Below are 57,671 nucleotides of genomic sequence, written 5' to 3'. Positions count from 1 at the left end.
AATTTTCGCGTTACCACCTATATTTTAAACCAGTTCACACTGATTTACTCAATGAGTAGTTCAATTTATAACTACTACGTGTGCTCTATTGGGCACCACCATAAAAGCCTTGCTATCAAAAAAATAGTTCGACTTAAAAAAGCTCCAGAACCATCTTCGATTACTTAGGTCGATCACTTTTCAGCTACTGTGACTCTCTTTTACGACTTCCCTAATCTAATCATTCTTTCATTGCTACAAACCCTATATTATTGCTTTAGATTCGAAAAGTCAAACCATTCAATGAAAGTCGCTAAAAAATATAGTACAATAGTTACTATCTTAGTTTAATTCTAAAATGGAGGGAAACCTGTGGCAATTTTTTATTGGTTTAAAAGACAACGTGATAATCTTTATTTAGGTTGTCTCGCATTTTTCTTGTTCTTAATGACTATTCAACTTAGCTACTTTGTCCCTTTTCTTTTACCAATGAATCAGATATTTTTAATTGTTAAATTGATTTCAACAATAGTTGGCCTCAAATTTTTGTTATTTGATAGGTGGTCTGTTCAACAAAAAATAGTTATATTCATAATGTTAATTTTTTTTTATTACCTAACAACAGTATCTCATGATTCAAGCATCTTTTATTACGCAGTTTTTATTGTTGGTGCTGCAGATGTTCCTTTTAGAAAAATCCTCACAACATACCTATGCAGTGCAACTTTTTCCACTTTAGTCATCATTTTAGCTTATCTGATTAGATTAATCCCCGGTCAAATTATAACTAGATTGGGACATCATTTTATTATGCGTTTTTCTTTAGGTTTTTTAACACCAACTGATTTTGCAGCAAGAACTTTTTACTTGTTGCTAGCATATTATGCCTGGCGAAATTTGCAGTTAAAAAAAATCGAACAACTGGTCAGTTTACTATTGATTTTTTTAATTTTTATACTTACTAATGCTCGTTTAGACTTAATCTTGATGCTTTCTTTATGGCTTGTTGGTTTTAAATCCGAATTGTTTATTCAATTAGTTGAAAAAATAAATTACAAATTTTTAACATTATTTGTAAGCTGTTATATCCTAGGAAATGTTTCCTTAGCCTATTTCTTTAACCCTCATTCACACATATTACAGCAGATAAATCATTTATTATCTAATCGTTTGCTATTTGGATATATTGCACTTCATCAACATGGAATTTCGTTATTTGGAAAATACATTATTGAAACTAGCAACGGTACTATTTCACCACATCCTCCGGCTAATTATTTTTACGTAGATTCATCATACATTCGTCTTCTTGTAATTTCAGGTATGTTGGTGTCAATTTTAGTCATGTTTCTATTGTATTTTCTTCTCAAAAAACTTTTTGTTGCCAAGGAATATGGAATACTTGTCTTTTTATTGTTAGCAATTCTGAGCTCTGCTATAGATCAACACTTAGTTGAATTATCTTATAATATTATATTTTTAGCTACTTTTGCTTCTGTTAATCAATCTGGCACCAAAGAAAATTCATTTTTAGGTATTTGAATTACTAAAGATTTCCAATTTTTTTGATATTTTTCACCCTATCAATTTAGACTCACGTTCTTTTTAAATATTATGATTTTATTTAAAAAAGAACGTGTTAACCACAAGAATCTTAATATTATATATTCCTAATACTAGCAAGGGTAAATATAGACCATCCAATCCAATCATTTGCAAAGTACTTCCAAGTAAAGGAAAATTTTCAAATAACAAACACAAGATACAAGCTAGTATACTAAGCAATTGAGTTTTACAAAAAAATTTGGCAATATTACTTTTACCGTCATTCATTAAAAGTAATATTAATAGAATATTTGCAATAAACAAAGCTCCACATCCTACAATAGATCCTAGTGCATGCAACATACTATGCCAATTAGCGAAATAACTTCCTGAATAATCAAATAACGCTGTAAAAGTGCAATCTCCAATCCCATAAATACTTACCAAGATAATAAAATAGCGTGCCATCTTTTTATTTATGATTTTTAGATACTGATAATAAAATGGTGTTCCTAAAATAAATAAAATTCCATCAATAAATTCCCAACGCTTGAAAAAATGCCTTGTGGGCATACCTGGTGATCCAAAATCACTCAACAGTGCAACATGGTTATGTGTTGAAAAAATTCCAAGCACAAAGGGCAACATAATTTCGCGACAAATTACAATAATCATAATAATAAAGCTTAACTCAACATACATATACCAAATTTTTTTTATCATTTTTCACACTCATTCTCAAATATATACTAAATTCTATTTTAGTAAATTCAAAATAGTGTGTCTATTTAATATTTTGTTAAGATGAATTTTTATGACTTTCATTCATTAGTCCGCCGAAGCACATCGAATATTTAATTTATTCACTCCTTTTTTCATCGTCTTTTTTCGTCAAAATAGAAGATTGCTTTTGAGATATAAAAAAATAAGCCAAAATTTATATTTTGACCTAGTCTCTAATTCATTTTCTGTAACCATACTAAAGTAAAAATCATTTGTATTTTTCATCAAAATAAATTAACTTTCTTATATCATACCTACTTAACTGTGAAAGCATATAACTTTGTAGCTACTTTTCAATCCAACCACCATCGATTGGAACCACAGCACCATGAATATAATCTGCTTTTTCACTCGCCAAAAAAAGTGCTAACTCAGCAACTTCAGATGGTTTTGCCCATCTTCTAGCAGGTGTTTGTTCAGCAACTAAATTCGCAATTTCCCCCCCATCGGCAAAATCTGCAGCATTCATTGGGGTTTCAATCGCCCCTGGAGCAATGCAGTTTGCCCGAATTCCTTGACTAGCATAATCTAAATCAAGTTGCTTAGTCATCCCAATAATCGCATGTTTTGAAGAAGTATAGGCAATCCCACCGCCTCCAGCTACTAATCCGGCAATTGAAGCCATATTCACAAATACCCCGTGTTTATTTTCTAGCATCTCAGGCAATACTTCTTTTAACATCATGAACTGACTGGTTAGATTAGTATCCATTATATGTTTCCATAATTCTAACGAAGTGTTTTCAACATTTCGATATTCATCTAAAATTCCAGCAGTATTACATACAATATCAATTTTCCCGAAGTGCATTAGGCAAGTTGTCACAACTTTTTTTATTGTTTCATTTGTTGTTACATCACCAATAATTGTTATAAGTAATTTTGATGATAGCCTTTTTTCTAACTCCTTTAATCCTATACCATCTACATCAACTGCCACTACACTTGCACCTTCACGCAAAAATATTTCAACTTGCGCAAGTCCAATTCCGGAAGCCGCTCCAGTAATAATTACACTTTGATTTTGAAGTTCGCCATACATTAATCTGACACCAAATCCCAATCATCAGCTAAAATATCACAATCAGTTGGTGACCATAGGCTAAATGCTTCATCTTCTGTTTTGATTAAAAAATATGGATTTAAAATATCCCCTTCAAATTTACCTTCTGGAACAAGCTTTACATAAAGCTCAGTTCCTTCCCAATTAGTTCTAACTGCCTTATTGCCTGTTTTTAAATAGGGCAAAATTTTTTCGAATGTCATTTTTATCTCCTCCTACTCATCTTCTCTAATTAATAAGATAGCATGTATTTGCTTACTTAAGCTATATTTATTGAAATTTATAACTACATTATTATGTTACTATTAAAATTGGTACGTTCCAAAGAATAATTAAGTTGACTTTGTATAGCTTTAAGTTATTATGAAAGTACATGATAAACCAAATATTGAAGGAGGATACTAACTATGACTCAAGATTATTCATCATCTGAATATTTAAAATTGGTGGACGCGTTTTGGCGTGCTGCTAATTATATCTCTGTCGGTCAATTATATCTTAAAGATAATCCTTTACTTGATCGACCTCTAAACGCTAATGACATAAAAGTAAAACCTATTGGACATTGGGGAACTATTGCAGGGCAGAACTTTATTTATGCTCATCTGAATCGTGTTATAAATAAATACAATCTTAATATGTTTTACGTTGAAGGGCCTGGTCATGGCGGTCAGGTTATGGTTTCAAATTCGTATTTAGATGGAAGTTACACTGATATTTATCCTGAAATCACCCAAGATACAGCTGGAATGAAAAAGTTATTTAAGCAATTTTCTTTTCCAGGAGGAGTTGCATCACATGCTGCTCCAGAAACACCTGGTTCTATTCATGAAGGCGGTGAATTAGGATATTCACTTTCACATTCTGTTGGCGCAATCTTTGATAATCCCGACTTAATTGTTGCAGCGGTCGTTGGGGATGGTGAGGCAGAAACAGGCCCACTTGCAACTTCTTGGCAATCTAATAAGTTCATTAATCCAATCAATGATGGTGCAGTCTTACCTATCCTGGATTTAAATGGATTCAAGATTTCTAATCCAACAATTCTCTCTCGTCAAACAAGTGAACAACTTAAAGAATATTTCCATGGAATGGGTTGGGATCCAATTTTTGTCGAAGGTGAAGACCCAGAAAAACTCCATCCTGTCATGGCTGAAGCTTTGGATAAGGCAATTGAAAGCATTCATCATATTCAAGAAAACGCACGTAAAAATAACGATTCAACCCTACCAACTTGGCCAATGATTGTGTTCCGCGCTCCTAAGGGATGGACTGGTCCAAAAACATGGGATGGCGAACCAATCGAAAAATCATTTAGGGCTCATCAGATACCAATTCCTGTAGATCAAAATGATATGCAACATGCTGACAAATTGATCGAATGGCTTAAAAGTTATCGTCCAGAAGAACTCTTTGAAGAAGATGGTCAACTTAAAGCTGAAATTAAAGCAATTGCTCCAAATGGAAAACAAAGAATGGGTGCAAATCCACATACTAATCCAACAAACCTAATCAAAGATTTAATCTTACCTGATTTTAGGGATTATGCACTTGACACAACCAAACAGGGTGAAACAATTGCTCAAGATATGACTGTCTTAGGAAAATACTTGCGTGATGTAATCAAATTAAATGCACAAAATAAGAACTTTAGAATTTTTGGGCCAGACGAAACAATGTCAAACAGACTTTCTCCTGTTTTTGAAGCAACAAATCGTCAATGGCTTGAAAATATCAATGAACCGTTTGATCAATTTTTGGCGCCAGCTGGTCGTGTAATTGACTCACAATTATCAGAACATCAAGATGAAGGATGGCTTGAAGGTTATGCCTTAACAGGTCGTCATGGGTTATTTGTTAGTTACGAAGCTTTCTTGCGTGTGGTTGATTCTATGTTAGCACAACACTTCAAGTGGTTACGAAAAGCAAAAGAGCAGTCATGGCGTAGTGAGATTCCATCACTCAACGTTATTGCTACATCAACTGTTTTCCAACAAGATCATAATGGATACACCCATCAAGATCCTGGTATTTTAGGACATCTTGCAGATAAAAAACCTGAGTTCATTAGAGAATATTTGCCAGCAGATGCTAATAGCTTACTTGCAGTGATGGCACACGTCTTAAATGATCGTGAAAAAATTAACCTGATTGTCTCATCTAAGCACCCACGCCAACAATTTTATAGCATTGCAGAGGCAAAAGAATTAGTTCAAAATGGTTTGAAAATTATTGATTGGGCTTCTAGCGACGATAATGCTGAACCTGACTTAGTAATTGCTGCTGCGGGAACAGAACCAAACTTAGAAAGTCTTGCGGCCATTTCTATATTACATGCCGCTACACCAGAGTTAAAAATACGTTTCATTAATGTTGTTGATTTATTACGATTACGTAGTCAAAAGTTAGATTCACGCGGTCTAAGTGATACTGAATTCGATGCCTTCTTTACAAAAAATAAACCCGTAATTTTTGCTTTTCATGGGTATGAAGGATTAATACGTGATTTATTCTTCGACCGGCATAATCACAATCTCCATGTTCATGGCTATCGTGAAAATGGTGATATCACAACCCCATTTGATATGCGTGTACTCAATCAGATGGATAGATTTGATCTTGCTAAATCAGCGGTCTTGAGCTTACCTAATGCTGAAAAATATGGTCAATTTGTCGCTAAAATGGACAGTATTATTGCCAAGCATCATCAATTTATTCGCGATGAAGGTGTCGATTTACCTGAAGTCGAAGATTGGGAATGGAAATCAATTAAATAAGCACTATTACCTAAAAGGATTAGGCAAAAATGAGGAGTTAAAATTCTCACTTGGCCTAATCCTTTTTAAGTACTTCATCTATTCAACCATTGCATAATACTGCTTATGGATTTCTCGGTGACTTTCGCTATATGAGCCATTACTGCATAAATAAAATGTTCATCGAAATACTCATCATAATAAGTCCTGTACCAATTAGTTCTTCTGATACATATCTTTCAATTTTGTAGTAACTAAGAGTAACCTCAAAGAAACTCTTAGTTACCTTTAACTAGATACTAATACATTTTATAACTTTTTTGTATTTTTCCATTACTCATTACATTAATTGTGTTTATCGCCTTATTTTCCGCCAAAACCACCCTTTTATCTTGAGGTAAGTAAGATAAGTTTTACGAGAGTTTTTAAGTCTTTGATATTGCTTATGATTTTTCCTGTAGAACTGCTGATGAAAATTTTCAGCTGGCCAAAATTTGACTGCATCTATGATTGGTACAACTATTGGACTAGCGAACTTTTTTGAACATTCAAGCGCAAATTTTGATTCTTCAGCAATTTTTCTTTGCTTTTCATCTACAACATAAATAATAGCCCGATAATTAGCACCACGATCACCAAATTGACCAAATTCATCAGTTGGATCAATCAATTGCCAATATAATTGACATAATTCATTATACGTAACAACTGTTGCATCAAAAATAATCTCAACAGCTTCAACGTATCCTAAACTACCTATTAGCACTTCATCATAAGTAGGGTTTGGTGTTGTTCCTCCTGTATATCCAGAAATAACTGCAATAATACCTGGACGTGTCTCAAATGGCTCAACCATACACCAAAAACATCCACCTGCAAATATTGCTCGCTCAATACCCACAGGATCATTTTCAAAATGTCTTGTAACATCAAAAGTTTCTATATTTTTTCCTTGTTCAATTAACGTAGTATAAAAGTCAGCAACATCAGGAGAAAGATTATGTCGCACAGCTAAAGGGCGAAACTTATATTCTAATTGTGCTAAAACAAGTTTTTCATCTATATTAGCTTCAATATCATGTTTAGATTTTAGAAGTTGCTCTCTTTCCCACTGTCTTGTTCCCTTCTTTAAAATTAAATTATAAAGTTCGTCAAGTCTGCTTCTATTTTTATCCATAGTCTGCCTCAATCTCAAAGTTAATCTGAACTGTATCATAACATATCAAACTATTTTTTTGATTATAATTACCTTATGACAATTGACTATCAATCTTTTCTAAAACTTGGTTAAAGTTAGTCAAAAAATCAGCATCTCTTAAACAAATATCAGACCTTCCTAAATAATCCTTCTCTTGCCACCATTGCCGTAAAATTTTCTCACTAAAAGGATTTGCCTTATGCAAATTTAAGAATAATGTTTTTTCAAAAGACAAATCCAAATAAAAAATAAGGGAAGTCCCCTTATTTTTAATAACTGCATTATGCAACATATTAGAATATACGTCTTTTCTAAGAATTCCCTCAACAATTGTCACTGGATAGTATTCTAATCCGAATTCAATCATTTTTCCAATCAACTTAATTGCAAGATTTCCCGCATGATCATGTGTATGTAAAATATCTCTACGCACAACATCTTGCTGAATTAAAAAACAATTCTCAGTACCATAATACATCTGCAGCTTTCTAGCTAAATAAGATTTCCCACTCCCAGAGTTTCCCCTAATAATAACTAAACATTGCTTATTCAAATCAATATGCCTCTTTAATTTTCAAGAAAATATGCTACACAATTTTAATCATTCAAATTATATCGTAATCTCATCTTTTCTGAACCAGCAATTACCATCTCACCTAATAATTTTGTTTGTAATCGTAATGCTTCGTCAGCTAATTTTTGATTTGCATTAAGCAAATAATCCTCTGGATTACCTTTTAGATTATTAAATTCTTCATCTGTATTATTTTGAATCTTCCGATAGATGCTCATCGCTTCAAGTTCATAACTGTTACGCATATCGACATAAAAATCGTAATCAGTGTCTCCAAGTAAAGCAGTTGTACAACTAAGCCAATACATATTATTGAGATCGAAAGTACCATTTGCATTTTTAAAACTGTCCGGAGTGTCTCCCACATTTACATAAAAAGGTACCACTGTATTAAAAGTATTTGCTCCATAAGCCAGCCAATGAATTCCTGCAATTTCACTTGGAAGATCATTTCTTAGTTGTAAAATATGCACATTATGATTTCGGTTTATTCCAATTGGTCGAAACAACTTACGTTTATCTTCTGTACCGGAACCATACACATCATAGTCTGTATTTTCAAAATGTGAGCTCAAAACGTACTTAACATCCTCAACCGAAATTTTGCGATTTGCATAACAAATAAATGGCAGATTTTGATCCATTGGATCTTGGTGGATTTCCGGATTAAAATATCTCTGGCCAAACCATGTTCGTGGATTATTATAAACAGTATCCTTGATCGATGAACTTCCAAATATATGACGTAAATTCACTTTCTCAAAATCAGGATTCAAATGATATTTCGTAATCATTTCTTCCAAATCTACAGAACACATTGTATCTGTAGAATTAAAGTCAAAGTCGTCAATATTCATTCTATTGGGTGCAACAACATACGCATCATCTGGTATGCGTACAGCAGCCCAATGATGCCCACCAATTGTTTCTAGCCACCAAACCTCTTGTGTATCTGAAAAAGCAATCCCGTTTGGCTCATAGGTACCATATTCTTCAAGTAGTTCTCCTAAACGTGTAACACCTTCTCTGGCACTTTTAATGTATGGCAAAACAATTGTCACAATGTCTTCTTCACCAATTCCATCTTGAACAAAAGGATCAGCACCTAAAACTCGTGAATTAGTTGTGATTGTTTCGGTTGCTGACATCGCAACATTTTCACTATTGATACCAGCTGTTGCCCAAGTCCCGTTTGTCAAAATTGCATTAGGAATAGAAGTATACCTTAATGGATTATTGGGTAACTCAATTTTGACTTTACTAATGACTGATTGGTAGTATTTTGGTTGTTCCTCTGGATTAACTACAACAAAACGCTGTGGGTCAAGTGCCTCATGCCCATCATCATTTCTGGAAATAATTGTTGAACCATCAATTGAAGCTTTTTTACCAACCAAAATTGTTGTACATGAACCATGTATTCTTTTTTTCATATCTTATTTACTCCTTTATCAACCTAATTCAATTATACTACTTGAAATTCTATTCAAAATCTCAAATAAATTAAACCAGATTTTGAATTTTTTGCGCAATCTCTGTTGGATAATCCCAATGTAAGTAATGATTATCTCCCACACTGATAATCTCCGTTTGCTTTGTATAATATTCTGATCTTTTATATTCATTTTCACGATATTTTTCTGTAAATATCCTTACTTCCATATTTGTAGAAAACTTGCTATCATTCATTTTTGGAAGGTCTGTCATGAAAACTTCGCTTTGTTGCTGATATTGCTTATCACTATCCCGCTTACTATCTTCGTAAAAATGTTGCCATAAGTCTGCATGTTGTTTTTTTGTGAAACTTTTTTCTGACTGCTTTTTCATATTCTCAATAGCTTGTTCTTGTGTCATTGCATTAAACTGCTCTTTTTTTTCTTGATATTCTGGAATATCTGGTATTCCCGCCAGAATTTCAAGTGTCGTTGGTTCAATACCTACAAAACCTGTTACATTAGTTAACTTGGCAGCAATCAATCTTGCAAAAATTCCACCTAAACTGTGTGCAACTATAATTACCTTTTTAGGATTACGTTCTGTAATCATCTCTACCATATTTTGAATGTCTTCTGTTAAGCTATATTCCTTCTTTTGTATTGAACTTAAACCCGTATTAAGATAGTCAATTGCCAATAATCCAACGTTTGGGGATAATTTCTCAATTACTGGTGCAAATGCATCAGCTGTATCAAAACTACCTGCTCCATTCAAAAAAACTACTAAATTTGTTCCTGGATGTACAGTAATTTTATAATTACCTAAATCTGTTTTAATATATTCATTTTTCATTTCAGACAAGTTTCCCTTCCTATTAAGTAAAACCATTGAACCTGACAACTAAAAATTAAAAATATATTTCTATTAAAAAAGGCAGAAATGCTGATGAATCAACATTTCCGCCGAGGGTAGAGATTGGGGTTAGGATAATTTAATATCCTAAAGGAGAGTACAGGATTTGAACCTGCGCGCCGGTATAAGCCGGTTCGCCGGATTTCGAGTCCGGTGCATTACCACTCTGCCAACTCTCCAACAACGATAAATATTATATCAATTATCAGAGTGAAATGCAATTGGAATTCGCGTTTATTTTAAACAAAGTCCTTGGCTATGTAAAACATCTAATAATTCATTTCGGTGGGTTTCTTTTGTTCCAAGCTTTTTGGAACCTACTTGATTTGTAAATGAATCAATCCGTCGATTTGAATTACGTAAATCATAATATGTTTGCACAATTTCATCATAATCTTTTAAATCCACTAAACTAATTTCATGGTAATCATTTTCAAAAAAAACCACATCTAAGGGTAGTCGTGGCTTCAACTGTGGCGTTTGATCAGCAATGCCAATTTGAATACCTAGAATCGGATAAGTCATAGTTGGTAATTCTAGTACCTTTAAAAGCTCTCCAGGATTGTCATTGATACTTCCTAAGATAACTGCTCCTAGTCCCATACTTTCGGCAGCATTAACTGTATTTTGGACTGCTAAAACAGTATCCTCCACTCCCTGCAAAAAAATATCAGTTTGATGCAATCTTCCATCGTCTTTACCCAATTGTTGACGAATTCTTTGATTTCGATGTAAATCAACAACAAAAATAAATAAGTCCCCATTAGCTCCAACATACTTTTGCCCAGAAATTGCCCTAATCTTATCCTTTTTTTCTGCATCCGTAATATGAATTATAGAAAATTGTTGCATAAACATGCTAGAAGAAGTATGTTGAGCAACTTCTACCAAAGTGTTAATTTGCTCTTTTGTCAAGACTTTTTCTTTAAATGCTCTAATTGTTTTATGACCTAATTGTTTATCAATTGTTGTATTTTTAATCATATGGCAAACCACTCCTTTAAATATGAATCAATGGAATAATTTTACCACTACATCAAACAACTAGAAAGTATAATATTATATATTTAATTCAATGGAATTTCTTCAATATTACCATTGCGATTAACATACAGCGAATATGCAGTGCCTGTCATTGCTCCTTTTTCTAGCGCTATTTTTGAAACTGCCTTCACAAAAAATTTATCATCATCACTCCATAAACACTTCCAAATCCAATCACCATTATTGTCACCTATTTTAATTTTTACTAACGATAATGCTTCTTGTTCATTACAAATTTTTTTCATTTCAGAATCTGTAGCATCATTTTCTATATCTATTGTATTTTCAGAACCTATCTCATAATCTTTTTTTTGAATTTGTAATTTTCTTTTTCTTTCAAGCAAAGCTATTCCGATAAAAGAAACCATAATACATCCGCAAAAAAATTTTACTTTTTCCATATATAAATCTCCTTTCTATTTTTATATTATATCCCAGAATCTTGATTTTTCTATACAAGACACATTTACCTAACTGGATTAATTTCTTAATCTTAAAAGTAATTAAATATCTAAATTTTAATTATCGTTTCTTTTCCAACTTTATAATTAATTTAGTATATATTTTTCGAATTAAAATAAAAAAGAGTCCTAATCACAAAGTAATTAGAACGCTAATATTTAGACTCTTCAACAATAATTCCAAAGAGTCACTTTTTCATTATTTAACTTCAGTAATTTTTACTTTCATTGACCCGCCTGGAGTCTCAATATTAACAACTTCCCCCAAACGATGACCAATCAATCCCTTAGCAATTGGAGATTCATTAGATATTTTACCTGAAAATGGATCCGCTTCAGCTGCTCCAACAATTGAATACGTCTCAGGTTCTTCATCTGGTAATTCCTTGAATGTCACCGTTTTTCCAACTGCAATTTCATCGACATCAATATTTTTATTATCAATAATCTCTGCATGATTCAACATTTGCTCGATTGTTTTAATTCGACCTTCAACAAATGACTGTTCATCTTTTGCTGATTCATACTCTGAATTTTCAGATAAATCACCAAAACTACGTGCTATTTTGATTCGTTCAATAATTTCTGAACGTTTCGAAGTCTTTAACGTATTTAACTCTTCTTCCAATTTTTGTTTTCCTTCAGCTGTCATTGGATATTTTTTTTCTTCTGCCATTTAATATGACTCCTCTCAAAATAAATTAATTTTTAGTATGCCTATTATGACGAAGAACATCCCTAATCTTCGTCGTTAGCAAGTCAATTGCTACTTGATTTGCTCCACCTTCTGGCACGATAATATCAGCATATCTCTTAGTGGGTTCAATAAACTGGTGATACATTGGCTTAACCGTCTTCAAATACTGTGAAATAATCGACTCCAAAGAACGACCTCTTTCTTCAGTATCTCTTTTAATTCTTCTGATAATTCTAATATCATCATCAGTATCAACAAAAACTTTAATGTCCATCAAATCCCGGAGACGCTGATCATTTAAGACCAGAATACCTTCGACAATTATCACTTCTTGTGGATCTTGAACTAAAACTTTGTTGCTTCTTGTATGTGCACTATAATCATATACTGGTACTGCTACTTGTTTCCACTCTAAGAGACTTTGCAAATGTTCAATTAGCAAATCAGTGTCAAAAGCATCCGGATGATCATAATTAACCTTAACTCTTTCTTCAAAGAGCATGTCACTTTGGTTTTTATAGTAAGAGTCCTCTTGTACCATTAAAAGCGAATGCTGCTTCAGTTGATTAAATATTGCCATACTCACAGAAGTTTTGCCACTCCCCGAGCCCCCTGTAACACCAATGATTACAGGGCGTTTCTTGCCCGAATTTGCTGTCATTACTTACTTCCCCTTTATAAAATTAATCATTATCTTTTGCTAATTTAGCTGTCATTTTTTGATGTTCAGCATAAGTTTGCGAATAGTATACTTTGCCGGTTTTAATATCTGCAATAAAATACAAATACTTTTTGTCTCTACTTGTTGGATTAAGTACTGCATTGACGGAATCAATACTTGGACTATTAAATGGCCCTGGTCCCACCCCAGAATTTTTATAGAGATTATATGGTGAATCAATTTCTAAATCTTTATAAGTAACATTTTTTTTGTGTTTGCCAAGTGCATACAACACCGAAATATCAGATTGGATTTTCATATTCTGGTCTAAGCGATTCTCAAAAACGCCAGCAATCTTTTTACGATCAGAATCAGTTACTCCTTCTCTTTCAACTAATGAAGCAAGGGTCAAGACTTTTTGAACCGTCCAATTTTTCTCACTGATTTGAGAATAATAAGGTTTCATCATCGCATCTGTCTTCATTACCATTGAAGTTATCAATTCTTTTAAAGTGCTTTTCTTTCCTACCGTGTAGGTGGCAGGATAGAGATAACCTTCTAATTTGTATCTCACATTTTGAGCATTAACAGCGGAGCTTAGCAAATCAGGATATTTTTTTTCTAGTTGATTTAAAAAATCTTGATTATTCAATAATGCTAAGAAAGTTGCTTTTTTAAAATGTGTCTTTTGCTGGATAACATCCCCAATTTGGTCTGCTGTGACACCCTCTTTAACAAGTACTTTACCAGAGTCAAGCGGCTCACTTGCTCCACCTTTTTCAAGTTTAAGTGCAATTTGCTTTAATGTCATAGATTGCTTAAATCCGTAATATCCAGCTTTGAACTGACTAAATTTCTTTGCTTTTACATAATAATCAAAAACAAAACCACTTTTTATTATTTTTTCATTTTCTAATATACTACCTATCTGTTTTGAAGTGCTTCCAATTGGTATTTTCACATCAATTACTTTACTACTATTTGGATTTAAAGGTTGCTTAGCACTTTCAAAGTAGCGATACCCAATGATTCCTAAAAATACTAGTAAAACTACAATTAAAAGCAACACTCCGCGTACAATTCGATTTGCAAAAGTCTTATTTTTCTGCAAATCTAAATTGTCCTCATTCTTATTATTCAAAGTATCCCTCCATTCGAAATACACTATCCAATATATTATACATAAAATTTGCTTAATTTGCATTAAGATTCCGCGTTACTTAACATAAAACAAATTAGTTTAAATGAAAAAAGCCACAGATTTTCTAATATCTATAGCTTTCCATAAATTAACTATCGAATTTCTGCTTTAAATTCTTGCTTCAATTCTTGCATAACTTTTTCAAAATCAACATTGACCTCATCATCAGCTAATGTTTTAGAAACATCACTATATGTTAATTTGTAGGCCATTGATTTTTTATTAATTCCAATCTTTCCACCTTCATAAACATCAAAAAGCTCAATTGTCTTTAATATCTTACTACTTCGTGATTGAATAAAGTCAACTATTTTTGCATTTTCAATATCTTTATTAATTGCAATGGCGACATCTCGTGTAATAACTGGATATTTAGATACTGGTTGATATACCGTTAATTTGTTGTTAAAATCAATAATCTTTTGCAAATCAAGTTCAAAAACGTAAGTCCTTGCAATTCCATATTCTTTTGCAATATTAGGATGAATTTCACCAATAAATCCAAGAAGCAAATCATCCAAGAAAATGTCTGCCGTTCTTCCTGGGTGCATTTCTTCATACCTTTGTGTAGCTTTATAAATTACATTTGTAGCACCTAGCTTAGCTAATAAATGATCCACAATTCCCTTAATCACGTAAAAATCAACTACTTTTTTTTCATCATGCCATGACTGAGATTCATAAAGACCTGTCATTGCAGCTGCAACATGTTCAATCTCTTGTGGTCTTTCATCTTCTTCAGCACGATAAAAAACCCGTCCTTGCTCATACAACATTACATTTGATACTTTTCTAGCATTATTGTAAGCAACATCATCCAACAAGCCACTAACAAGGTTCATTCTAAGTGTTGTTCTATCTGAACTCATTGGAAAATCTAAATGTGTTTCTTGAGCTGCATCTAGCATAAAACGTTGCGCTTTCTTACTCGATGTAAGTCCATATGAAATTGCTTGCATTAATCCTGTAGACTCCAAAATTGATCTCGTATCACGAATTACTCGCTGTTTATAGGTATATCTTCCTGGAGTAGCATCCCCACTTGGCAAAGTAGCTGGTAAATTATCATACCCATAAATCCTTGCCACTTCTTCAATTAAATCAGCAGGAATACTAATATCCCACCTTCTTGCGGGAACAAGAACTTGAAGAGTATCTTCTTTGCCTTCTACTTCAAAACCAAGTCTTTCAAAAATATCTATGATTGTAACATCACTTAATTTAGTACCTAAAACATCATTAATTTTCTTTGTAGTTATCTTTATACTAGTTGCTTGCACATTTTCTTTTGCACCTTTTGCTATACCAGAAACTATTTTACCATTACCTAACTCAGCGATTAATTGTACTGCCTTATTGAGTGCCTCAAGAACTGTCTCACGATTTATTCCACGTTCAAATCTCATAGAAGCTTCACTATGCAAATTATGTTTCCTTGCAGTTTTTCTAATTGACGAAGAATTAAACACAGCTGCTTCTAATGCTACAATCTCAGTTGTCTCAGAAATTCCACTTTCTAGTCCACCCATTGTCCCTGCTAAAGCAATTGGTCCATTAGCATCAGCAATCACAATATCACTTGCTAAAAGTTCTCTTTTTTCATCATCTAGTGTTGTTAAGCTTTCGCCGGTTTTAGCAAGACGAACCTCAATTTTTTTTCCTGCAATTTTATCGTAATCAAATGAATGTAGTGGTTGTCCATATTCAAGTAAAATATAGTTGGTAACATCGACGACATTGTTCGTTGGCCGAATACCTGCATTCCATAAACGTTTTTGAAGCCACATTGGGCTTTCTTTAACATGTACATCCTTTATTACTCGAATTAAATATGTTGAAGATAACTTTTCATCCGCTGCAATTTGAAGATATTTTTCAATCGAGTCACTTTCATCTTCTTGGATTTCAGGTTTCTTCACAGTTACTTTTTTATCGTAAATAGCTGCTAATTCATAGGCTGTACCTCTCATACTCAGCATATCTGCTCTGTTAGGTGTAACATCAAGGTCAATAATATCCTCATCCATGCCTAAATAAGAATACACTGCATCTCCAGGCTCGGCATTTTCTGGTAAAAAGTAAATACCGTCTGCATAATCTTTTGGCACAACACTTTCCGAAAAACCAATTTCTTGCAGAGAACAAATCATTCCCTCAGAAATTTCACCACGCATTTTGCTACGCTTAATTTTTACATTTCCAGCAATTCTTGAACCTGGCAAAGCAACAATTACTTTTTTATTTGCTATAATATTGGGTGCCCCACAAACAATTTGTGCTAGTTCTTCTTCTCCTATATCTACTTTACAAATATTAAGATGGTCTGACCCAGGGTGCTTTTTTACCTCAATAGTTTTCCCGACAACTATCTTTTTCAATCCTTTATCTGGCCTTGAAACACTGTCAACCTCAACTGCTGTTCTCTCAATTTTTTCTGCTAGCTCTTGCGCATCTATATCTAAATCAATGTAGTCTTTAAGCCATTTTGTTGAAATTTTCATCTATCTTTGTCCTTTCTGTGAAAATTGTGATAAGAAGCGGACATCGTTCAAATAAAATTCACGAATATCGTCAACTCCATATTTCAACATTGCAAAACGATCTGGTCCTAACCCAAAAGCAAAACCACCGTACACTGTTGAATCAATTCCAGCCATTGTTAAAACATTGGGATGAACCATTCCAGCACCTAAAACTTCAATCCAACCAGTTTGCTTGCAAACAGAGCATCCATTCCCACCACATTTGAAACAAGAAACATCAACTTCAACCGAAGGCTCGGTAAATGGAAAATAACTTGGACGTAATCTTATTTCACGTTCATCTCCAAAGACAGTTCTTGCAATTGCTTGCAATGTTCCCTTTAAATCAGCCATTGTTATATGTTTATCAATCACAAGTCCTTCAACTTGATGAAATTGATGAGAATGAGTTGCATCATCAGTATCACGTCTGTAAACTTTACCTGGTGAAATCATTTTTAATGGTCCTTTTGAAAAATCATGCTTCTCCATCGTACGAGCTTGCACTGGTGAAGTTTGTGTACGCATTAAAATTTGATTCGTAATATAAAATGTATCTTGCATATCGCGAGCGGGATGATCCTTTGGCAAATTCATCATTTCAAAATTATAATGATCTTCTTCAACTTCTGGTCCATCCACAACTTGATATCCCATCCCAAGAAAGAACTTTTCAAGTTGATCAATAACCTGCATAATGATATGTGATTGTCCAACTTTTACCGAAACTCCTGGTAAAGTAACGTCAATTTTTTCCTTCTCCAATTTTTTGGCGATTTTTATTATTTCTAACTTCTCGCTTCGCTTCGCAATTGCCTCCGTTAATTCATCACGGACTTTATTTGCAAAGCTCCCAACAACAGGACGTTCTTCTTTAGACAAATCCTTCATTCCACGAAGAACTTCGGTTATTGGTCCTTTTTTCCCTAACAAATTAACTCTAATCTCATTGATTCTTTTCAAATCTTCAACAGTTTCAATCTCGCCCAAAGCTTTGAACTTCAATTCTGTCAACCTATCTTTTAAATCCACTAGTCTTCATTCCTTTCTTTTTCAAGACAAAAAAAGACCACCTCCCAAAAAGGGACGAGGTCTCGCGGTACCACCCTTGTTCTAAAAAAATCTTAGCACTTTCATGTTAACGCCCATGTAAGCGGCACACCATTCATTATTACTAAATTCCGGTAGCAACTAAAGAATTGAAATTCAGATAATTTTATATGAAACACTTCCAGCTCACGTATTTCTCTCTAAAAATAAAAATATCTTACTATATTCCATCACTGTCTTTATCTACTATGAGTCTATACTTTCCTATAAAGTTCGTCAAGGTATTATTGACAATCTTCAAGTGTATAAGATTTTTTTGCCCAATCATGCAATTCGCCCATAACACAGCGGAGATTTTCTCCTCGCGTCGTTAAACTATAGACAGGTCTACAGCTATCTTCATAAATTGCGCGTTCAAGCAAACCCTCTTCTTCTAATTCTTTGAGGCGTTCAACCAAAACACGGTCACTACACTTATCGACTTTATTTGCAAGATCACGAAAACGTTGTGGTCCTTCAGTTAATAAAGCATCGATTATCAATCCATTCCACTTACGCCCCAAAATACCAAAGGTTTTTTCAAAGCGTGGGCATTGTGCATAAGTATCAACAGTCTTTTGCATTATATTCACCTCCAACAAAATATCATTGTATTTATATTTACACGAAAAAAGCTTCGCCGTCAAATAAAACGACAAAGTTTCTCCAACTTTATTATTTTACAAATCTCAAACGTTTCTTCAAACGCTTCTCATAACGATTAAAAAGTGGCTTACTAACTTCAGAAGTTGCCTCATATTTATCAACTACAGTCACTATATAACCTTCCAAGTAACGTGGTGGTGCAACTGTTGCACCCCACATATGTTTAATGATAATATCTCGTTCCATCAATGTTAGGTCTGTAATTTTTTTTGCATTCCTTACAGCAATTCGTGGATGAATCCAAGCATGTGTACCATTATCAAATTTAGTAGTTCTCCAATCGTAATAAAACAAGTCATGCAACAACCCAGCTCTTGCTGTGGAACGAGCGTTCAAATGCAATTTTTTTGCAATCCGGTAACTATCAAAAGAGACCGCAATCGAATGCTCCAAACGATTTGAAAAATAATGTTGTTTAAAGTCAGCCAAACGCTGTACTTCAGGTGTTTGCAAAAGTTCACCTACATAACTCATATATTCTGGATCATTTTGCCATTCATTTTTTTTCATGCAATACCCCTCTTAATAATTCTAGGTCTATCATACCTGAATCAATATAATTTGCAATTAATAAATGTCTAAATTGGATTTTCATAAACTATTCTTAATAATTATTTTTTTAATGCATACATCAATATCCCAGCCGCAACAGCAACATTTAGTGATTCTGCTTGGCCAACAATTGGAATATAGAGATTATAATCAGTTATCTCTAGATATTGTTGCTCAACTCCATTTCCTTCATTCCCCATTATCAGACCAAATGAAGAGTATTTGCCTATGGCATCATAGCTCTTAGCGAACCTGTTAAGCTCAGTACCGAAAGTTGGAATTTCATTTCTCTGTAATGTAGTGATAAACTCCATAAGATTTGACTGTATCAAATTTAAATGAAATTGACTCCCTTGCATCGAACGAACGACCTTTGGTTGATACAAGTCTACTGTTCCTTCACCAAAGACTACCCCACTGAATCCTGCTGCATCAGCAGTTCTAACCATTGTCCCAATATTTCCTGGATCTTGAACCTTATCTAATAACAGCCATGCACCATTTAAATTCACGCTGTCTGTAATAGTATCTTGAATGTTCATTAACGCAAAAATCCCTTGGGGACTTGGAGTATCACTTAAAGCATTGGCAACTTCGGGAGATATATACATAATTTTCGTATTTGTATTATTAAACTCATTAAATTCCGATACATACCTAGAATCCGGTACAATTAGAAAAAGATGTATCGTTTCTTTTGCTTTAATTGCCTCTTTAACGAGATGCCACCCATCTAAAATATATAATTTTTGAGTTGCCCTTCCTTTTTTTGAAGAAAGTTTTTTCCACTCCTTAACTTGTTTGTTTTGAGGTGACTGAATAATATCCATTTTTAATCTCTCCATTTTTTTATTTCTCGGTAATTATAGCATATAACCTCTCTTTTAAATTATAATAATCCTAGGAGGTGTAAATCATGAAATCAATCAAAATGACAATATACGGACGAGTCCAAGGAGTTGGGTTTCGTTATTGTACAAAAATGATTGCTGATCAATTAGGAATAACTGGTATTGTAAAAAATCAGCTTGATGGTTCAGTATATCTTGAAGCTCAAGGCCCTTCGGAGAAACTCTCGGATTTTACCAAAAAAATTATTGCTTCCCCCACTCCTAGTGGAAAAGTAACAAGGTATACATTGGAAGAAATCCAGCTCCAAAATTTTACTTCTTTTAATATCACCTATTAATAAGTACTTCTTAACAAATTTATATTATGAAGTACAATTGAAAAAGTACTATAGATAAAGTATAGTAAGTAGCGTAGTTTATTTGAAAGGAACAATACTAATGAAAAAAATAAAGCGTCTTACTATATTACCAGTTTTTGTGGCTGTCTCTTTACTTTTAAGTGGCTGCGTCCAAAGAACTAAGAGTGGCAAACCATACGGATTGATTTATGATCATCTAGCAATTCCAACACAACATGTTATTAACTGGCTAACTGGGGTAATGGGAGGAAGCTATGGATGGGCCATTATTGCTATTACATTCATTGTCAGAATGATTTTAATGCCTGTTATGTTGAAACAAGCTAAAAATGCAACGATTCAACAAGAAAAAATGGCATCGGTCCGACCACAGATGGCATCTATTCAAGAACGACAAAAAAATGCTTCAAGCGCTGAAGAAAAAACAGCACTTAGCCAAGAAATGATGGCTTTATATCGTGAAAATGGTATTTCAATGACTGGTGGAATTGGCTGTCTTCCCCTATTAATTCAAATGCCAATTTTTGCTGCTTTATACGCAGCTATCCAATATTCACCTGAACTATCCAAAACAACCTTTATGAATATAAATCTTGGAAAACCAAGTATTATTCTTGCTGTTTTGACTGTCCTAATCTATGGAGGACAAGCATACTTGTCACTTCAAGGTATAGCTCCCGAACAAAAAAAGCAGATGCAATCTATGCTTTTTATCACTCCAATCATGTTAGGTGGTATGACATTCGTATCTCCCGCAGGATTAGGACTTTATTTCTTTGTTGGTGGGATATTTGCCTGCTTACAAACCATCTTGGTAAATGCAATGCGCCCAAGAATCCGAGCAGAAATAGAAGCTGAATTAAAGAAAAATCCACCTAAAAAAGTTGTATCCCCTAAGCCTATCAGTGTAGCACCTAAACAGAAAAATAATATTCCTAATACTTCCATTAGCAATAGAAAACGAAATGCTGGTAAGCAACAACACAAAAAATAATAATTTAAAAAGTTATTATTTCCCAAGTAGGTAACTGCAAATTAATTTTGGGAAATATAAAAAAGAGTCCAGGCTAACGCCTTGGACTTTTTTTTGACTCAATATTGATAAAAAACTATCACTATATTCTTAACTTTCCTTCAGCACACATTTCAAGTAAGGGACAGGTTTCACATTTTGGAGACCTCGCCGTGCATTGGTAACGTCCCCAATATATCATTCTAAAATGCGCTACAATCCATATTGACTTTGGAAGTTTCTTCATCAAGGCTTCTTCGATTTCTATAACATTTGCATCTTGTGCAACCATTCTAAGCCTTTTCGATACTCTAGTAACGTGCGTATCAACGGCTATTGCAGGTATTTTAAAGCGCTCAGCCATAACAACATCTGCAGTTTTCCTACCCACTCCTGGCAATGACATTAATTCTTTACGCGTCTGAGGAACAACACCTTCAAAATCACTAACAATTTTTTTTGCACATTCCACCAAATACTTCGCTTTGTTACGATATAAACCGATTGTTTTAATTAATTCCATAACATCAGCTACATCAGCCTCAGCTAGTTCATTTGGCCTTTTATATGTCTCGAAAAGCTTTGGGCTCAATAAATTCACAGCTTTATCAGTTGTCTGTGCACTCATAATAACAGCCAACAAAAAATGAAAATCAGAATCAGCAGTAAGTGAAGAATGTGCATCAGGATATGATTTCCCCATTATTTCAACTACCTTTAAACATTCTTTATCTGATAACATCTGATTACTCCTCATTTTTATTGCTTCTATTTGACCAATGATATAAAGGGATACTTGGCTTATTAGGGTCACTTTTTTTATCACTTTGCATCATTGTCTTATCTTGGATTTTCATCCTCTTTCTTTGCTGCTCACGCTGAACATCTTGTGCAGTACTAATATTTTGTCTTTCCCAACTTAATAAAATTCGATCCATATATTTTAAACTATAAGCTTGATTTAATACCGCTTCTCTTAGTGCTAAAATAATTAGTTCAGGCAAATAACTATCTTTTTGTAACCACATATTAATGGTTTCAATCTCAATTGGTGACAAAGGTCGGCCAAATTCAACCTCTATACTTTGAAATACTTTTTCACGTGTGACCGTCACATCTTTTTTCTTTACAGCTATTTCTGTTTGTTTTTCCAAAGCAATTATTTTTTCAAATAACTTATTAAACTGGTAAACATCGTGTTTAACTCCCGTTTCACCTTGGATACTTGCAATATCCATAACATTTTTTTGAATCAAACTATGCATTAATTGGTAAACAACCGCTTCTTCTTTACCCATTCTTTTTGCAATAAGACTCACTTCTGGAAAAGAATTGCCAGCTTGAATTGAACTCATTATTTGAATTACAAGAACCATTTCAGCTTCATCCAATCCCAATTTTGGATAGTTATAAAGCACAAGATTCGAAATCGTCATCTGTCCTGCTTTCAAGTACTTTTCAAATGTTTGATCCATTAATTTCACCACTCTTCATTTTTAAATAAAAAGCCGTCAAGATAATAAATTACCCTAACCGCTTCATTGTTTTTATCATGGATAAATTCTGTTTAGTAATCTTGGGAATGGAATTGCTTCTCGAATATGTTCTTCCCCTGTTATCCATGTAATTGCACGTTCAAGTCCCAGTCCAAAACCTGAATGAGGTACACTACCATAACGACGTAAATCAATATACCACTGATAATCATCTTTATTCAATCCAGCCGCTTCAATTTGTGCTTCTAAAAACGCTGGGTCAGTTGCTCTTTCAGAGCCTCCAATAATCTCTCCATATCCCTCTGGTGCTAACAAATCGGCACAGATTACAACATCATCACGAGTAGGATGTGGCTTCATATAAAATGGCTTTATTGCTTTAGGATAATTCATTACAAAAACTGGTTTGCTGAAATGTTCAGCCAAATATGTTTCTTCAGGAGAACCGAAATCTTCCCCCCACTTAACATCAGGAAATTCCCCAGATTTTTGAAGTAATTCAACTGCTTCATCATATGAAATTCTCGGGAATGGGAGTTCAGTATATCTTTTTAGAACATTGATATCACGTTCCAAAATATTAAGTTCATAAGCGCAATTATCAATAACGCTTTGAACTAAAAACGAAATATATTTCTCCTGGACTTCAAGGCTCTCTTCTTGATGCATAAATGCCATCTCAGGCTCAATCATCCAAAATTCAATTAAATGTCGTCTTGTCTTTGATTTTTCAGCTCTAAAGGTCGGTCCAAAAGAAAAGACCTTTCCATAAGCCATTGCACCTGCTTCTTCATAGAGCTGTCCAGACTGTGATAAATACGCATCTTTATCAAAATACTTGGTATGAAATAATTCTGTCGTTCCTTCAGGTGCAGACCCAGTTAAAATAGGCGCATCAATTTTAATGAACCCTTCCTTATTAAAAAATTCATAAGTTGCCCTTATAATTTCATTACGAATTTTCATAACAGCAAATTGACGTTTTGATCGTAGCCACAAATGACGGTGATCCATCAAAAAATCTACCCCATGTTCTTTTGGAGTAATTGGATAGTTATCACTTTCTCCGACTTTTTCGATTCCCGAAACTTCAATTTCGTAGCCAAATGGCGAACGTGTATCTTCATGAATAGTTCCAATAACGTAAATACTTTCTTCTTGCTTTGCTTCCTTAGCCAAAGCAAATACTTCTTCGCTTACATTACTTTTTACGACAACTCCCTGAAAAAAAGCAGTTCCATCACGTAATTGTAGAAAAGCAATTTTCCCACTAGATCGTTTATTTGTAAGCCAAGCCCCAATTTTCACTTCTTCATCAACATGATTTTTTGAGTCAATAATACTAATTGTCTTCAACAAAAAAATCCTCCTACATATGTTTTTCAATAAACCATTTCATTCTCTTAATTGCTTCTTCAAGACTAGCCAAATCAGTCGCATAACTCATTCTAATATGATCAGGCATACCAAAAGCACTACCAATAACAACAGCAACATGGGCCTCATCAAGTAACGCTTCTACAAAATCATCAGTTGAATTAAAACCTGTTAACTCAACAGCTTGCTTAACGTTTGGAAATAGATAGAAAGCCCCCTGTGGCTTATTCTCCAATTCAACACCAGGTAGAGCAATTAATTCTGGATAAACCTTATTCAATCTTTCTTCAAATGCAACACGCATTTTCTCAACCACTTCCTGAGGGCCTGTTAATGCCTCCAGGGCTGCGTATTGACTCACTGCAGCAAGATTACTTGTGGCATGTCCAATAAGCGCACTCATCTTCTTTATTACCTCAGCAGGAGCAACAGTATATCCTATTCTCCATCCCGTCATTGAATAGGCTTTTGAAAGACCACTTACAAGTATTGTTTGTTTTCTAATGCTTTCACTAAGCTCAATTAATGATACAAAACGTTCTCCATTATAAACTAATTTACCGTACATATCATCAGTTATAATTATGATATCATGTTCAACAGCCCAATTTCCAATTTCTTCTAATTCAGAACGTGTATAGATCAATCCGGATGGATTTTGAGGAGAATTAATAATTACCAGTCTTGAATTAGCAGTCCTCTTTGCCTCTAATTCATCAACAGTGACCTTAAGACCATTTTCTGGGGTGACAAACACAGGAACACCTCCAGCAAGCTTAACTTGTTCACCATAACTCACCCAATAAGGAAGCGGAATTAAGACCTCGTCTGCTTCATCCAATAAGGTTTGTGCTAAAACATATAAAGAAAATTTACCTCCAACTGTTACTGCCACTTGATTTTGTTCATAATTCACTCCGAAGTCAGAAGAAATACGATCACAAATTGCTTTTTTTAATTCATTAATCCCAGTAGCCTGTGTATAAAAGTCGGATTTTCCTTCTTCAATGGCTTTAATTGCAGCTTTTTTAATATCGCTAGGAGTATTAAAATCTGGCTCGCCAACACCTAAATTAATAACATCAAGGCCATCATCTTTCATTTGTTTTGCCTTTGCCGACAATTCAAGTGTTGCCGATGGTTGAATTTGCATTACTCTTTTTGAAATTTTCATATGTGATATACCCTCAATCTACTAAATATTTTGAATAGATTTTACCATATTGCCATTTTTGTAATTATATAAAACGTAACAAAGGTTACCAGAATTATTTAAGTAAGTTACTTCCCATACTGGATTATTTGACCAAAGTCCCAATGTTGCTTTCAAAATCTTTTTAGGATTTTCCTTTTTTGCTAGAGCAATTGCCCCCGTTTCGCTAATCCCCTTATTCTGTAATAGTACTTTAGTAGCGCCACCTTTTTTAGCAATAATAACAAAAATTTTTTGATTTTTTGTATTCGTGCCAGCTACAGTAAAATAAGTCTGTTTTCTATTGAATAGATAAAAAGCAGTTTCTGATTTTAAATCCGCATGCTTACGCGCAAAACTGATTGCATTTTTTTCAGCAGTTTCTCTTGGAGACTGAGCTTGCCAGTATATAATGCCTACCCCAAAGAATACAACTACTATAAATGCTATTGCAAAAAGTTTTTTCACACCACTTCGATAACCTTTTACCCTCTTCATAAGAACCTCACATCTCATTTAAATTAATTCTAATATTATTAACACTTGTATCATTATAACAATATTAGTGTTCTTTTTGAAGATATGGTCTTTAATTTTCCCAAAAATCAAACAAATTTTTTTTAATTTCGAAAGACTTGATAATTTTCACAGGCATTTTATCTGGGAACGCCTCCCTTAATTTTACACCGTAATCTCGTGAAACTACCCGACTATCCAAAACAATCATCACACCTTGATCATCTCGTGTTCTAATCAATCTTCCAAAGCCTTGTTTAAGCCTAAACATTGCTTCAGGCAATGAAATAGTCGCAAAAGCATTTTTCCCTTGTCTTTTTGCTAAATGATACTTGGCACGATTAACTAGTGTATCTGGCGATTGAAAAGGTAGACGTGTAATTATCAGAAGTTCTAATCGATCCTTAGGAAGATCAATTCCCTCCCAAAAAGTTCCCGATCCTAATAAGACAGCTCCTTCACCCAATTCAAACATTTTAATTATTTTTTCGTTACTTCCACTCACTCCTTGTGCAATAATTAAACGTTCATCTAAAATTTTACTTTCACGTAAATAATTATATACTACGGAAATCATCTCTAATGAATTAAACAAAACTAAAGTCTGTTTATTATTGTAACTAAGAATATCAATTAGTGTTTTACCTAGATATTCTATATAGTCTTTGGTATCTGTAACAATGTCTGGTGCATCCGAAACCAAGAGCCCCAAAGCTTGTTTTTTATAATCAAAATCGCCTTTTAATTTCAAAATTTTTATTTCTTGACTCAAATCTAGTTGATCACTCATATAGCCTGCTCCCTCAGGTAAAAGAAGCGTTGCACCAACAAAAATCGTATGTTCAAACTTTGAATAAACTACTGGTTCTAAATAATTTTTTGTTTTGAAGATTCCAAAGTTAAGACGTAAATGCCCATTGACTTGTCTTAAAGGGATTTGTAACCCAATCACAGCTTCTGCGGCTGTTTGATCGAGTTCATCAAGCTTAAAACGATACCAATTCTCCATTGCTCTTAATAATTCAAACCCACAGTCAATAAAATTTAAAATAAACGATTGTGCATTTGTATCAAGCCTTTCTTGTGCTTTAAACTCGGCAAATCTCACTTTAGTTTTCAAAAGCAATGTTTGTAGACTATCTTTTGCTTCAGAAATTTGCTTGAAATCAGCAAAATTTTCTTTAACAAATCCCTTAAATTTGCTCGTTTTCAAAGCAATCTCTTTAAAATCAACATTTTTGCCTTCTTGTTGTAAAAATCTTTGTTCCAAAAAATTTCTTAAAACAGGCACTCGTTGATCAATTATTCTAATTTTTGCAGCAAACTCCTTCGATTCCGCATCTGTAAAGAAGTGTTGTTGCTGCAACTCTCTAAATGAGAAAGACTTTTGAGAACTAATTTTTACTAGTAATGTATCGGAAATTATCTTTATTAAATCAAAATCAATCACGGCTTGGTTACTATTGAGTACAATATTTCCTAAATGTTGTGCTTCATCAATTATAAGAGATTTTCTCTTAAAATCTCCTAGACTCTCCGCATGATTTAACAAATAAGAATGATTGGTAATAATTAAATCAGCAGTATCTTGTTTAAGTTGCTGTCTTAATACAAAATCATGTGGATAATAAACGCTACTGTTGTCAAGTGACATAATACCTCTGTGCCTTATCTCATCAAAAAGTGGATCCTGCATTTTTGTTAGATGCAGCTCACTTAAATCTCCAGTTTTAGTCATAGTCAACCAAACAAATATTCGTAATTGTAATAGTCTTGAGGGATTGCTTTGCGGTTTACCTAAAGACAAAACAAATTTCTGCAAATCTATATAATTATGACTTCCCTTTAAAATAGCAACTGTGAAATCAAATGGGACTATTTGCCTTAACAACGGAATTGTCTGTTCGAATAACTGTAATTGCAGTGTTGTTGTTGCAGTTGAAATCACACTCATATGTCCTTTAAGTGCTGCAAATGCTGCTGGAATTAAGTATCCTAATGTCTTACCTAATCCCGTCGGCGCTTCAATCATCAATTCATTTTCTTTTTTTTGCAGGAGTAAACGATAAACTTCATCCATCATTTCTGCTTGTGCTGGACGTGACTCTAGAAAATCTCCAAATAAACGTTTCTTTTCTAGTGCTGTTCTTGGATAGGTTACCTCTCTTTCTTTAAGAAGTGTCAATGATTCAGTTCTTAAAACTATGTCACCTACCTTTTCTAAATAACTAGGTAAGACACCTGTTTCCATCTTCTTTTTTTTCAACGCATTACTAAAACAAACACCAGTCTGAAATAACAACTTGTCTTGAAATCTTGTAATAAATTCTAATACTTTAAGCGGCAAATTATCAATTGATTTTTGCAACATTAAAAAGAGCCGTGCAGTAACAAATGCATCACTGTCTGCATGGTGTGGATGGCTATGCTTGATGTCAAAATATTCACTTAGATAACTTAATTTATAACTAGGCAAAGTAGGTAATACAATTTGAGTAAGTTGCACAGTATCTATTCCTTGAATGTCCATTTCTGGATAGCCACACCGCAAGAATTCTTCATTCAAAAAGCGATAATCAAAATTTATATTATGTGCCACAAAAATTGTTCCTTGTAGTAAAGAGTATATTGTTCCCACAACATCTTCAAAAAAAGGAGCATGCCTAACGTCATTCTCACTAATCCCTGTTAATTTCTTTACCTCGTTTGGAATCGGCATTCCTGGGTTAATCATTGTATTGAATGTGTTGCTTATTTTTTTATTATTTATAAAAACACAACTAAATTGTAGCATTCTATTGGTACCATCTATACTTGTACCTGTCGTTTCGATATCAACAACTGCATATGTGGTTGTCGAATTCATTAGTCCACCGACTTTCTTGCTTAATCTACTCGCAATTTTAGCACAAAATCAGTTTTTTTTTCTATTTTAAAGGAAATTTATCTTGCAAAATATTGTATTGGTAATTAATATTTTACTTAATTGTATTTTTAATTACTGATATTTGTCATATTTATAATAAATATGTATAATTCTATTTGCTTATGATTTATAGTATTACAAGCTAAAACTATTAATTTATCGTTAAGAAAGGAAGCGGCATTTTGACAACGTTTCATACTCGTTATAGTGAGGGAATTAGTCACGCCAAAATAATTCTAATCGGTGAACACTCTGTTGTTTATGGAAAGCCTGCAATTGCTTTACCTTTATCTGAAGTTAAAACAACTGTCACAATTGAACAAACCTACGGCGAGCCTTCTTCAATAAAGAGTCGGTATTTTGATGGTCCATTATCTTCTATGCCTAAAAATATGCAAGGATTAAAGCATTTAATTCTACTAATTTTGAAGACACTTAACAAACAAAAAGAGCAATTTAAAATGACAATCAAAAGTGATTTACCAGCAGAACGTGGAATGGGGTCTTCGGCTGCAACTGCCATAGCAGTTATCAGGGCCCTCTATAGTTTCTTTGAATTAGAGCTTACTCAGGATAAATTGTTGTCTCTAGCTAATGTTTCAGAAGTTGATATGCATGGTAACCCGAGTGGTTTAGATGCTGCGACATCTGCAAGCTCTCAACCAATCTGGATGATTCGTAATAAAGAATTAAAGAAAATCCCCATTCATCTCGATGGATGCTTATTAATATGCGATAGCGGTATTAAAGGTAAAACAAGTGCTGCTGTGGCAAGCGTCCGTAATTTGCTAAAGAAAAATCCCCACGACACTAAATTGCTCTTAGAGGAACTTGAACGACTTGCATTTAGTGCTAGAAATCAGCTTAGCAATAACGATATTGTAGGACTGGGTGATACTTTTAATAAAGCACAAGAACAACTTCAAAAACTTGGAGTTAGCAATCAAAAATTAGATAAGTTAATTGCTCTTAGTAAAGACCTCGGTTCACTTGGTAGTAAATTAACTGGTGGCGGTCGTGGTGGTTGCTTTATTTGTTTAATGCCATCTATTAAATTAGCCAAAAAAGCTATTCCTATATTAAAACATGCGGGTACAACAACAACATGGATTCAACCATTAGGAATCACAATAACGGAGGAAGTAAATTGATAAATGCGACAACTTACACAGCTCGTGCGCACACTAATATTGCTCTAATCAAATATTGGGGGAAAAAAGATGAAGATTTGATTCTTCCAATGAATAGCAGCCTTTCTCTAACTCTTGATCATTTTTATACTGAAACAAGTGTGACATTTGATGAAAAACTTTCAGATGATTTGTTCTTTTTAGATAACCAAAAACAAGATGTTTCAAACGTTAGTACTTTTCTAGATATCGTTCGAAAAAAAGCTAACATTCAGAGTAAAGCACAAGTTTACTCCACAAACTATGTTCCATCTACTGCAGGGCTCGCATCTTCGGCTTCTGCCTATGCAGCATTAGCATTAGCAGCCAGTAAAGCTGCTGGTCTAGAATTAGACAAGCCGTCCCTCTCCCGTCTTGCCAGACGTGGATCAGGATCTGCATGCCGGTCTATTTATGGTGGCCTTGTTGAATGGCAGGCAGGTTTTGATGACGAGACATCCTTTGCATATCCAATCAAAATGCCAAACAACTTTGAAATTTGTATGATTGCATTGATAATCAGTACAAATCATAAAAAAATCTCTAGTCGAATGGGAATGAAACGGGTGGTTGAAACCTCTCCTTATTACTCTAATTGGGTTGAAAGTTCGAAAAAGGACCTCCTTGCTATTAAAAAAGCTTTGGCAGAAAATGATTTTAAAACTTTTGGAGAAATCTCTGAAGAAAATGCAATGAAAATGCACGCTTTAAATATGAGTGCCCATCCTCATTTTAGTTATCTTGAACCAGATTCAATTAAAGCGATGAAAATAGTTGAAGGGTTGCGTTTACAAGGTATATCCTGTTATTATACTTTAGATGCTGGACCAAATGTAAAAGTCATCTGTTTGAAAAAAGATGTTTCAAGTATCGTTAATATTTTTTCAAATAGTTTTGGTCATGAAAAGGTGTTGGTAGCTAGTTCTGGCCCTGCTGCACACTTAATTTAATTTTTTTGTCGAAGGGACATGATTTTTTGATAACCGTTAAAGCTCCTGGAAAGCTTTATATTGCAGGTGAATATGCTGTGGTTGAAACAGGGTATCCAGCCATATTAGTAGCATTGAACCAATTTGTAACTGTTACTGTCGAAGAAAGCAATGACTATGGAACAATTAATTCACAACAGTACAAAGAAAATTCTCTCTATTGGAAAAGAGAGGGTAACAACATGGTCTTTGATAATCGTGATAATCCATTTCATTATATTTTATCAGCTGTACATCTTGCTGAATCGTATGCTCAATCTTTGAATAAAACAATGAAGTGTTATCATTTAAATATTGATAGTGACCTTGATAGCCCAGATGGGAAAAAATACGGTTTGGGCAGTTCGGCAGCTGTGACCGTGGCAACAGTCAAAGCGCTGTGCCGTTTTTATGATTTACCAATTACAAATGATATTTTATTTAAATTATCTGCTATAGCGCATCTCGATATTCAAGGTAATGGTTCTTTAGGTGATATCGCAGCCAGTGTATATGGGGGATGGATTGCTTACCGTTCTTTCGATCGAGAATGGCTAAAAAAAGCACGCAATACTTTCACTCTTAATAAATTAATATCAATTGAATGGCCCCAACTTAATATTGAACTGTTGACGCCACCTGAAAATCTAGAATTATTAATTGGTTGGACTGGTTCACCTGCTTCAACCTCTCATCTTGTGGATGCAGTTGGGTTAGAAAAAGCAGAAAAGCGTTCATCTTATCAAGAATTTTTAGATTTAAGCAAAAATTGCCTTTTTAAGATGATTGATGGATTTCATAATCATAGTATTGAAATAATTCAAAAAGAAATTCGGATAAATCGAGAATTATTACAACATCTCGGCAAAATCAGTAACGTAGAAATAGAAACACCTCTTCTTCAGAAATTATGTGAAACTGCTGAAAATGCAAATGGAGCTGCTAAAACATCTGGTGCAGGTGGTGGAGATTGCGGTATTGTGGTAATTAATAAAAAATATGCCACTTCTTCGTTAATTAAGGAATGGAAAAAAAATGGTATTTGTCCTCTAAACTTACATGTCCATCAAATTAATGATTAATTAGTATTTTTTAAATAAGGAGGAACGTTTTGGATCAAAAACACGCACATCGTAAAGATGAACATATTTTTATTGCAGAAAAACAATATACTGCCAAAAGTAATAACGGACTTGACCAAATTCGTATACTTCCCAATAATTTACCCGAACTATCTTTTGACGAAATTGATTATTCAACAAGTCTCGCAGGCAAAAAAATGGAAGTCCCTTTTTTTATTAATGCTATGTCAGGTGGAAGCCCAACAACTACAAAATTAAACAAAAAATTTGCCCTAGCTGCTAGTGAAACAGGAATTGCAATGGCCACTGGTTCACAAAGTATTGCCATAAAGTTTCCCGAAATTTCTCCTAGTTTTCAAATTGTACGGGAACAAAATCCAACTGGATTTGTTATAGGCAATTTAGGTGCAGGTAATAATTTGCACAATGCAAAAAAAGCAGTATCAATGCTTTCTGCTGATGCATTGGAGATTCACCTTAATGCTATTCAAGAAATTATAATGCCTGAAGGCGACCGTGATTTTTATTGGCAGGAAGAAATTTCTGAGATCATAAATCAATTGCAGGTTCCAGTAATTATAAAGGAAGTTGGTTTTGGTATTTCACCTAATACTTTAAAAATATTAAAAAAAATAAATGCCAAATATATTGATCTTTCTGGCCACGGTGGCACCAACTTTGCTAAAATTGAAAATCAACGTTTACATGGTGAAGATTTTTCGTGCCTTGACGACCTTGGCTTAAATATAGCTGAATGTTTAATTGCTAGTCAATCCTATCATGATGATTTTTCCTTTACCGCTTCCGGTGGAATTCGAACTCCCCTTGATATTATCAAATGCCTTTGTTTAGGTGCTGATAACGTTGGTATTTCCGGACTATTTTTACATACTTTGTTAAAAGATGATGTTTCAGGATTGATTAAATTAATTGAAGAGTTTAAGCATCAAGTAAAATCAATTATGACTATCTTAGGTTGTAAAAATATTGCTGAGCTCCGAGATGTTCCTCTTATTTTTTCAAATGAATTACTTTCCTTCAAAAAACAAATTACTAATTTTTAAAAAAGCGTATGACACTAGAAAAAAAGTACTTATAACATGGAATCTTTGTTATAAGTACTTTTTAAGTATAAATAAAAGTTTAGATTCATTGGTAATGAATTAAAGAGATTAATACTTTTAATCTCCTGCTTAGTAACCACATAATTCATAATCAAATATTGAAGCGTAGACCTTTAGGGAAAAAATTCTTTAGCGTACCATTTACTAATTTAGCAAATGCAAAATTCTTTTCATGGCATTGTAGGACATACCATCCATTTCTGTAATCACTATCCACCAATGTAACTACATTTCCTGAAACATATTTTAGCCATTGAGCATCATCTAATTTTATAGCTTGCTGTACATCAGAGGTTTTTATCGCCAAAGCTAGCCCATATGCAGGTTCGAATCTCTTCTTCTTGAAAACACCTAGCTGAAAACCAGGCTTTACAAATTTCAACTTGCCAATGTCAGGCCAAACATCTGGATAATAAAATAGTTGGTCACCCCAACATTTTAAATCTTTTGTATTAAATAATTCTTTTTTTAAAACATTCTTATGAAATTCTAGCCAAAGCTGTTCTTCATTCTTAGTGATTTTTCTAAAGAAAGAGTTTCCCTTCGCTTTTTTAGATTTTCTTAATGATACATTATCAGCTAGCCCTGCTCTCTTATCTTGCATCTTGGCTATAAAATGACCTTCTCCTTTGAAATGATGCGGAAATAATCTAACAGTTTTCTCCATCTCACTGTTATTTCCTGCAAAGTTTGGCCTACCTGCATCCATTCCATGATGTTTTTTCACTGGCAATAACTCTATATTATAATTATCTAATAACCACTGAATTATTTTTTCATCTTCTTCTGGTGCAAACGTACATGTTGAATAAATCAATTGCCCTCCCGGTTTAAGCATTTTCATCGTTTCAACAAGAATTTCTCTTTGCCTAATTGCACATTCTTTAGGATAATCTTTATGCCAATACTTTATTGCATCTGGATCCTTACGAAACATTCCCTCTCCTGAACAAGGAGCATCTACAAAAATTTTATCAAAAAAGCCGCTTAAATTTGCTGATATATTTTGTGGCGTTTCATTTAAAATAATTACATTTGTTGCGCCAATTCTTTCTATATTTTCTGAAAGGATACTAGCCCTTTTTCGATTAATTTCATTAGAAACCAGTAATCCCTCTCCTGCTAACTTAGTAGCTATTTGAGTTGACTTTCCTCCAGGAGCTGCGCACAAATCCAAAATTATCTCTCCTGGTTGAACATCACCCACTTCTGCCACATACATTGCACTCGGCTCTTGACTATAAACATAGCCTGTCTGATGCTCAAGAGATTTGCCACTAATCTCTCCGTAAAAACCTGTTGGTACATAAGGAATGGGTTCATCAAGCGAATAAGCTACCTTATCAAAATTTTCTTTCAGTGGATTAATACGAAAAGCTTTAATTGGAGCAACACTTAACCCTTCTAAAAAAGCGCCTATCTCATCCCCTAAAAGTTCTGCATATTTTTCTTTAAAATCTGTTGGAAACTCCATGAAAACATTAACTCCTATTCAAACCATCTATTTGCTTCCTTAAAAGAATTACATAGACAATATTATTTATCAAAAATGCACATACATTGTAAACCAATAATGCAACATAATCAGTCAAATCAGTAAGTAAAATTCCACCCAGTACACCAAAAACTGTCCCTAAACCTGTTAAAAGTGTATAAAATTCCCATTCCTCAAACAATAGTTGCGTAGGCTCTTTCTTATTTTTTAATAGCTCAATGTACCTACTTCTATTATTGACAGTCCATATCACAATTCCAAAAATAACCATAATAAACAACACTAATAACATTAATAATTCTCTATAGTGATCCAAAATCCAAGAATCTTGATTAATCAAAAAATGTCTTTGTGGTAAATGAGCAATTCTTTTTGCACCTAACAAATTCTTAAGCGTATTTTTATCCAACTTCTTTTTACCATCAATGACTATTCGAAAACTATTAGCATTTAGCTGTTTACTTTTCTCAATGCTAGGTGCAATAAAAATTTGTTTGTCTAAATCAGAAGTATATTTGTCTCCCATAATACCTAACACTGGAACATACTTACTATCCATTTTTAAATATTCTTGATCTTTTGGCTTATACAGTTTTTTTTCATAACTTTTACCAACAATTACAACTTCAACTTCTGAATCAAAAGCACCTGACCCAAAAAAGCTACCAGTAATCATTGGTGGGACTTCAAAATTTCCGGTTCCAAAAAAATAAGTTAAATCTTTGTTTTTCTTATCTTGAAAATGAACCTGGACATTTTTTATCTTTTTGCTTTTCTCAATTTTTTGAGTAACATCCCACATACTTTCTCTTTCACGAAGAACAACATGGTATGCATTTGCAGATAAATTATGATTATCTAGTTGTATTATTAAACTTCTTTGTTGAATTTTTACGAAAAGAAATACACTCGCTAAGGCAAGTACAGCAGTATATAAAAGTACAAAAATTCTTTTAGTTAACAATGTTGATCTCCTAGCTTTTTTTAATGAATACCCAAAGCCATTTTTGCATAGCGTGTCATCTTATCAATTGACCATGCTGGCTCCCATACAAAGTTAACATTTACTTGGCTAACTTCTTCAATTGGTTGGAGAGCTCTTTCAATCATCTCCGCTAAAACATCTGTTAGAGGACACCCCATGGTTGTAAGTGTCATTTTAATTTCACAAAGACCATCAGCATTAAGATCGATTTCATATATTAAACCCAAATTTACAATATCAACCCCTAGTTCTGGATCAATTACATCTTCTAACTTTTCAATAATATCGTCTTTTACCTCTTCAATGTCTCGATTAACCATGTTGTTTTCCCCCTCTAAACTATCTAAAATAAGTGTAAAATTTTTCTGCCATTTCCACAGTTGTTTCTTGCGATACCTTGTGTCCGCCACCTTGCGTCGTTGTAAATGAAACCTTATCAGCATAAGAGTGATCTTTTATACGATCATAAAATTCCTTTGTAGGTTTGTATGGAACCATTCTGTCAGCTGTCGCATGCCAAAAATGAACTGGTCTTCCAGCTATCTTCTGTGGATTTCTTGATAAATCAATTATCGACAGCTGTTCTAATTCTTTTTCAACATAGGCTGGATCTATATCTTGTACTCCCGGTATTTTATCTAGCAAAGTCCGTGCAAACTCTACAGGTCGTGGTGAGCCCATTAAGCAAACTGCTGCCGTTATCTCAGAATAAATACTCAATAAAGCACATGTTGTTATTCCACCCATTGATAAACCACTAACGCCAATTTTATCTTCTTTAATACCATATTCATCTTTGTAAAATTTTATTATATCTGGAAATTCCTTTACTGAATTCGCAATTATTTGCCAGAACTGTAATTGATGCTTTTCAGCAGGACCATCTGTTGCTCTATCTCCATGGTAAATTGCATCAGGCAACACAACTCGAAAGCCTTTTTTTGCAATTTCATAGCCTTGAGTTAAAACACGTTCCTTGCACCCAGTCCAACCATGATAAAAAATTACTAGCGGTAGACTTTCATCCTTCCTGTCAGCTAAAACTACCTCTAAAACAGGAATATTTTTGATGCTTTTTGATTCAACAATCATCATTTTGCTATCGCCTCCATATAATTATGTAGTAATTATACACCGATATATGTACCAAACTCTAGTAAAAATAATGCTTTTATGGTATCTTAAATTCTACGAGTTTTAAAAATGAGGTGTTTTCTTTGGAACAAAAATTAATTGCATTAGATTTAGATGGTACAACTTTGAACGCAGATTCACTTATTAGCAAAAAAACAAAAGATGTTCTTCAACGTGCTAGCCAGGAGGGACATATTGTCTCAATAGTCACTGGTCGACCTTTTCGTATCTCAAAAAATTATTATGATGAGTTAAATTTAAAAACCCCTATGATTAATTTTAACGGTGCACTTGGTCATATACCATACAGACACTGGCAAAATGAATATCAAGATACTTTTTCACGCGAAATTGCTTTTGACTTACTAAAAAATAAAGATACTTTAGGAATTAAATTAATTGCCGCAGAAGCAAAATCAATGATGCTTGCTGATAGTGTTAATTCTTTAATTGATGGTTTTTTTCCTACAGCACTCGCCAAAAGTCAAGTCTTGAACGAACATAACCTTGTTGATGACCCAGCATCAATTACTCTTCTCGTCGAAGAAAAATCAAAGGAAAAAATTATTACTGCTTTAAAAGAAAACTATGGTGATTATATCGAGATTGGGGTATGGGGTGGTAAGAATCCTATTTTGGAATTAGCTCCAAAGGGAATTACAAAAGAAAAAGGTGTTCGCCTTTTGGCTAATGATTTCAAAATTGATCGCAAAAATATTATTGCTTTTGGTGACGAGCATAATGATTATGAAATGATTGACTATGCAGGTTGGGGCGTTGTCATGAAAAATGGGACAGAAACTCTCAAAAAAATTAGTAATGATATAACTAACTTAGATAACACTAAAGATGGTCTTGCAATCTATCTTGAAAAATATTTAGGATTAGCTCAATAATAAAACTGGAAATACTTAATAAAGGATTAGGTCAATTAACTTACTGACCTAATCCTTTATTTATAAAAATATATAAACACTTTATAACTATCCATTCAAATTAATTATAAAATCTGTCAATTAAAAAACGAATTATATTAAAGCCCTATATCGTAACTCAACAAATCCTCATAAGTCTCTCTTCTGATAACTAATTTATCCTCACCATTTTCACAAAAAACAACAGCTGGTCTTGGATTTCTATTATAATTACTAGCCATTGTATATCCGTATGCACCAGTTGATGGAATTGCTAAGATATCTCCAGAATGAGTTATTGGTAGTAGTGCATCTTTAACTAAAATATCTCCAGATTCACAATATTTACCAACGACTGTAACAATTTGCTCCTTTAGAGCATTTGGTTTATTAGCTAAAATTGCATCATACTTTGCTTGATAAAGTGCTGGTCGTATATTGTCCCCCATTCCCCCATCAACAGCAACAAAATGACAAACACCTTCAACATCTTTTCTCGAACCTACTGTATACAATGTAGATCCTGCTTCTGCAGCAAGGGAACGACCGGGTTCAATCCATATTTCTGGAAAAACAAGATTAGCTTCCGTAATCTTCTTTTTGACTTCTGCAATTATTTGTTCAACAAAATCTTCTGCTGGAAGCGGTTCGTCACTGTCAACATAGCGTGCCCCAAAACCACCGCCAAGATTTAGTAACTTAGCTGAAAAATCAAATTCATCATTCCACTCTTTTAGAAGGGAAACCATCTTATCTACGGCCATTACAAAACCCTTAGCCGCAAAAATTTGAGAACCGATATGACAATGGACACCTACAACATTCATACGAGGATTATCTAAAAGCATTTTTAAGGCTTTCTTTGCTTGCCCACTATGTACATCAAAACCAAATTTTGAATTTTCCTGTCCAGTTGAGATATATTTATGAGTTTCAGCCTCAATACCTGGCGCGACACGTAAGACTACTGCTATTTTTGTATTTTTTTCTTTCAATATTTTGTCTAGATATGCTATTTCTTGAAAATTATCAACAACAATACAGCCAATTTTTGCATCAACAGCCATCTCGAGTTCTATAGGCAATTTATTGTTTCCGTGAAATTCAATTCTTTCTGCTGGCATACCACCTTTTAAAGCAGCAACTAACTCTCCACCAGAAACAACATCACATCCTAACCCCTCATTTGTAATTAGTTGATACATTGCGACAGCTGAAAATGCTTTACTTGCATAAGTAACACGATAAGGGACACCAGCTTCTATAAAAGCCTGTTTGAAGTGATTTATCTGATTTTTTATTTTTGTTACATCGTAAACTATCAATGGTGACCCATATTTAGCTATGAGTTTTAATGCATCAACCCCGCCGATTGTTAAATGCCCTGCTTCATTTGTTACGACTTCATCTGATAAATTTGCCAACTTCAAACATCCTCTCTTTTCATAAAAATCATCTTAATTTAAAACAAAAAAGCTGGGAATTATATCCCAGCCATACACATATACCTAATTATTCATCACTCTTGAGAACTCCGCCTACACTATAACGGTTTTTTTGCATCTCACTAAGAATAACGTGGACATGTTCAGCTGGTGCCCCAGTATTTTTACTGACAGCTTTAGTTACATCTTCCACGAGGTGTTTAAGTTGATCTTGTGTACGCCCTTCAATCAAGTCAATATGTACAATTGGCATCTTTTCTCCTCTTTTCCGTAAGTCATTAATTACTATCTTTATTAAAACAGAAATAATATTAGAAAGCAATTAAAAATCCTAAAAATGCTATCTAAAATAAAGATTTCTTTCAATCTTTATTAATTGTTTAACTTCTTATCGTTTTTAACTTATTTTTACGACTAAGTATATTCTCTTCATAAATAAATATTATTATTAATTTAATTTTTATTTAGCAAACCATCGAGTAAAACTTGCATTTTCTTTACACCATAAAGTAATGCTATGCTAGAATTAATTTAATAAAATAATTTTGAAATAGAAAGAGGAAATAAATTGGCTTTTAAAGAACAAAGTTTTTCAGCCTGTACAAGTGTCCTAGTTGGTAAAAAAGCAAGTATTGATGGTTCAATAATGATTGCTCGAAATGAAGATGCAAAAACTGCATGGCCAAAACATTTTTTTGTATATAACAGTAAACAAAATGATACTGAACAAATTTTCACTTCACTAGATAATGGATTTACGATGAAGCTTCCTCAAAATAGTGCTCGTTACACAGCAACTCCCGAGTGGACAAACAAATATGGTGTTTTTGCCGAAGACGGATTCAACGAGTATGGAGTAGCTATGAGTGCAACCGAAAGTGCATATGCTAATGAACGAGTACTTGGGGTTGATCCGCTAGTTTCAAGTGGAATTGGTGAAGAAGCAATGGTAACTGTGACACTTCCCTATATTCATTCTGCCCGAGAAGGTGTTGCCTACCTAGGAAATATCATCTCTCAAAAAGGTGCAAGTGAGTCCAATGGTATTTTGTTCGCAGATCAAAAGGAATGTTGGTATATGGAAATTGCAACTGGTCATCATTGGGTAGCGCAAAGAATTCCAGATGATTCTTATGCAGTTGTTGCTAATCAATTAGCCATTCAAGAAATTGATTTTACAGACGCAGTAAATTTTATGTTTTCACCCAATATTGAAAATTTTGTCTCACAGAATCATCTAAATGTTGATCATAATGGATTCAACTTTCGTAAAATATTTGGAACACAAGATTTAAGTGATTCAATTTATAGTACACCTCGCGTTTGGTATGGACAAAAATATTTAAATCCTGAAATTCACCAAGACCCGATGAGTCAAGAACTACCTTTTATTCGTAAGGCTAGTCAGAAAATTAGTCGCGAAGATGTTGAATTTATCTTAGCTTCACACTTTCAAGGAACGGATTATGATCCAATTGGCCAAGGTCCAGAAAATTTAAAACATAAATTTCGACCAATTAGCCTTGCCAAAACACAAGAGTCCCATATTCTACAAATTCGACCTAACTTTCCGAGTGAAATTGCAGGTATCCAATGGCTTTCAATGGGTGTAACAGCACAGAGTGTCTTCGTACCTTTCTACTCTTCAATCTGTGATACACCAGAATCATATAAGATTGGCACTGATACTTACAGTTTTAAATCTGCCTACTGGAAATATAAATTATTAGGTGTTTTAGTAGATAGCAATTACCTACAATTTGGTGAGAAATTAAAAGCAATGCAAAAAGAAGTAAGAATCGAACTAAACAATCGAGTTAAAAAAATTGACAACCAGGTACTAGCAAAAGAAGTTCAAGAAAATGTTCGTGACTTCATTACTGCCGCTTCTATTGATAATTCACTTTATGCTATCAAGCAAGTTGAAGATTTAACCGCCCAATTAATTACAGAGGCAACTGCATTTTCACCTCTGAATTTCAAAACAGATGCTAATCTATAAAAAAACAGGTCAATATTTAAAATTGGCCTGGTTTTCTCTAAATTATTATAAATATTTCCATTTTTTTAGACATTGACTTCAAGATGTTCAACATTGACTGCAGCTGTCAGCTCACCTGCGTTAGAACCTTTTAACCGCAACATTTGGGTCTTATCGTTTAGTTCAAGTGTCATTTTTTCATCCATATAAATTTTACTATAGCCCTTATACAAAAAAGGGCCCATATTAGTTTCAAGTTTCTCGTCATAATCATGCGAATCAACATCTGGATCAACTAAAAGAATTCTAAATACAGAGTCCAAAGAACAAACACCAACTCGAGAAAAGGCGCCTACACCGTCATCAAAATCAAGCAATATTTTAACATTTGCATTACCAATTTTACTTTGTAATTTTTCTTGTGCCATTGGAGTAACATTTAAATACATCTCATAACCTCCATTCAATATTTACTTACAATGTAATTGTACACGATATATCTAAAGACTCAATGTATTTGTTTCTAAAAAGTTAGTAATCATATAATTTAAGGAGTACTTAATTATGCAAGACAATATTCAAGAACTTATTTTTGGCGATATTCAATTTGATGTACGTCAAGAAATATGTTCGCAGCATATCCTTATCACGCATTTCAGCAAAGAAAATATTAGCGCATTAAAAAATAATAATGGCAAAACTCATTTTTATATGTCACAAGAGCTTTATTCACTAGTTCAAAAACTTATCAAGTTCGGTTTTCTTAATAAATTTGAACTACATTCAAAAATAATCCCTGGTGAATATCCACAAACCATTGTTGATACGAAAGTAACAATTTACAAAAATGATGACTCCTTGTTTGGCTCAATGGCTGTAATTGCGTATTCAAATAAAATAGACAAGTCTATTTTTTACTGCCATTCTTATACAGAAAATGGTGCTCATAAAAAACGAATTAAAAATTGGAAAAAAATAATTAGGAACTCAGACCTTGATAATATTTACTTCGATAAAAGTATGAATTCAAATGAAAAATTATCTGTGCCTAATGAAAATAGTATTCAAAAAGCTTTTACTGAATTTCTCTTAGAAGCAAATTCTAGTGATGCGAAAGTTCTTTTTTCTCCTCTAAATCCTACACGTTTGTTTAGATACAATGAAATTGCTAGACAAAATGGTATTGATATTTTATGGCAAGAAGACTTTGCTAACTTACTACTTTTTTTCTATCCAAAAATAGACTTAACTTTGGCGTATACTAATCCGCAAAAAACACAAGTCATCAAACAAGTGGAAACAAAGAAAAAAATTGTTCCCACTCTAGTATATACAGATTATTATATTGATCCTTTACTCCAAAATATTAGCACCATAGAAATACCCTTTAATTTCAAATCTCTGATTACTCCAATTAATAATCATCAAATTATACAATTAAAAAAAGACTTAGAAATCCAAACAATTACTTTTATTTAGTAGTTTTGCTAACAACATTAATCGACTGTTATTTTAAATATTCGGAAAAAAACTTGCTAACTCTATTTTGGTATTCAATTGGATGTTCATAATAAGCCATTGCGTGTCCTGCCTTAGGAACAACCCATAGCTTTTTAGTTCCTTTTGTGGCTTTATAATTTTGATAAACCATCTTTGTTGGTACAAACGTGTCTGCACCTCCATGAATGAAATACATTGGGAGTTTATTCTTGCGCAATTGTTTCAGTGAATTTCCATCTTTAAAATTAAAACCAGCCTTTATATCTGTATACCAAGCTGCAGTGGTAATCAGTGGTTCCTTTGGAAGATTAAATAAAGTCTTTAATTCATGTGTCAATTCACCTTCGATACTTGAATACCCAGAATCCTCAACAATCGCCTTGACTTGTTTAGGTAATTTTTCGCCACTTACCATCATAACAGTAGCACCACCCATGCTAACACCAAAAAGTCCTATTTCAGATTGATTACCATTTCTAGCAACTACCTGCTTAATCCATTTAACGTAATCTAATCTATCTGGCCAGCCAAATCCAATATATTTTCCCTGACTTTGTCCAGCCCCACGATCATCAGGTGCCAACACATTATAGCCAAGTTCATGGAACATCCGAATATAACTGGCCATATCCTTATGATTTTCTTGATATCCGTGAGCAATAATTATTGTTTTATTAGTTGGATACTTCGCAGAAATATAGGCAGCATGAAGTTTCAAATTCTGTCCCGCAGATATTTCGCTCCAATTTTCTTGTTTTACATTGCTCAACCATTTCTTGTCAATTGCCTGTCTGTGTTCTTTTTTAGCTGGCACAGTTGAATTTAACGGCTTTTGTGGCTCAAAGGCAAAATTATAAAGATATGCGCTTGCTCCACCTATAACACCAATCAATATAACAATTAAAACACTAAATACTATCAAAAAAATTTTTTTCTTATTCATATTATTCTCCATCCAACACTTAATCTATCCCAAAAAAAGGGCCCGTTCAATATAATTTTGATCAGGCCCTTTTGTATGTTCAATTTTTTTAAATCAAATTCATACATCTCTACTCAAAATAATTAATTTTCATAAAATTGGTGACAATAATCGTGAGAAATATTGTTTAAATTTAAGCCACAACGACTGTTTTTTAAAATCTTCAATTGTTAGTTTTGTTGATTTTTCAATATCCTTTTTAAAAATATCACTTAATTGCTCACTAATTTCTTGGTCATATAAAAAAGCATTTACTTCAAAATTCAGCTTAAAACTTCGATAATCCATATTGGCAGAACCTACAGAAGAAATTTTGTCATCAACAACTAAAGTTTTAGAGTGCAAGAATCCATTATCATATTGGTATATTTCAACACCATTCGCAATAAGCGACTGTGCATAATATTGTGTAGCTCGATACACAAATGGATGATCAGGCATTGAAGGAATCATTATTTTTACTTTGATTCCTGAAAATGCGGCAAGCGAAAGTGCTTCTAAGATAGGATCGTCAGGAATGAGATACGGAGTTTGTATCATAATATAATCCGTAGCATTGTTAATCATTTTAATGTAACCTAATTTTATCTTTTCAATGTCATTATCTGGCCCACTCGATACAATCTGAATGCTTGTTTTTCCTTGACGTTTCACTAAAGGAAAATAACTTTCTTGATATTCAATACGATCTTGTTTTGGTGCAGTTGCATTCCAATCCATAAAAAACCTAGATTGCATAGAATCCGTGGCATTTCCTTGTACTCGAATATGAGTATCTCTCCAATAACCAAATTTTTTGCTCTTGCCTAAATATTGGTCACCAACATTAAATCCACCAATATATCCAATTTTTCCATCAATAATCACCAATTTACGGTGATTTCGATAATTCAAACGAAAACTTGAAAAACTTCGTCCAGAACCAAAAAATGCTTCTGCATGTCCACCTAATTCTTCCAATCGTGCAAAAAATTTCTTTGTTGTCCCATGTGAACCAAAACTATCATAAATAACTCTTACCTGAACACCTTCTGCTGCCTTTTTTTCAAGTAAATGCAATAATTTATTTCCTATTTCATCATCATAAAAAGTATAATATTCAACATGCACATGATTAATGGCTCTTTCAATATCAGCAAATAATCTTTTAAATTTTTCTTTACCATCAGTCAACAATTCGACTTTATTGTGCTTGGTCAAAACCGCATTATCAGTCTCTAAAAAAAGATGGACCATCTCACGAGCAGTATCAGTTATTGCATCCGCCGGTAATAACTCTTCTTCATTCCATTGTTCCTTTTGTAAATCAACTAATTGATCAATCCCAATTTGCTTTTGTGTTCGAATATCATCAATTTTATTTCTAGACAGTTTTTTCCCAATAAAGAGATACAAAATAAACCCGATTATTGGCAATAAAAGCAACACTAATAGCCACGCCCACGTCGCAGAAATTTCACGTTTCTCCCTAAAGACCGTGAAAACTGCAAAAACCAAGTTCAAAATAAAAATACTTTCAATAATCATTAGTGTTATAGACAATTAGTTTCCTCTTCTCCAATTTTTGCTAAAATATCAAAAATTAAATATCTAAACACGAGTGTACACTGTATTAAACCATTTGTCATTTTATATAACCTAATACAACCAATAACTAGAAACAAAATCAACTCTTTATTTTTTTCTTAACCAAGAAAATATATTCGTAAAGAATCCCTTTTTTTCAACTTCTTTAATATCCATAAGAGGTACTGTTTCTCCTTGCAACCTTCTAGCAATATTGCGATAGCCCTTGGCTGCTGGATTTGTTTCATCCAAAACAATAGGTTCTCCCTTATTTGAAGTGCTGATAACTTTATCATCGTCGAACACTATTCCTAACAAATTAATAGATAAATGATGTGTTATTTCATCAATATCCATAACTTGTCCATCATTCATCATATGTGTCCTAATTCTATTTATAATTAATTGCGGTGCTTCCTCTAAACCAGCTTTTTCAAGCAAGCCAATCACCCTATCTGCATCTCTTACAGCTGAAATTTCAGGTGTTGAGACAACAATTGCTTGGTCTGCACCCGCAATTGCATTTAAAAAACCCTGTTCAATTCCAGCAGGACAATCAATTATTACAAAATCAAAATCCGGCTTTAATTCATCGACTATTTCCTTAACTTCACCAGGTTCTAATGCTGATTTATCAGCATTTTGTGCAGCTGGCAATAAAAAAAGTTTGTCTTCAAATCTCTTATCCTTTATCAAAGCTTGATGAAGCTTAGCTCTTCCCTTTGCTACATCCACGATATCATAAATAATTCGATTATCTAATCCAAGAATGACATCTAAATTTCTTAATCCAATATCCAAATCAAGCAAACAAACTTTTTTATCAGAGAGTGCGAGTGCAGTCCCTAAATTTGCAGAAGTAGTTGTTTTCCCAACTCCGCCTTTTCCAGAAGTAACTACAATTGCCTTGCCCATCTTTAGTAACCTCCCATATGCGCAAATAATTTTGGCCTAATTTTTTTTATTTGTTCCCGCTTTGTGTAGTCCAAAACATGCAAATCATTCACATAAACTACAGTTTCTTCATCTTTTGATATTACTTCCTGGTTTTCCGAAATAATGTCTACTACATCAGCGATTCTAACTTGCTGTGCTTTTGATACATTACCTACAATAATTGCTTGCGCATCAGTTAGATAGCCTGCATGGACTATTCCTTCACATTTTCCAAGTAAAAAAATATTTCCACTGGCTTTCAAAATACCACCTTTGTGCAAATTACCAATAAATAAAGCATCGCCCTTAATATATTCAACCTGTCCATTACGAACTGTATTCGCGCTAAGATGAACAGTTTTACTTTCAACCATTTCAATAGCATCTTGAATCAACATAACATCAGAAGTAACCTTATGTATCGAAAATAGCGGATAATCACTGACAATATCCTCTATTTTCTTTTTTTCATCAGCACTTAAAAGTCTTTTACCTGTATTAATATTAAAAGAAATAGGCTGTATTGCATCATTTTTTTTATCGTTTTGCAATTCAGAAAAAAGCGCTACTAACTCTGTAAGAACGTCTTCAAATTTTGAATTTGCACGTATCGATATTGTATATCCACCTTTATGACCTTTTAAAACAACATTTTGCATATAATGCCACCCCTTATCTCGAGGAACCCTCCATCAAACTTTTTATTGGCAGATACAAAATTACAAAAGCTGCCAGATTATAAGCTAGAGTGGGTCCAAGTGTACCGCTGATAAAATTTGTTAGTGAAAGACTTGTAAATCCAATCAGCACATTAATCCAATAAAATAGCAATGTTAGAAGTGCAATATCTATTAGATATATTAATAGTACCACAATAAAGGAAGGTGTAAAAAAACTATACATCATTTTGGTTAAATAAAGTATAAGTGGAATCAACATAAAAAATGGACCAATGACACCGGTATAAAATAGGTCAAACATAAGGCCAATCGTAAACGCCCAAAAATAAGGGTGCTCAACTTTTGCAAAAAAAACTCCCATTACAATCCATAGAAGAAAAAGTCGACTTTCAATGGACATAGTATTTGTAAAAAAACTCCCCGCAAATTTTTCACTTAACGAACCATCTAAAAAAAAGGCAACAAATAAACCTATGGGATAATAATAACGTATTTTAGAAATTCTCATCAAAACACCTTCTAATTCGTTCTCTCTGCAACAGTTACTATATTAAGATTTGTTAAATCTGCTGCAGGCTTTATCTCAACTTTTGAAGCTAGTCCATAGTCATCTTTTTCAATTTTTGTGACAGTTCCAACGTAAATGCCTTGTGGTGAATTTCCACCCATACCAGAAGTTATCACTCTATCTCCTTTTTTCATCGTCTTTTGAGAATCGATTTGCCCCATTATCAATCTATTTGTATTTGAATTATAACTTGTAATCAATCCATTAACAGATCCATCGCTTGTCAAAATAGTTGTTGCAAACCTGTTTGCACTATCATTTTCCGTACTAATTAATTCAATTTTACTATTAGTTTTATTCACTTCTGTAACTCTACCAATCAAACCTTTATCTGAAAGTACAGCTTCATTTTTTTTAACACCTGCTAATGAACCTTTACTTATAATCAACTGATTTTGCCAAGAAGAAGGAGTTCTTGCTAAAACATATGCTGTAACTGAATTATAATCAGTCAGTGTTTTATTTAACTTCAATTGCTTTTTTAAAGCAATATTTTCTTTCTTAATAGCTTGATTTGAAACTTTTTCTGATGCAAGACTGTCAACTTGTTTTTTTAACTTCTGATTTTCTTGATAAGTATTAAGTAAATTCCCAACAGAACTTCCAACATTCCCAACAGCACTAACTGGATAGCTGACAACCCTATCTACTAATCCTGCAGCATCATTTCCAAATTGCTGAATAATGGGGGGAGTCGACCTATTGTTTCTAACTGTAATTGATAGAGCAACTAATACAAAACCAATAATCAATGTAACAAGTACAATGATAAGTCTTTTATTGAAAAAAAATCTTTGCATAATTTCCTCCACTTAAACTCAAAGACATATTCAAAAATTAAGAGGTTGGATAAAATTCCCCCAACCTCCTAATGTGACACGCTTCAGCTGTCCTTATTATCTTTTTTTCATTATCTCAATACTTTTAAGTGATTCACCAGTTCCAATTGCTACACAGTCCAATGGTTCTGACGCAATAAACACTGGGACCTTTGTGGCATCTGCAATAACTTCTGGCAAATGACGTAATTGAGCACCACCGCCTGTCAAAACAATGCCATGATCAATAACATCTGCAGCAATTTCAGGTGATGTTTCCTCAAGAGTTTCTTTAATAGCTGAAATAATTTCTTGAACAACTTCTTGAATTGCTTGAGCAACATCAACAGCCTCAATATCGATAGTTTTTGGTAATCCACTTAATAAATCACGCCCACGGATTGTTTGACTATCTAATTCTTTAGCAGCCTCAATAGATGCTGATGCAACATCCATTTTTAATTGTTCGGCAGTTCTTTCTCCAATCAATAAATTATGATGCTGACGAACATAATAAATTATTGATTCATCTATCTTGTCTCCAGCCATTCTGATAGAACGACTCGAAACAATTCCACCCAACGAAATCGTTGCCACATCAGTTGTACCACCACCAATATCAACAACCATACTACCCGTTGGATCCATAACTGGTAAACCGGCCCCAATTGCTGCAGCAAATGGTTCTTCAATAACATAGGCATCGCGTGCACCAGCTACTCTTGTCGCATCAATTACTGCTCTTTTTTCAACTTCAGTTACTCCACTAGGAACACAAACCATCACATAAGGTTTACCAGTTTTATGACCTAAAGCTTTTTGAATATAATATTTCATCATTGCAACCGTTGTATCATAATCAGCGATTACACCGTCTTTCATTGGGCGAATAGCCACAATGCTCGCTGGTGTACGTCCAATCATATCACGTGCTTCAGAACCAACTGAAACAACCTCACCAGTTTTTGTATTCTTAGCCACAACTGAAGGCTCACGTAATACAATACCTTTACCTTCGGCATACACAATCGTATTAGCCGTTCCTAAATCTATTCCAATATTCTTCGTCCCGATTCCGAACACTATAAATTCATCCCTTCACATTGCCTCATTATAAAATAACGCACTTTATCAATATTATCTTAATTATATCATAATAATCAGATGACGTTTACTAAAAATTGCTTACTCGTATAGCATACTCAACAAAAAAATAAAAGTCTTGAATTATCACTATTCTTAATCATTCTTTATACTATCTTATTGTAACAAATGAACATTAACAGCTTGTGGTCCACGTTTACCAATAGCGACAACAAATTCCACCCTTTGTCCTTCAGTTAATGTTTTATATCCTTCTGTCTTTATCGCAGAAAAATGTACAAAAACATCTTGCTTATCGTCATCTGGTGTAATAAATCCATAACCCTCATCCTTCTCAAAAAAATGAACTGTACCTGTAAGCATCAAAACACATCCTTCTTCTAATTAAGCTAATAAAAAGTTTAGCATATTCATGCATCATGAACAAGGAATTCAAAGACTATCTTTAAGAAAGAATCTTTTCTTCTCGCATACTTAAATAACTTTCTGATCCAACAATTATATGATCAAGTAATCCAATTCCAACCAAATTACCACACTCCTCAATTCTTTTAGTCAATTGTAAATCATTTTTTGAAGGAGTAGTATCTCCACTTGGGTGATTATGTACAATCATTATTCTTGCCGCAGAATATTGCAAAGCAAATCGAAATATTTCACGTGGATGAACAGTTGCTGTATCCAAAGTACCCTTAAAAATATTTTTTTTTGCAATAATTTGGTTCTTTGTATCTAATAAAATTACAGTCAATATTTCCTGCAAATGCATTCCAAGCTCCAAAGACATTGTTTCACCAATTTCTTGACTCGTATATATTTTTCCTAATGTAAATCGTGGGCGCTTGTTGAGCCTTTCAGATAGCTCACACAGCGCCTTAAACATTATGACACTGTGTTCATCTTCTAAAATATCTAACAATTCAACTTCCGAAAGTTCTTTTAATTGGCGCAAATCAGTATATTGTAAAAAAAATCTGGCAACTGCCTGTTCTGCTTTCTTTTTGCCTAAAAAGCCATATACAAACAGAAAAAAGAGCTCCTTTTGACTTAAGCTATCACCTTTATGTACAGCTAATCTTTGTTTGATTTCTTCCACATTGTATCCACTAGTTAACATTAAAAAACCCCTTTCGTAATTAACTACGTGAACGAAAGGAATTCAACTTATTTTTGCAAAAAATTTTTAACCTGATAAAGATTTTCAAAAACAGCTTGGGTCTTTTCTTCAATTTCTTTATTAGGTTGAACTAAATCCGGAATCATTATTACTGGAATATTAGCATTATTAGCAGCATATATACCATTATATGAATCTTCTAAAACCAATGCCTCTTCTTTGTTATTTTCACCAGAAATTTGCCAGGCACGTTCAAAGATATCCGGCTCTGGTTTTGCTTTTTCTACATCATTTGCGGAAACAATTTCAGAAAAATATTTGCCTATTTTGGCTGTTTCTAAAAAGAAATTGATTGCATCACGATCATTGCTAGAGGCTAAAATGCTAGGAACTTTTGATTCTTGCAGATATTTTGCCAATTCTATAAAACCTTTTTTTAGAGGCAACCCGTTATCTTCAATAACTTTAAAAACTTGTTTTTTACTCAATTCAAAAAATTTGGAAATCAGGTCTTCACTATCATAATCCTTACTCATTTCAGCAAACATCTTATCGTTACCAGCACCAATAAACCGGCGATAATAGTCCATTGAGTATGTCATACCCAATTTTCTTGCAGCTCTTTGATTTGCTTCAAAGTAAATTTTTTCAGAATCCACCACTAACCCATCCATATCAAAAATCACTAATTTTAGGTCCATCTATACATCTCCCACATTGTCTAAAAAGTAATGTCGTACTTCAGAAATAAAATATAAAGATCCTGTAATTAAAATCAGATCCTCTTCTGACATTTGTGCAACAATTTCAACTAATGCTTTTTGCCAATTTTCAGCAAATAAAATTCCCTCATCTTTTTCAGTAATCTCTCCAACCTTGGCCACTGGGCGTGGGCCTAAAAATGTTGTTGCGTATATTGTTGTATTGGGAAGGCAATTTAATTGAAAAAACATTTCTCGTGGCTGTTTGTCTGCTAAAATTGCAGCAATTATGTAAATATGTTGGTGATTGAACCTTTTCTTGATAGTTTTTGTAATCATGTTAATAGCAGCAACGTTATGAGCACCGTCAAGGACAACCAAAGGATTTTCACTCACTGGTTCAAATCTTCCTGGCCAATTTGCCTTCTTTATCGCTAACCGAATCTCTTTAGAATTTATATGCCAGTGTTTTTTTCTTGCAGTAATTAAAAAAGCACTAAGTGCCACCGCTGCATTTTCCCGCTGAAATTCTCCCATCAAAGATATCTGTAAATTATTAATTTTCAAATTAAAGCCCTGATAATCAATAATTTCGCCCCACAAGATTTTTTTTGACGACTCCTTATAGAAATAATCTTTCCCCGATATATATAATTTTGAACTTTCCAATTCTGCTTTTTTTGAAATTACATCTAGAGCCTCTTCAGGAATATTTCCAACCACAACCGGTTGACCTTTTTTGATTATTCCAGCCTTATGTCCAGCTATTTGCCCTAAAGAACTGCCAAGAAGCTTGGCATGATCATGCGCTATTGTCGTTATCACTGACACAAGCGGCTTAACAATTACATTAGTTGAATCAAATGTCCCACCTATGCCGACTTCAATAATTGCAATGTCAACCTTTTCTTGATAAAAATACAAAAACATTAATGCAGTAACTATTTCAAATTCAGTAGGGCCACCACCTTTTCCAGACAGCTCCTCATCTAGCGCAGCAACGACCGGTAAAATATAGTTTACCAACTTTACAAGTCTATCATTAGGGATCATTTGCTTATTAATCTGTATTCGTTCATTAAATCTAACAATAAATGGTGAAGTAAATGTTCCAACTTTTAACCCTTGACTCTCCACTAGTTCTCTTAAAAAGGCAACAGTTGATCCCTTGCCATTTGTTCCTGTTACATGAATTGTTTCCACACTTGATTCAGGATTACCTAAGCGTTGCAGAAACAACTTCATTCTATCCAGAGTTGGAATCTTCTTAAACTTTGTTCGTCCATGAATAAAAGAAAGTGCTTGCTCATAGTCATCAAATACCATTGTTTTCAACCCTTCTTGTTCTCCAACTAATTGTACATTAAATTACTAAACAGAACAAACAACTTTTATACCAATTCTTCAAAAATAATACTGTTTTAATCACCTGTCACTACCTCATTATTTCTAGTTTGTTTTCAATACTAACAAAAATTTTAATCATTATCTGCTTTTAATTTATAAAATACATTTAAATTACTAAAAAAAGCTTTGTCAAGTTTTTGCTTTATGACTCAGCCTCAGTTTTAAAAAATAATTATAATATTTTTTCTTATTTTTAATCCAAATGAAATAAATCTCTAGTGTATACTTTATTGCGAACATCGGCTAATTCATCATTAAAACGATTTGCAACAATCACATTACTATTTTCTTTAAATCTAATTAACTCTTTTTCAATCATATATCCCTGAAAAACTGTCTGCTCTTTTAACATTGGTTCGTAAATTAAAATTTTTATATTTGGACGTATATTTTGCAATTCATTAATGACACCTTGGATTGAACTTTCCCGAAAATTATCGCTATTTTGCTTCATTGTTAGTCTATAAATACCAATAACTGGACTCTTTATCCAATTATTATTTTCAATTAATTTTAAAATCTGTTCTGCAATAAATTTTTTTCTGGTTGAATTAGATTTTACAATTGCTTCAATCAGATTTTGTGGCACATCCTTATAGTTTGAGAGTAACTGCTTTGTATCCTTAGGCAAGCAATAGCCACCATAACCAAATGAAGGATTGTTATAATTAGTTCCTATTCTAGGGTCTAAACCTATACCAGAGATAATTTGCTCAGTATTAAGTTTCTTTGTCTCTGCATAGGTATCCAGTTCATTAAAATAGCTAACTCTTAATGCTAAATACGTATTTGAAAACAATTTCACTGCTTCAGCCTCATTATATCCCATTACAAGTGTTGAAACATCCTGATCAAGTGATCCGTCTTTCAATAATTTCGCAAAGTTTTGTGCATTATTTATTTCTTTTTTACTTGCTAAATCAGTACCCACAATAATTCTTGAGGGATGTAAATTATCATATAATGCCTTACTTTCTCTTAAAAATTCTGGGCTAAAAATTATATTTTCTAAATTAAGTTCATTTTTTATTTTCTTCATAAATCCTACAGGAACAGTCGATTTTATAACGATTACTGCTTTTTCATTATAATTTCTTACTAATCTTATAACTTGCTTAACAGAAGAAGTATCAAAAAAATTTTTTTCACTATCATAATTTGTAGGCGTTGCTATTATAACAAAATCAGCGTTTTTGTAAGCTTTTTCCGCATTAGTTGTTGGAATCAAATTCAATTCACGTGTGGCTAAATATTCTATGATTTCTTTATCTGCAATAGGTGAAATATTCTCTTTTAAAAGTTTTATTTTTTCTTCATTGATATCTACTGCAAAAACTTCATTTCTTTGTGCCAACAAAACCGAAATGCTTAGTCCAACATAACCTGTTCCAGCAACTGCTATTTTTAAGCCTTTCTGCTTTGTCATATCGTCAAATCCTCTTTCCTAAAGATTACTTAAGATTATTTTTTTGATTGTAAATTTTCAGTGAGTCATCAAAAACCTCATTTTTATCATGCTCAATAAAATCTTGCATCGTTCTTTGTGAATTCTTAGTTGCACGCCCTCGTGCTTTTTTTTGCCTAAATTCCTCTTCGGATTTGGTAAAGTAATGATTAATTTGGACTTTATTAGTACTCACACTTTCTGAGAATGGGCCATCTATTTCTTGCCTTTTTTCATTCACTGCATGATAACTTGGTAAATAGTAAGCTCCATGTGGATCATTTAAAAAACCCACTGTCTTTCTAGGATCTACAATTGATTTCACATGAACATTTTTCCGAAAATCTTTTTTTGCCCTATATAAAAAATTATTAGTTAAAAGTCCTTGTGGTTTCTTTTTCAAAAAAGAGGAACCAAATATTTGCCAATTAATTACGAATCCTCCAACATGTGAATCTGCAAAATAATTATTCAGTAAATTAATAAATGTTGTTCGGCCATCTTTCAGAAAAATAAATTCATCGGCATCCAAAAAACCCATGTATCTGGAGTATCTACCATATCTGTTTAGCGCATCATTATATGCATCCATTTGTCTTCCAGTACCGCTAAAATTTACATAAGTAACCTTTTCTTTGAACGGTTCTATTACCCTTTTTAGGTTATCTTGACTGTCATTATCATAAATATAGAAATGTTCCACACCTAATGAGTTATAATACATAAGCCATTCTTTAATATATTCTGCTTCATTTTTTACAATCATTGTCATTGAAAGTTGATATTTCACTTCAGAATAATCATTCTTTTTAAGCCATAATTTAGCTAACAATGCAGCTCCATTTATGATTGCCCTTAGTTCACTTTTTTTCAACGCTTGTCCCGTTTTTTTTTCATACGGTAAATTAATAAATAATTGAGTTCGCCTAATACTACAATGCAGTGCCTTCTTTAAACTCATAATATGAAAGTCTCCTTTGTATCAAAAGCACTTTTAAAAAGTACAATAGCTATTTCCCAAAATTCTAAAGAATATTTTTGAATATTTTATGAATTAACAATTAACAATTTATGAATTAATACACTATTAGCCTATTCTCTAAATTTAAGGTACTCCAAAACTTTGCTATGGGTAATTTTAGCGTTTGTCTTATAAACCACTCTTATTCATAATAATTTTTTTGTCTATATATAATTGTATCGTCCATACCATCTTCACTAGTACTCCACACATTTCATGTAAGAACTAACTCATAACAAAAAATTAAGGCAATATTTGACTATTAACCTAATTTCTTTAAAATACGGACTCAAAGTTTCAAAGACTACAGTCGATCTTAGCTTCACTTTCAGTGTAAAATAAAAAGTTCTGATATTAACTGACTTTCACCAATTAATACCAGAACTAAACTTCGATTGTTTAAACCTACTTCAAAAATATCCTAAAATTCATTAACTTATATTCTACTTTGCTTATTGGCCAAGTTAGTTCCTTTTCAGTGCTATGATTCTTTCCTTTGTTGCCTCTAATTTTATTTGGTAACCCCTAAGTTTCTCTTTTTCTTGAGCAACAACTTCCATAGGAGCATTGGCAACGAAACGTTCATTACCCAATTTCTTTTCTCCACGAATAACTTCGCCTTCTAATTTTTTTACTTCCTTTTGAAGCCTTATAATTTCTTCATCAATGTTGATTAAATCTGCAAGAGGCAAGTAGACTTCGGCACCCGTGATAATAGATGTCATTGCCAAATCAGGTGCAATCACATCTGCACTAATTTCGAGTTTCTTAGGATGACAGAAACGTTCAATATAATCAACATTAGCTTCAAAAATACTTTTAGTCTTTTCATTAGATGTTTTAATTAAGATTTCAATTGCACTTGACATTGGCGCATTAACTTCAGCACGGCTATTACGAACAGCTTTGATTAACTCAATCAAATTCTCCATTTCTCCTTGCGCAATTTCATCTACATCAGCAGCATTATATTCAGGATACTTTGCAGTCACCAATGATTCGCCATCGTGCGGCATTTCCAACCAAATTTTTTCAGTAACAAATGGCATGATTGGATGTAATAATCTCAGAGTCTGATCAAGAACATAACACAAAATATTTTGTGTGTCTTTCTTTGACTGTTCATCTGTTCCATTCAAATCTTCTTTTGACATCTCTATATACCAATCACAAAAGTCATTCCAAATGAAATTATAAAGTGCTCTGCCAGCTTCACCAAACTCGAAGCTATCAAACAAACGTGTAACATCACCAATTGTTTCATTTAAACGACTAATAATCCATTTATCTGATAACTTCCATTGTTTCTTTGCAGGTAATTGTGCTGTCGTTTCATCATCAAGATTCATAATAACGAACCGGCTAGCATTCCAAATTTTATTAATGAAATTCCAAGCAGCATCCATCTTTGTATAACTGAAACGTACATCTTGACCAGGAGCAGAGCCATTGGATAGGAACCAGCGTAATGCATCTGAACCGTACTTATCAATTACATCCATTGGGTCAATTCCATTTCCCAAAGATTTACTCATTTTTACACCATTTTCATCACGTATCAAGCCATGAATAAGAACGTGCTTAAATGGACGCTTTTTTGTAAATTCAAGACTTTGGAAAATCATTCTTGAAACCCAGAAAAAAATAATATCGTATCCTGTAACTAGGGTATCCGTTGGGAAGTAGCGTTTATAGTCAGCTGCATTCTCATCTGGCCAACCCATTGTAGAAAACGGCCACAATGCACTTGAAAACCAAGTATCCAATACATCTTCATCTTGAACCCAGTTTTCGAGATCTTTTGGTGCTTCTTCACCAACATAGATTTCTCCAGTATTTTTATGGTACCAAGCAGGTATTTGATGTCCCCACCATAATTGTCGTGAAATTACCCAGTCATGAACATTTTCCATCCACTGTGTAAATGTATTCTCAAAACGACTTGGTACAAAATTTACTCTTTGTTCTGAATCCTGATTTTCCAAGGCAACTTTTGCTAGTGGCCTCATCTTAACAAACCACTGTGTCGATAAGCGTGCTTCAACCTGGACACCAGTACGTTCGGAATGACCAACACTATGAGTGATTGGTTCAACGCGCAATAAGTAGCCAGCGGCATCAAGATCAGCCACAATTGCTTTACGTGCTTCAAAGCGATCCATTCCTTCATACTTACCAGCATTCGCATTCATCGATGCATCATCATTCATGGTATTAATTCTTTCCAAATTATGACGATTGCCAACAGCAAAATCATTAGGGTCATGTGCCGGTGTAATCTTAACCATCCCTGTTCCAAATTCAGGATCCACATATTCATCAGCGATAATCTTAATTTGACGACCTTGCAATGGTAATGTAAGTGTTTTCCCAACAATTTCCTTGTAACGCTCATCATCCGGATGAACTGCAACCGCAACATCTCCCATCATTGTTTCGGGCCTTGTAGTTGCTATTTCGATGTAATCTTTTCCGGCAAATGTAGTCCCATCTGAAAAAGGATATTTAACGTGATAAAATGCACCTTTTATATCCTTATGAATAACTTCAATATCAGATAATGCTGTCCTAGCTTTAGGGTCCCAGTTGATGATGTATTCACCACGATAAATCAGGCCTTTATTATAAAGATTCACAAAAACTTTACGCACAGCTTTTGAA

Annotated in this window: 55 protein-coding genes, 1 tRNA gene and 1 other annotated feature (1 of these 57 running past the window's edge); of the genes, 11 read left to right on the top strand and 45 right to left on the bottom strand. The window is 33.5% G+C overall.

Translation table 11 applies throughout. From position 1 onward, the window contains the following. Positions 1 to 351 precede the first annotated feature (351 nt). Positions 352 to 1,521, top strand: coding sequence for a hypothetical protein (locus FC80_RS05555; RefSeq protein WP_057829139.1), 1,170 nt, complete (start codon positions 352 to 354; stop codon positions 1,519 to 1,521). 78 nt (positions 1,522 to 1,599) lie between these two features. Here the strand turns inward: FC80_RS05555 and FC80_RS05550 are convergent, their stop codons facing one another. From FC80_RS05550 to FC80_RS05540, 3 genes are all read right to left on the bottom strand, one after another. Continuing rightward, positions 1,600 to 2,247 (bottom strand): hypothetical protein, encoded by a 648-nt coding sequence (locus FC80_RS05550; RefSeq protein WP_057829138.1) that lies wholly within the window; start codon positions 2,245 to 2,247, stop codon positions 1,600 to 1,602. A gap of 346 nt (positions 2,248 to 2,593) precedes the next feature. Then, positions 2,594 to 3,349: a 3-oxoacyl-ACP reductase gene (locus FC80_RS05545; protein WP_057829137.1), complete on the bottom strand. Its 756-nt coding sequence runs from the start codon at positions 3,347 to 3,349 to the stop codon at positions 2,594 to 2,596. Beyond that, a complete protein-coding gene (locus FC80_RS05540) occupies positions 3,349 to 3,573 on the bottom strand; it encodes a DUF2829 domain-containing protein (RefSeq protein ID WP_057829136.1) in 225 nt (74 codons plus the stop codon). The genes FC80_RS05545 and FC80_RS05540 overlap by 1 nt, the downstream gene beginning before the upstream one ends. Positions 3,574 to 3,777: 204 nt before the next feature. Between FC80_RS05540 and FC80_RS05535 the strand changes: the two genes are divergently transcribed. Beyond that, positions 3,778 to 6,147 (top strand): phosphoketolase family protein, encoded by a 2,370-nt coding sequence (locus FC80_RS05535; RefSeq protein ID WP_057829135.1) that lies wholly within the window; start codon positions 3,778 to 3,780, stop codon positions 6,145 to 6,147. 334 nt (positions 6,148 to 6,481) lie between these two features. On the opposite strand, the gene msrA is transcribed toward FC80_RS05535, so the two are convergent. From msrA to FC80_RS05460, 15 genes are all read right to left on the bottom strand, one after another. After that, complete coding sequence (gene msrA, locus FC80_RS05530; RefSeq protein WP_057829134.1) at positions 6,482 to 7,303, bottom strand: peptide-methionine (S)-S-oxide reductase MsrA; 822 nt, start codon at positions 7,301 to 7,303, stop codon at positions 6,482 to 6,484. Between the two features lie 73 nt (positions 7,304 to 7,376). Next, a complete protein-coding gene (locus tag FC80_RS05525; protein ID WP_057829133.1) occupies positions 7,377 to 7,877 on the bottom strand; it encodes a P-loop NTPase family protein in 501 nt (166 codons plus the stop codon). Between the two features lie 44 nt (positions 7,878 to 7,921). Continuing rightward, positions 7,922 to 9,331 (bottom strand): C69 family dipeptidase, encoded by a 1,410-nt coding sequence (locus tag FC80_RS05520; RefSeq protein WP_057829132.1) that lies wholly within the window; start codon positions 9,329 to 9,331, stop codon positions 7,922 to 7,924. Between the two features lie 70 nt (positions 9,332 to 9,401). Continuing rightward, positions 9,402 to 10,187, bottom strand: coding sequence for an alpha/beta fold hydrolase (locus FC80_RS05515; protein ID WP_235807247.1), 786 nt, complete (start codon positions 10,185 to 10,187; stop codon positions 9,402 to 9,404). 151 nt (positions 10,188 to 10,338) lie between these two features. Next, positions 10,339 to 10,426, bottom strand: a tRNA-Ser gene (locus FC80_RS05510). A 55-nt stretch (positions 10,427 to 10,481) separates the two neighbouring features. Beyond that, positions 10,482 to 11,231 carry an NADPH-dependent oxidoreductase gene (locus FC80_RS05505; protein ID WP_057829130.1) on the bottom strand — a complete coding sequence of 250 codons (750 nt, stop codon included), beginning with the start codon at positions 11,229 to 11,231 and terminating at the stop codon, positions 10,482 to 10,484. An 83-nt stretch (positions 11,232 to 11,314) separates the two neighbouring features. Beyond that, entirely contained in the window at positions 11,315 to 11,692 is a 378-nt protein-coding gene (locus FC80_RS05500) for a hypothetical protein (protein WP_057829129.1), read from the bottom strand. A 259-nt stretch (positions 11,693 to 11,951) separates the two neighbouring features. Beyond that, a complete protein-coding gene (gene greA / locus FC80_RS05495) occupies positions 11,952 to 12,428 on the bottom strand; it encodes a transcription elongation factor GreA (protein ID WP_057829128.1) in 477 nt (158 codons plus the stop codon). Between the two features lie 25 nt (positions 12,429 to 12,453). Continuing rightward, positions 12,454 to 13,110 (bottom strand): uridine kinase, encoded by a 657-nt coding sequence (udk, locus tag FC80_RS05490; protein ID WP_057829127.1) that lies wholly within the window; start codon positions 13,108 to 13,110, stop codon positions 12,454 to 12,456. A gap of 22 nt (positions 13,111 to 13,132) precedes the next feature. Then, a complete protein-coding gene (gene mltG, locus FC80_RS05485; RefSeq protein WP_057829126.1) occupies positions 13,133 to 14,251 on the bottom strand; it encodes an endolytic transglycosylase MltG in 1,119 nt (372 codons plus the stop codon). Between the two features lie 152 nt (positions 14,252 to 14,403). Next, complete coding sequence (gene pheT / locus FC80_RS05480) at positions 14,404 to 16,812, bottom strand: phenylalanine--tRNA ligase subunit beta (RefSeq protein ID WP_057829125.1); 2,409 nt, start codon at positions 16,810 to 16,812, stop codon at positions 14,404 to 14,406. Then, positions 16,813 to 17,865 (bottom strand): phenylalanine--tRNA ligase subunit alpha, encoded by a 1,053-nt coding sequence (gene pheS / locus FC80_RS05475; protein ID WP_057829124.1) that lies wholly within the window; start codon positions 17,863 to 17,865, stop codon positions 16,813 to 16,815. It lies immediately after the preceding gene. Between the two features lie 47 nt (positions 17,866 to 17,912). Further along, positions 17,913 to 18,126, bottom strand: a binding site (T-box leader). Between the two features lie 41 nt (positions 18,127 to 18,167). Then, entirely contained in the window at positions 18,168 to 18,506 is a 339-nt protein-coding gene (locus tag FC80_RS05470) for a winged helix-turn-helix transcriptional regulator (protein WP_057829123.1), read from the bottom strand. A 91-nt stretch (positions 18,507 to 18,597) separates the two neighbouring features. Beyond that, positions 18,598 to 19,098, bottom strand: a complete 501-nt coding sequence (locus tag FC80_RS05465) for an HD domain-containing protein (RefSeq protein WP_057829122.1) — start codon at positions 19,096 to 19,098, stop codon at positions 18,598 to 18,600. A gap of 101 nt (positions 19,099 to 19,199) precedes the next feature. Beyond that, the gene (locus FC80_RS05460) at positions 19,200 to 19,970 is read right to left on the bottom strand and encodes a TrmH family RNA methyltransferase (RefSeq protein WP_057829121.1); all 771 of its coding nucleotides are present in this window, start codon (positions 19,968 to 19,970) and stop codon (positions 19,200 to 19,202) included. A gap of 86 nt (positions 19,971 to 20,056) precedes the next feature. Here FC80_RS05460 and FC80_RS05455 point away from each other — a divergent pair, with 86 nt between their 5' ends. Together FC80_RS05455 and yidC are read left to right on the top strand one after the other, a co-directional pair. After that, positions 20,057 to 20,329, top strand: a complete 273-nt coding sequence (locus tag FC80_RS05455; protein WP_057829120.1) for an acylphosphatase — start codon at positions 20,057 to 20,059, stop codon at positions 20,327 to 20,329. A 100-nt stretch (positions 20,330 to 20,429) separates the two neighbouring features. Beyond that, positions 20,430 to 21,344: a membrane protein insertase YidC gene (gene yidC, locus FC80_RS05450; protein WP_057829119.1), complete on the top strand. Its 915-nt coding sequence runs from the start codon at positions 20,430 to 20,432 to the stop codon at positions 21,342 to 21,344. A gap of 121 nt (positions 21,345 to 21,465) precedes the next feature. Here yidC and nth read toward each other — a convergent pair whose 3' ends face one another. The 6 genes from nth to FC80_RS05420 form a co-directional block, all read right to left on the bottom strand. Next, entirely contained in the window at positions 21,466 to 22,104 is a 639-nt protein-coding gene (nth, locus tag FC80_RS05445; protein ID WP_057829118.1) for an endonuclease III, read from the bottom strand. Between the two features lie 4 nt (positions 22,105 to 22,108). Beyond that, complete coding sequence (locus FC80_RS05440; protein WP_057829117.1) at positions 22,109 to 22,837, bottom strand: DnaD domain-containing protein; 729 nt, start codon at positions 22,835 to 22,837, stop codon at positions 22,109 to 22,111. 75 nt (positions 22,838 to 22,912) lie between these two features. Further along, positions 22,913 to 24,214 (bottom strand): asparagine--tRNA ligase, encoded by a 1,302-nt coding sequence (asnS, locus tag FC80_RS05435; protein ID WP_057829351.1) that lies wholly within the window; start codon positions 24,212 to 24,214, stop codon positions 22,913 to 22,915. A 13-nt stretch (positions 24,215 to 24,227) separates the two neighbouring features. Next, positions 24,228 to 25,409 carry a pyridoxal phosphate-dependent aminotransferase gene (locus tag FC80_RS05430; RefSeq protein ID WP_057829116.1) on the bottom strand — a complete coding sequence of 394 codons (1,182 nt, stop codon included), beginning with the start codon at positions 25,407 to 25,409 and terminating at the stop codon, positions 24,228 to 24,230. 21 nt (positions 25,410 to 25,430) lie between these two features. Further along, positions 25,431 to 25,925, bottom strand: coding sequence for a cell wall elongation regulator TseB-like domain-containing protein (locus FC80_RS05425; protein ID WP_057829115.1), 495 nt, complete (start codon positions 25,923 to 25,925; stop codon positions 25,431 to 25,433). A 91-nt stretch (positions 25,926 to 26,016) separates the two neighbouring features. Next, the gene (locus tag FC80_RS05420; protein ID WP_057829114.1) at positions 26,017 to 28,809 is read right to left on the bottom strand and encodes a helicase C-terminal domain-containing protein; all 2,793 of its coding nucleotides are present in this window, start codon (positions 28,807 to 28,809) and stop codon (positions 26,017 to 26,019) included. Between the two features lie 242 nt (positions 28,810 to 29,051). Here FC80_RS05420 and mvk point away from each other — a divergent pair, with 242 nt between their 5' ends. The 4 genes from mvk to fni are packed head-to-tail and all read left to right on the top strand — an operon-like array spanning position 29,052 to position 33,152. Next, entirely contained in the window at positions 29,052 to 30,020 is a 969-nt protein-coding gene (gene mvk, locus FC80_RS05415; protein WP_057829113.1) for a mevalonate kinase, read from the top strand. Beyond that, a complete protein-coding gene (mvaD, locus tag FC80_RS05410) occupies positions 30,020 to 30,988 on the top strand; it encodes a diphosphomevalonate decarboxylase (RefSeq protein WP_057829350.1) in 969 nt (322 codons plus the stop codon). Before mvk ends, mvaD begins: the two co-directional genes overlap by 1 nt. 26 nt (positions 30,989 to 31,014) lie before the next feature. Beyond that, entirely contained in the window at positions 31,015 to 32,088 is a 1,074-nt protein-coding gene (locus FC80_RS05405; RefSeq protein WP_057829112.1) for a phosphomevalonate kinase, read from the top strand. Positions 32,089 to 32,117: 29 nt separating this feature from the next. After that, entirely contained in the window at positions 32,118 to 33,152 is a 1,035-nt protein-coding gene (gene fni, locus FC80_RS05400; RefSeq protein ID WP_057829111.1) for a type 2 isopentenyl-diphosphate Delta-isomerase, read from the top strand. Positions 33,153 to 33,303: 151 nt separating this feature from the next. Here fni and FC80_RS05395 read toward each other — a convergent pair whose 3' ends face one another. The 4 genes from FC80_RS05395 to FC80_RS05380 are packed head-to-tail and all read right to left on the bottom strand — an operon-like array spanning position 33,304 to position 36,787. Beyond that, a complete protein-coding gene (locus FC80_RS05395; protein ID WP_057829110.1) occupies positions 33,304 to 34,686 on the bottom strand; it encodes an RsmB/NOP family class I SAM-dependent RNA methyltransferase in 1,383 nt (460 codons plus the stop codon). A gap of 7 nt (positions 34,687 to 34,693) precedes the next feature. Next, entirely contained in the window at positions 34,694 to 35,671 is a 978-nt protein-coding gene (locus FC80_RS05390; RefSeq protein WP_057829109.1) for an ABC transporter permease, read from the bottom strand. A gap of 20 nt (positions 35,672 to 35,691) precedes the next feature. Then, positions 35,692 to 36,012, bottom strand: coding sequence for a metal-sulfur cluster assembly factor (locus FC80_RS05385; protein ID WP_057829108.1), 321 nt, complete (start codon positions 36,010 to 36,012; stop codon positions 35,692 to 35,694). A gap of 19 nt (positions 36,013 to 36,031) precedes the next feature. Then, positions 36,032 to 36,787, bottom strand: a complete 756-nt coding sequence (locus FC80_RS05380; RefSeq protein WP_057829107.1) for an alpha/beta fold hydrolase — start codon at positions 36,785 to 36,787, stop codon at positions 36,032 to 36,034. 122 nt (positions 36,788 to 36,909) lie between these two features. Here FC80_RS05380 and FC80_RS05375 point away from each other — a divergent pair, with 122 nt between their 5' ends. Continuing rightward, positions 36,910 to 37,722 (top strand): Cof-type HAD-IIB family hydrolase, encoded by an 813-nt coding sequence (locus tag FC80_RS05375; protein WP_057829106.1) that lies wholly within the window; start codon positions 36,910 to 36,912, stop codon positions 37,720 to 37,722. A 137-nt stretch (positions 37,723 to 37,859) separates the two neighbouring features. Here the strand turns inward: FC80_RS05375 and lysA are convergent, their stop codons facing one another. Continuing rightward, complete coding sequence (gene lysA / locus FC80_RS05370; protein ID WP_057829349.1) at positions 37,860 to 39,164, bottom strand: diaminopimelate decarboxylase; 1,305 nt, start codon at positions 39,162 to 39,164, stop codon at positions 37,860 to 37,862. 88 nt (positions 39,165 to 39,252) lie between these two features. Continuing rightward, positions 39,253 to 39,468: a 2-hydroxymuconate tautomerase gene (locus tag FC80_RS05365; protein ID WP_268872128.1), complete on the bottom strand. Its 216-nt coding sequence runs from the start codon at positions 39,466 to 39,468 to the stop codon at positions 39,253 to 39,255. 285 nt (positions 39,469 to 39,753) lie between these two features. Here FC80_RS05365 and FC80_RS05360 point away from each other — a divergent pair, with 285 nt between their 5' ends. Further along, complete coding sequence (locus FC80_RS05360; RefSeq protein WP_057829105.1) at positions 39,754 to 41,187, top strand: C69 family dipeptidase; 1,434 nt, start codon at positions 39,754 to 39,756, stop codon at positions 41,185 to 41,187. Positions 41,188 to 41,252: 65 nt separating this feature from the next. On the opposite strand, the gene FC80_RS05355 is transcribed toward FC80_RS05360, so the two are convergent. Beyond that, positions 41,253 to 41,615, bottom strand: coding sequence for an iron-sulfur cluster biosynthesis family protein (locus tag FC80_RS05355; protein ID WP_057829104.1), 363 nt, complete (start codon positions 41,613 to 41,615; stop codon positions 41,253 to 41,255). A gap of 115 nt (positions 41,616 to 41,730) precedes the next feature. On the opposite strand from FC80_RS05355, the gene FC80_RS05350 reads away from it, so the two are divergent. After that, complete coding sequence (locus FC80_RS05350; protein ID WP_057829103.1) at positions 41,731 to 42,645, top strand: hypothetical protein; 915 nt, start codon at positions 41,731 to 41,733, stop codon at positions 42,643 to 42,645. 28 nt (positions 42,646 to 42,673) lie between these two features. Here the strand turns inward: FC80_RS05350 and FC80_RS05345 are convergent, their stop codons facing one another. The 14 genes from FC80_RS05345 to FC80_RS05280 form a co-directional block, all read right to left on the bottom strand. Further along, positions 42,674 to 43,609: an alpha/beta hydrolase gene (locus tag FC80_RS05345; RefSeq protein WP_057829102.1), complete on the bottom strand. Its 936-nt coding sequence runs from the start codon at positions 43,607 to 43,609 to the stop codon at positions 42,674 to 42,676. Between the two features lie 129 nt (positions 43,610 to 43,738). Continuing rightward, positions 43,739 to 45,190, bottom strand: a complete 1,452-nt coding sequence (gene cls, locus FC80_RS05340; RefSeq protein WP_057829101.1) for a cardiolipin synthase — start codon at positions 45,188 to 45,190, stop codon at positions 43,739 to 43,741. A gap of 132 nt (positions 45,191 to 45,322) precedes the next feature. Next, positions 45,323 to 46,129, bottom strand: coding sequence for a septum site-determining protein MinD (gene minD, locus FC80_RS05335; protein ID WP_057829100.1), 807 nt, complete (start codon positions 46,127 to 46,129; stop codon positions 45,323 to 45,325). A gap of 2 nt (positions 46,130 to 46,131) precedes the next feature. Then, positions 46,132 to 46,809, bottom strand: a complete 678-nt coding sequence (locus FC80_RS05330) for a septum site-determining protein MinC (protein WP_057829099.1) — start codon at positions 46,807 to 46,809, stop codon at positions 46,132 to 46,134. A gap of 13 nt (positions 46,810 to 46,822) precedes the next feature. Continuing rightward, a complete protein-coding gene (gene mreD / locus FC80_RS05325; RefSeq protein WP_057829098.1) occupies positions 46,823 to 47,338 on the bottom strand; it encodes a rod shape-determining protein MreD in 516 nt (171 codons plus the stop codon). 11 nt (positions 47,339 to 47,349) lie between these two features. Beyond that, on the bottom strand, positions 47,350 to 48,198 hold the full coding sequence (gene mreC / locus FC80_RS05320) for a rod shape-determining protein MreC (RefSeq protein WP_057829097.1): 849 nt from the start codon (positions 48,196 to 48,198) through the stop codon (positions 47,350 to 47,352). A gap of 96 nt (positions 48,199 to 48,294) precedes the next feature. Then, on the bottom strand, positions 48,295 to 49,299 hold the full coding sequence (locus tag FC80_RS05315) for a rod shape-determining protein (RefSeq protein WP_057829096.1): 1,005 nt from the start codon (positions 49,297 to 49,299) through the stop codon (positions 48,295 to 48,297). Between the two features lie 177 nt (positions 49,300 to 49,476). Continuing rightward, on the bottom strand, positions 49,477 to 49,683 hold the full coding sequence (locus FC80_RS05310) for a cold-shock protein (protein WP_057829095.1): 207 nt from the start codon (positions 49,681 to 49,683) through the stop codon (positions 49,477 to 49,479). Positions 49,684 to 49,765: 82 nt separating this feature from the next. Continuing rightward, positions 49,766 to 50,437 (bottom strand): JAB domain-containing protein, encoded by a 672-nt coding sequence (locus FC80_RS05305; RefSeq protein ID WP_057829094.1) that lies wholly within the window; start codon positions 50,435 to 50,437, stop codon positions 49,766 to 49,768. 47 nt (positions 50,438 to 50,484) lie between these two features. Beyond that, entirely contained in the window at positions 50,485 to 51,138 is a 654-nt protein-coding gene (locus tag FC80_RS05300; RefSeq protein WP_057829093.1) for an HAD family hydrolase, read from the bottom strand. Then, the gene (locus tag FC80_RS05295; RefSeq protein ID WP_057829092.1) at positions 51,139 to 52,464 is read right to left on the bottom strand and encodes a bifunctional folylpolyglutamate synthase/dihydrofolate synthase; all 1,326 of its coding nucleotides are present in this window, start codon (positions 52,462 to 52,464) and stop codon (positions 51,139 to 51,141) included. A 274-nt stretch (positions 52,465 to 52,738) separates the two neighbouring features. Further along, positions 52,739 to 53,971, bottom strand: coding sequence for a nucleotide sugar dehydrogenase (locus FC80_RS05290; protein WP_057829091.1), 1,233 nt, complete (start codon positions 53,969 to 53,971; stop codon positions 52,739 to 52,741). Between the two features lie 25 nt (positions 53,972 to 53,996). Then, positions 53,997 to 54,950, bottom strand: coding sequence for a glycosyltransferase family 2 protein (locus tag FC80_RS05285; RefSeq protein ID WP_057829090.1), 954 nt, complete (start codon positions 54,948 to 54,950; stop codon positions 53,997 to 53,999). 524 nt (positions 54,951 to 55,474) lie between these two features. Further along, a protein-coding gene (locus FC80_RS05280) for a valine--tRNA ligase (protein WP_057829089.1) crosses the window boundary here: on the bottom strand, positions 55,475 to 57,671 show its 3' portion. The gene runs 461 nt beyond the window's last position; only the last 2,197 of its 2,658 coding nucleotides appear in the window; the start codon falls outside the window, past its right edge; it ends in the stop codon at positions 55,475 to 55,477.

It is taken from the genome of Liquorilactobacillus cacaonum DSM 21116, assembly GCF_001436735.1.
GTDB lineage: Bacteria > Bacillota > Bacilli > Lactobacillales > Lactobacillaceae > Liquorilactobacillus > Liquorilactobacillus cacaonum.
This window is presented reverse-complemented; position numbering and strand designations above follow the sequence as displayed.

Excerpts from the sequence above, each read along its gene's own strand:
- FC80_RS05355 (WP_057829104.1), bottom strand. The coding sequence starts at position 41,615 with ATGTATTTAAATGTTACTCCAATGGCACAAGAAAAATTACAAAGTAAA.
- FC80_RS05550 (WP_057829138.1), bottom strand. The coding sequence starts at position 2,247 with ATGATAAAAAAAATTTGGTATATGTATGTTGAGTTAAGCTTTATTATT.
- pheT (WP_057829125.1), bottom strand. The coding sequence starts at position 16,812 with ATGAAAATTTCAACAAAATGGCTTAAAGACTACATTGATTTAGATATA.
- msrA (WP_057829134.1), bottom strand. The coding sequence starts at position 7,303 with ATGGATAAAAATAGAAGCAGACTTGACGAACTTTATAATTTAATTTTA.
- FC80_RS05540 (WP_057829136.1), bottom strand. The coding sequence starts at position 3,573 with ATGACATTCGAAAAAATTTTGCCCTATTTAAAAACAGGCAATAAGGCA.
- FC80_RS05520 (WP_057829132.1), bottom strand. The coding sequence starts at position 9,331 with ATGAAAAAAAGAATACATGGTTCATGTACAACAATTTTGGTTGGTAAA.
- FC80_RS05515 (WP_235807247.1), bottom strand. The coding sequence starts at position 10,187 with ATGAAAAATGAATATATTAAAACAGATTTAGGTAATTATAAAATTACT.
- udk (WP_057829127.1), bottom strand. The coding sequence starts at position 13,110 with ATGACAGCAAATTCGGGCAAGAAACGCCCTGTAATCATTGGTGTTACA.
- FC80_RS05465 (WP_057829122.1), bottom strand. The coding sequence starts at position 19,098 with ATGAAAAAAAATGAATGGCAAAATGATCCAGAATATATGAGTTATGTA.
- FC80_RS05535 (WP_057829135.1), top strand. The coding sequence starts at position 3,778 with ATGACTCAAGATTATTCATCATCTGAATATTTAAAATTGGTGGACGCG.
- FC80_RS05345 (WP_057829102.1), bottom strand. The coding sequence starts at position 43,609 with ATGAATAAGAAAAAAATTTTTTTGATAGTATTTAGTGTTTTAATTGTT.
- FC80_RS05310 (WP_057829095.1), bottom strand. The coding sequence starts at position 49,683 with ATGCTTACAGGTACAGTTCATTTTTTTGAGAAGGATGAGGGTTATGGA.
- FC80_RS05420 (WP_057829114.1), bottom strand. The coding sequence starts at position 28,809 with ATGAATTCGACAACCACATATGCAGTTGTTGATATCGAAACGACAGGT.
- FC80_RS05440 (WP_057829117.1), bottom strand. The coding sequence starts at position 22,837 with ATGGATCAAACATTTGAAAAGTACTTGAAAGCAGGACAGATGACGATT.
- minD (WP_057829100.1), bottom strand. The coding sequence starts at position 46,129 with ATGGGCAAGGCAATTGTAGTTACTTCTGGAAAAGGCGGAGTTGGGAAA.
- FC80_RS05305 (WP_057829094.1), bottom strand. The coding sequence starts at position 50,437 with ATGTTAACTAGTGGATACAATGTGGAAGAAATCAAACAAAGATTAGCT.
- FC80_RS05500 (WP_057829129.1), bottom strand. The coding sequence starts at position 11,692 with ATGGAAAAAGTAAAATTTTTTTGCGGATGTATTATGGTTTCTTTTATC.
- greA (WP_057829128.1), bottom strand. The coding sequence starts at position 12,428 with ATGGCAGAAGAAAAAAAATATCCAATGACAGCTGAAGGAAAACAAAAA.
- FC80_RS05545 (WP_057829137.1), bottom strand. The coding sequence starts at position 3,349 with ATGTATGGCGAACTTCAAAATCAAAGTGTAATTATTACTGGAGCGGCT.
- FC80_RS05470 (WP_057829123.1), bottom strand. The coding sequence starts at position 18,506 with ATGCAAAAGACTGTTGATACTTATGCACAATGCCCACGCTTTGAAAAA.
- FC80_RS05330 (WP_057829099.1), bottom strand. The coding sequence starts at position 46,809 with ATGCAAAATGTTGTTTTAAAAGGTCATAAAGGTGGATATACAATATCG.
- mreD (WP_057829098.1), bottom strand. The coding sequence starts at position 47,338 with ATGAGAATTTCTAAAATACGTTATTATTATCCCATAGGTTTATTTGTT.
- FC80_RS05295 (WP_057829092.1), bottom strand. The coding sequence starts at position 52,464 with ATGGTATTTGATGACTATGAGCAAGCACTTTCTTTTATTCATGGACGA.
- FC80_RS05395 (WP_057829110.1), bottom strand. The coding sequence starts at position 34,686 with ATGGAGTTTCCAACAGATTTTAAAGAAAAATATGCAGAACTTTTAGGG.
- FC80_RS05455 (WP_057829120.1), top strand. The coding sequence starts at position 20,057 with ATGAAATCAATCAAAATGACAATATACGGACGAGTCCAAGGAGTTGGG.
- FC80_RS05505 (WP_057829130.1), bottom strand. The coding sequence starts at position 11,231 with ATGATTAAAAATACAACAATTGATAAACAATTAGGTCATAAAACAATT.
- yidC (WP_057829119.1), top strand. The coding sequence starts at position 20,430 with ATGAAAAAAATAAAGCGTCTTACTATATTACCAGTTTTTGTGGCTGTC.
- FC80_RS05300 (WP_057829093.1), bottom strand. The coding sequence starts at position 51,138 with ATGGACCTAAAATTAGTGATTTTTGATATGGATGGGTTAGTGGTGGAT.
- FC80_RS05350 (WP_057829103.1), top strand. The coding sequence starts at position 41,731 with ATGCAAGACAATATTCAAGAACTTATTTTTGGCGATATTCAATTTGAT.
- nth (WP_057829118.1), bottom strand. The coding sequence starts at position 22,104 with ATGTTATCAGATAAAGAATGTTTAAAGGTAGTTGAAATAATGGGGAAA.
- FC80_RS05425 (WP_057829115.1), bottom strand. The coding sequence starts at position 25,925 with ATGAAGAGGGTAAAAGGTTATCGAAGTGGTGTGAAAAAACTTTTTGCA.
- FC80_RS05385 (WP_057829108.1), bottom strand. The coding sequence starts at position 36,012 with ATGGTTAATCGAGACATTGAAGAGGTAAAAGACGATATTATTGAAAAG.
- FC80_RS05430 (WP_057829116.1), bottom strand. The coding sequence starts at position 25,409 with ATGAAAATTTCAAAAAGAGTAATGCAAATTCAACCATCGGCAACACTT.
- FC80_RS05290 (WP_057829091.1), bottom strand. The coding sequence starts at position 53,971 with ATGACAAAGCAGAAAGGCTTAAAAATAGCAGTTGCTGGAACAGGTTAT.
- mreC (WP_057829097.1), bottom strand. The coding sequence starts at position 48,198 with ATGCAAAGATTTTTTTTCAATAAAAGACTTATCATTGTACTTGTTACA.
- FC80_RS05460 (WP_057829121.1), bottom strand. The coding sequence starts at position 19,970 with ATGGATATTATTCAGTCACCTCAAAACAAACAAGTTAAGGAGTGGAAA.
- FC80_RS05285 (WP_057829090.1), bottom strand. The coding sequence starts at position 54,950 with ATGAGTTTAAAGAAGGCACTGCATTGTAGTATTAGGCGAACTCAATTA.
- FC80_RS05380 (WP_057829107.1), bottom strand. The coding sequence starts at position 36,787 with ATGATGATTGTTGAATCAAAAAGCATCAAAAATATTCCTGTTTTAGAG.